53 protein-coding genes, 1 tRNA gene and 3 pseudogenes (2 of these 57 cut by a window edge) are annotated in these 55,276 nt (G+C 72.0%); 31 read left to right on the top strand and 26 right to left on the bottom strand.

The genetic code is table 11. The features are described from left to right. From HEK131_RS30030 to HEK131_RS30020, 3 genes are all read right to left on the bottom strand, one after another. Positions 1-186, bottom strand: the 5' end (the start) of a protein-coding gene (locus tag HEK131_RS30030; RefSeq protein ID WP_244451901.1) for an FUSC family protein. 1,746 nt of this gene lie to the left of the window's left edge; only the first 186 of its 1,932 coding nucleotides appear in the window; its start codon is at positions 184-186; the stop codon falls past the left edge of the window. A 78-nt stretch (positions 187-264) separates the two neighbouring features. Next, positions 265-1,188, bottom strand: coding sequence for a hypothetical protein (locus HEK131_RS30025; protein WP_217463600.1), 924 nt, complete (start codon positions 1,186-1,188; stop codon positions 265-267). 66 nt (positions 1,189-1,254) lie between these two features. Further along, positions 1,255-1,719, bottom strand: coding sequence for a hypothetical protein (locus tag HEK131_RS30020; protein ID WP_244451900.1), 465 nt, complete (start codon positions 1,717-1,719; stop codon positions 1,255-1,257). Positions 1,720-1,951: 232 nt separating this feature from the next. Here HEK131_RS30020 and HEK131_RS30015 point away from each other — a divergent pair, with 232 nt between their 5' ends. Together HEK131_RS30015 and HEK131_RS30010 are read left to right on the top strand one after the other, a co-directional pair. Next, a complete protein-coding gene (locus HEK131_RS30015) occupies positions 1,952-3,127 on the top strand; it encodes a PP2C family protein-serine/threonine phosphatase (protein WP_244452181.1) in 1,176 nt (391 codons plus the stop codon). Positions 3,128-3,209: 82 nt separating this feature from the next. After that, the gene (locus tag HEK131_RS30010; protein ID WP_217463602.1) at positions 3,210-4,259 is read left to right on the top strand and encodes a hypothetical protein; all 1,050 of its coding nucleotides are present in this window, start codon (positions 3,210-3,212) and stop codon (positions 4,257-4,259) included. A 2-nt stretch (positions 4,260-4,261) separates the two neighbouring features. Here HEK131_RS30010 and HEK131_RS30005 read toward each other — a convergent pair whose 3' ends face one another. The 3 genes from HEK131_RS30005 to HEK131_RS29995 all read right to left on the bottom strand — a co-directional run bounded on the left by HEK131_RS30005 (position 4,262) and on the right by HEK131_RS29995 (position 8,459). Continuing rightward, positions 4,262-6,226 (bottom strand): Ig-like domain repeat protein, encoded by a 1,965-nt coding sequence (locus tag HEK131_RS30005; RefSeq protein ID WP_244452180.1) that lies wholly within the window; start codon positions 6,224-6,226, stop codon positions 4,262-4,264. Between the two features lie 193 nt (positions 6,227-6,419). Beyond that, the gene (locus HEK131_RS30000) at positions 6,420-7,970 is read right to left on the bottom strand and encodes an LCP family protein (RefSeq protein WP_244451899.1); all 1,551 of its coding nucleotides are present in this window, start codon (positions 7,968-7,970) and stop codon (positions 6,420-6,422) included. 285 nt (positions 7,971-8,255) lie between these two features. Continuing rightward, positions 8,256-8,459 (bottom strand): hypothetical protein, encoded by a 204-nt coding sequence (locus HEK131_RS29995; protein WP_244451898.1) that lies wholly within the window; start codon positions 8,457-8,459, stop codon positions 8,256-8,258. A gap of 110 nt (positions 8,460-8,569) precedes the next feature. On the opposite strand from HEK131_RS29995, the gene HEK131_RS29990 reads away from it, so the two are divergent. Further along, positions 8,570-9,913, top strand: coding sequence for a helix-turn-helix domain-containing protein (locus HEK131_RS29990; protein WP_244451897.1), 1,344 nt, complete (start codon positions 8,570-8,572; stop codon positions 9,911-9,913). Here HEK131_RS29990 and HEK131_RS29985 read toward each other — a convergent pair. Next, positions 9,910-10,698 (bottom strand): hypothetical protein, encoded by a 789-nt coding sequence (locus HEK131_RS29985; protein ID WP_217463605.1) that lies wholly within the window; start codon positions 10,696-10,698, stop codon positions 9,910-9,912. The two genes, HEK131_RS29990 and HEK131_RS29985, sit on opposite strands and share 4 nt — an antisense overlap. Before the next feature lie 172 nt (positions 10,699-10,870). Here HEK131_RS29985 and HEK131_RS29980 point away from each other — a divergent pair, with 172 nt between their 5' ends. Together HEK131_RS29980 and HEK131_RS29975 are read left to right on the top strand one after the other, a co-directional pair. Beyond that, positions 10,871-11,842, top strand: coding sequence for a nucleoside hydrolase (locus HEK131_RS29980; protein ID WP_244451896.1), 972 nt, complete (start codon positions 10,871-10,873; stop codon positions 11,840-11,842). Between the two features lie 89 nt (positions 11,843-11,931). Next, entirely contained in the window at positions 11,932-13,578 is a 1,647-nt protein-coding gene (locus HEK131_RS29975; protein ID WP_244451895.1) for a glycoside hydrolase family 13 protein, read from the top strand. Here HEK131_RS29975 and HEK131_RS29970 read toward each other — a convergent pair. Then, positions 13,575-14,327: a DUF4142 domain-containing protein gene (locus HEK131_RS29970; protein WP_217463608.1), complete on the bottom strand. Its 753-nt coding sequence runs from the start codon at positions 14,325-14,327 to the stop codon at positions 13,575-13,577. The two genes, HEK131_RS29975 and HEK131_RS29970, sit on opposite strands and share 4 nt — an antisense overlap. 280 nt (positions 14,328-14,607) lie before the next feature. On the opposite strand from HEK131_RS29970, the gene HEK131_RS29965 reads away from it, so the two are divergent. The 4 genes from HEK131_RS29965 to HEK131_RS29945 all read left to right on the top strand — a co-directional run bounded on the left by HEK131_RS29965 (position 14,608) and on the right by HEK131_RS29945 (position 19,605). Beyond that, complete coding sequence (locus HEK131_RS29965; protein ID WP_244451894.1) at positions 14,608-15,294, top strand: DUF6445 family protein; 687 nt, start codon at positions 14,608-14,610, stop codon at positions 15,292-15,294. Positions 15,295-15,426: 132 nt separating this feature from the next. Further along, positions 15,427-15,849 (top strand): DUF7144 family membrane protein, encoded by a 423-nt coding sequence (locus tag HEK131_RS29960; protein ID WP_217463610.1) that lies wholly within the window; start codon positions 15,427-15,429, stop codon positions 15,847-15,849. Between the two features lie 228 nt (positions 15,850-16,077). Continuing rightward, a complete protein-coding gene (locus HEK131_RS29955) occupies positions 16,078-17,079 on the top strand; it encodes an MIP/aquaporin family protein (protein ID WP_217463611.1) in 1,002 nt (333 codons plus the stop codon). Between the two features lie 702 nt (positions 17,080-17,781). Further along, complete coding sequence (locus HEK131_RS29945; RefSeq protein ID WP_244451893.1) at positions 17,782-19,605, top strand: ATP-binding protein; 1,824 nt, start codon at positions 17,782-17,784, stop codon at positions 19,603-19,605. A gap of 80 nt (positions 19,606-19,685) precedes the next feature. Here HEK131_RS29945 and HEK131_RS29940 read toward each other — a convergent pair whose 3' ends face one another. Continuing rightward, the gene (locus HEK131_RS29940) at positions 19,686-20,447 is read right to left on the bottom strand and encodes a GltA (RefSeq protein ID WP_244451892.1); all 762 of its coding nucleotides are present in this window, start codon (positions 20,445-20,447) and stop codon (positions 19,686-19,688) included. A gap of 153 nt (positions 20,448-20,600) precedes the next feature. On the opposite strand from HEK131_RS29940, the pseudogene HEK131_RS29935 reads away from it, so the two are divergent. From HEK131_RS29935 to HEK131_RS29930, 3 genes and pseudogenes are all read left to right on the top strand, one after another. Further along, positions 20,601-20,768, top strand: a pseudogene (locus tag HEK131_RS29935) (TetR family transcriptional regulator); the annotation flags it as partial. Positions 20,769-20,847: 79 nt separating this feature from the next. Continuing rightward, positions 20,848-21,174: pseudogene (locus HEK131_RS30380) on the top strand (hypothetical protein); the annotation flags it as partial. A 179-nt stretch (positions 21,175-21,353) separates the two neighbouring features. Then, a complete protein-coding gene (locus HEK131_RS29930) occupies positions 21,354-23,339 on the top strand; it encodes a TerD family protein (protein ID WP_244451891.1) in 1,986 nt (661 codons plus the stop codon). On the opposite strand, the gene HEK131_RS29925 is transcribed toward HEK131_RS29930, so the two are convergent. Further along, positions 23,336-24,241 carry a LysR family transcriptional regulator gene (locus HEK131_RS29925; RefSeq protein WP_244451890.1) on the bottom strand — a complete coding sequence of 302 codons (906 nt, stop codon included), beginning with the start codon at positions 24,239-24,241 and terminating at the stop codon, positions 23,336-23,338. The genes HEK131_RS29930 and HEK131_RS29925 overlap by 4 nt on opposite strands. Positions 24,242-24,332: 91 nt before the next feature. Between HEK131_RS29925 and HEK131_RS29920 the strand changes: the two genes are divergently transcribed. Together HEK131_RS29920 and HEK131_RS29915 are read left to right on the top strand one after the other, a co-directional pair. After that, on the top strand, positions 24,333-25,205 hold the full coding sequence (locus tag HEK131_RS29920; protein WP_244451889.1) for a PhzF family phenazine biosynthesis isomerase: 873 nt from the start codon (positions 24,333-24,335) through the stop codon (positions 25,203-25,205). Positions 25,206-25,362: 157 nt separating this feature from the next. Then, positions 25,363-26,409, top strand: coding sequence for an LPXTG cell wall anchor domain-containing protein (locus tag HEK131_RS29915; RefSeq protein WP_244451888.1), 1,047 nt, complete (start codon positions 25,363-25,365; stop codon positions 26,407-26,409). 120 nt (positions 26,410-26,529) lie between these two features. Here HEK131_RS29915 and HEK131_RS29910 read toward each other — a convergent pair whose 3' ends face one another. The 5 genes from HEK131_RS29910 to HEK131_RS29890 all read right to left on the bottom strand — a co-directional run bounded on the left by HEK131_RS29910 (position 26,530) and on the right by HEK131_RS29890 (position 30,999). Next, positions 26,530-26,844, bottom strand: a complete 315-nt coding sequence (locus HEK131_RS29910) for an SCO5918 family protein (RefSeq protein WP_217465050.1) — start codon at positions 26,842-26,844, stop codon at positions 26,530-26,532. 6 nt (positions 26,845-26,850) lie between these two features. Next, positions 26,851-27,144, bottom strand: a complete 294-nt coding sequence (locus HEK131_RS29905) for a CBS domain-containing protein (RefSeq protein WP_432215686.1) — start codon at positions 27,142-27,144, stop codon at positions 26,851-26,853. 54 nt (positions 27,145-27,198) lie between these two features. Then, the gene (locus HEK131_RS29900; protein ID WP_217465049.1) at positions 27,199-28,635 is read right to left on the bottom strand and encodes a DEAD/DEAH box helicase; all 1,437 of its coding nucleotides are present in this window, start codon (positions 28,633-28,635) and stop codon (positions 27,199-27,201) included. A gap of 179 nt (positions 28,636-28,814) precedes the next feature. After that, positions 28,815-29,018 carry a cold-shock protein gene (locus HEK131_RS29895; protein WP_161148376.1) on the bottom strand — a complete coding sequence of 68 codons (204 nt, stop codon included), beginning with the start codon at positions 29,016-29,018 and terminating at the stop codon, positions 28,815-28,817. A gap of 247 nt (positions 29,019-29,265) precedes the next feature. Next, complete coding sequence (locus HEK131_RS29890; RefSeq protein ID WP_244451886.1) at positions 29,266-30,999, bottom strand: SpoIIE family protein phosphatase; 1,734 nt, start codon at positions 30,997-30,999, stop codon at positions 29,266-29,268. A gap of 572 nt (positions 31,000-31,571) precedes the next feature. Here HEK131_RS29890 and HEK131_RS29885 point away from each other — a divergent pair. Together HEK131_RS29885 and HEK131_RS29880 are read left to right on the top strand one after the other, a co-directional pair. Beyond that, entirely contained in the window at positions 31,572-31,871 is a 300-nt protein-coding gene (locus tag HEK131_RS29885) for a hypothetical protein (RefSeq protein WP_244451885.1), read from the top strand. A 322-nt stretch (positions 31,872-32,193) separates the two neighbouring features. After that, entirely contained in the window at positions 32,194-33,483 is a 1,290-nt protein-coding gene (locus HEK131_RS29880) for a phosphatase PAP2 family protein (protein ID WP_244451884.1), read from the top strand. Between the two features lie 19 nt (positions 33,484-33,502). On the opposite strand, the gene HEK131_RS29875 is transcribed toward HEK131_RS29880, so the two are convergent. The 3 genes from HEK131_RS29875 to HEK131_RS29865 form a co-directional block, all read right to left on the bottom strand. Next, on the bottom strand, positions 33,503-34,114 hold the full coding sequence (locus HEK131_RS29875) for a hypothetical protein (protein WP_244451883.1): 612 nt from the start codon (positions 34,112-34,114) through the stop codon (positions 33,503-33,505). A 75-nt stretch (positions 34,115-34,189) separates the two neighbouring features. Continuing rightward, positions 34,190-34,951, bottom strand: a complete 762-nt coding sequence (locus HEK131_RS29870) for a polysaccharide deacetylase family protein (RefSeq protein WP_244451882.1) — start codon at positions 34,949-34,951, stop codon at positions 34,190-34,192. Between the two features lie 139 nt (positions 34,952-35,090). Beyond that, on the bottom strand, positions 35,091-35,633 hold the full coding sequence (locus HEK131_RS29865; RefSeq protein ID WP_244451881.1) for a DUF4232 domain-containing protein: 543 nt from the start codon (positions 35,631-35,633) through the stop codon (positions 35,091-35,093). A 259-nt stretch (positions 35,634-35,892) separates the two neighbouring features. Here HEK131_RS29865 and HEK131_RS29860 point away from each other — a divergent pair, with 259 nt between their 5' ends. Further along, complete coding sequence (locus tag HEK131_RS29860) at positions 35,893-37,047, top strand: helix-turn-helix domain-containing protein (protein ID WP_244451880.1); 1,155 nt, start codon at positions 35,893-35,895, stop codon at positions 37,045-37,047. 40 nt (positions 37,048-37,087) lie between these two features. Here the strand turns inward: HEK131_RS29860 and HEK131_RS29855 are convergent, their stop codons facing one another. The 3 genes from HEK131_RS29855 to HEK131_RS29845 form a co-directional block, all read right to left on the bottom strand. Beyond that, the gene (locus tag HEK131_RS29855) at positions 37,088-37,381 is read right to left on the bottom strand and encodes a hypothetical protein (protein WP_244451879.1); all 294 of its coding nucleotides are present in this window, start codon (positions 37,379-37,381) and stop codon (positions 37,088-37,090) included. Positions 37,382-37,485: 104 nt separating this feature from the next. Then, a complete protein-coding gene (locus HEK131_RS29850; protein ID WP_244451878.1) occupies positions 37,486-37,863 on the bottom strand; it encodes a hypothetical protein in 378 nt (125 codons plus the stop codon). Between the two features lie 163 nt (positions 37,864-38,026). Continuing rightward, positions 38,027-38,644, bottom strand: a complete 618-nt coding sequence (locus tag HEK131_RS29845) for an SUKH-4 family immunity protein (RefSeq protein WP_244451877.1) — start codon at positions 38,642-38,644, stop codon at positions 38,027-38,029. Between the two features lie 309 nt (positions 38,645-38,953). Between HEK131_RS29845 and HEK131_RS29840 the strand changes: the two genes are divergently transcribed. Both HEK131_RS29840 and HEK131_RS29835 read left to right on the top strand, forming a co-directional pair. Beyond that, positions 38,954-39,187, top strand: coding sequence for a hypothetical protein (locus HEK131_RS29840; protein WP_244451876.1), 234 nt, complete (start codon positions 38,954-38,956; stop codon positions 39,185-39,187). Next, a pseudogene (locus tag HEK131_RS29835) lies at positions 39,184-39,485 on the top strand (DNA-binding protein). Before HEK131_RS29840 ends, HEK131_RS29835 begins: the two are co-directional and overlap by 4 nt. A gap of 76 nt (positions 39,486-39,561) precedes the next feature. Here the strand turns inward: HEK131_RS29835 and HEK131_RS29830 are convergent. Next, positions 39,562-39,635: transfer RNA gene (locus HEK131_RS29830), tRNA-Gly, on the bottom strand. A 219-nt stretch (positions 39,636-39,854) separates the two neighbouring features. Here HEK131_RS29830 and HEK131_RS29825 point away from each other — a divergent pair. From HEK131_RS29825 to HEK131_RS29815, 3 genes are all read left to right on the top strand, one after another. Continuing rightward, on the top strand, positions 39,855-40,013 hold the full coding sequence (locus tag HEK131_RS29825) for a hypothetical protein (protein ID WP_217465036.1): 159 nt from the start codon (positions 39,855-39,857) through the stop codon (positions 40,011-40,013). A 99-nt stretch (positions 40,014-40,112) separates the two neighbouring features. Further along, positions 40,113-40,688 (top strand): dCTP deaminase, encoded by a 576-nt coding sequence (dcd, locus tag HEK131_RS29820; RefSeq protein WP_161148366.1) that lies wholly within the window; start codon positions 40,113-40,115, stop codon positions 40,686-40,688. A 13-nt stretch (positions 40,689-40,701) separates the two neighbouring features. After that, positions 40,702-41,199, top strand: a complete 498-nt coding sequence (locus HEK131_RS29815) for a phosphoribosyltransferase (RefSeq protein ID WP_244451875.1) — start codon at positions 40,702-40,704, stop codon at positions 41,197-41,199. Between the two features lie 73 nt (positions 41,200-41,272). Here the strand turns inward: HEK131_RS29815 and HEK131_RS29810 are convergent, their stop codons facing one another. Both HEK131_RS29810 and HEK131_RS29805 read right to left on the bottom strand, forming a co-directional pair. Beyond that, positions 41,273-42,172, bottom strand: a complete 900-nt coding sequence (locus tag HEK131_RS29810) for a Yip1 family protein (RefSeq protein WP_244451874.1) — start codon at positions 42,170-42,172, stop codon at positions 41,273-41,275. 136 nt (positions 42,173-42,308) lie between these two features. After that, positions 42,309-43,790, bottom strand: coding sequence for an FG-GAP repeat domain-containing protein (locus HEK131_RS29805; RefSeq protein ID WP_244451873.1), 1,482 nt, complete (start codon positions 43,788-43,790; stop codon positions 42,309-42,311). A gap of 204 nt (positions 43,791-43,994) precedes the next feature. Between HEK131_RS29805 and HEK131_RS29800 the strand changes: the two genes are divergently transcribed. Further along, complete coding sequence (locus HEK131_RS29800; protein ID WP_244451872.1) at positions 43,995-44,321, top strand: antibiotic biosynthesis monooxygenase family protein; 327 nt, start codon at positions 43,995-43,997, stop codon at positions 44,319-44,321. Positions 44,322-44,393: 72 nt separating this feature from the next. On the opposite strand, the gene HEK131_RS29795 is transcribed toward HEK131_RS29800, so the two are convergent. Beyond that, positions 44,394-46,676 carry a (Fe-S)-binding protein gene (locus tag HEK131_RS29795; protein WP_217465032.1) on the bottom strand — a complete coding sequence of 761 codons (2,283 nt, stop codon included), beginning with the start codon at positions 46,674-46,676 and terminating at the stop codon, positions 44,394-44,396. A 293-nt stretch (positions 46,677-46,969) separates the two neighbouring features. Between HEK131_RS29795 and dnaK the strand changes: the two genes are divergently transcribed. From dnaK to HEK131_RS29765, 6 genes are all read left to right on the top strand, one after another. Continuing rightward, positions 46,970-48,811 carry a molecular chaperone DnaK gene (gene dnaK, locus HEK131_RS29790; RefSeq protein WP_217465031.1) on the top strand — a complete coding sequence of 614 codons (1,842 nt, stop codon included), beginning with the start codon at positions 46,970-46,972 and terminating at the stop codon, positions 48,809-48,811. Further along, the gene (gene grpE, locus HEK131_RS29785; protein ID WP_244451871.1) at positions 48,808-49,461 is read left to right on the top strand and encodes a nucleotide exchange factor GrpE; all 654 of its coding nucleotides are present in this window, start codon (positions 48,808-48,810) and stop codon (positions 49,459-49,461) included. The genes dnaK and grpE overlap by 4 nt, the downstream gene beginning before the upstream one ends. A gap of 45 nt (positions 49,462-49,506) precedes the next feature. After that, entirely contained in the window at positions 49,507-50,688 is a 1,182-nt protein-coding gene (dnaJ, locus tag HEK131_RS29780) for a molecular chaperone DnaJ (protein WP_244451870.1), read from the top strand. Between the two features lie 5 nt (positions 50,689-50,693). Next, entirely contained in the window at positions 50,694-51,152 is a 459-nt protein-coding gene (locus HEK131_RS29775) for a heat shock protein transcriptional repressor HspR (protein WP_030816557.1), read from the top strand. Between the two features lie 336 nt (positions 51,153-51,488). Then, entirely contained in the window at positions 51,489-52,595 is a 1,107-nt protein-coding gene (locus tag HEK131_RS29770; protein WP_217465028.1) for a sugar ABC transporter substrate-binding protein, read from the top strand. A gap of 219 nt (positions 52,596-52,814) precedes the next feature. Further along, entirely contained in the window at positions 52,815-53,843 is a 1,029-nt protein-coding gene (locus HEK131_RS29765) for a helix-turn-helix transcriptional regulator (protein WP_244451869.1), read from the top strand. Positions 53,844-53,852: 9 nt separating this feature from the next. Here HEK131_RS29765 and HEK131_RS29760 read toward each other — a convergent pair whose 3' ends face one another. Further along, positions 53,853-54,866, bottom strand: a complete 1,014-nt coding sequence (locus HEK131_RS29760) for a helix-turn-helix transcriptional regulator (protein WP_217465026.1) — start codon at positions 54,864-54,866, stop codon at positions 53,853-53,855. A gap of 104 nt (positions 54,867-54,970) precedes the next feature. On the opposite strand from HEK131_RS29760, the gene HEK131_RS29755 reads away from it, so the two are divergent. Further along, complete coding sequence (locus tag HEK131_RS29755) at positions 54,971-55,210, top strand: hypothetical protein (RefSeq protein WP_244451868.1); 240 nt, start codon at positions 54,971-54,973, stop codon at positions 55,208-55,210. 5 nt (positions 55,211-55,215) lie between these two features. After that, positions 55,216-55,276 carry the beginning of a hypothetical protein gene (locus HEK131_RS29750; RefSeq protein ID WP_030816552.1) on the top strand. Its footprint extends 275 nt past the window's final position, so only the first 61 of its 336 coding nucleotides appear in the window; the start codon lies at positions 55,216-55,218; the stop codon falls past the right edge of the window.

Raw genomic sequence — 55,276 nt, 5'->3', positions numbered from 1 at the left:
CAGGGCGCCCATGGAGGCGAGCGCGCCCAGCGCGGGCTGCCCCGCCGCCAGTCCGATCGCCAGGGGCAGGGCCATGGCGATGGCGGCCCGCGCCACGGCGGCCCAGTTGACGGGGGCCTGCTGCGGGCGGAGGTTCCGGACCAGCCAGTCGGGCGGGGTGAGGCCGATGGGGAACTCTCGGGGCATGCGCCCATTATGGTCGTTTGGTCCGGTCCGGGCGGGCGACGCCGAACCGGCGCGCGCCGTCCACAGGTTGGGGAGGACTCAGACGCGCGCCCGTGTCCGCGAGGGCGTCCCGGCCGACTCGGGGCCGCCCGTCTGCCTGCGGCGGGCCGAGCGGCGGCGGGTGAGCCAGGCTGTCAGGGCGACCACGAGACCGAGCAGGAGCAGCAGCCAGGAGACGGTGCGCAGGCCCGAGGTGAGGGCGTCGTAGACCGCGGCCGCGACCGGGTGCGGTACGTCGGCCGGGAGGTCGGCCAGGGTCAGCGCGCGGCCCGCGGTGAGGGCGAGCCCGAGCAGCGCGCCGCCGATCGCCGTGCCCAGCGCGGTGGCGACGACGGCGCGGCGGCGGCGCACGGCCAGCGCGATCCCGGCGGCGGCGAACACGACGGCTGCCACCGGCAGCCACAGACCGGCGACTTCGAGCATGTGGAACCCCTTGCGGTACCGGGTCAGCTCACCCGCCGGGAGCACCGGCACCTCGGTGTGGCGGACCGGGATGCGGGCGGCGAGCGGTACGTGGTCCTCGGCGAGCTGCGCCTTGACCTGGGCGGTGACCGGGGCCAGGTCGACGGTGACCGCGCGCGGGGCACCGCCGGCCGGGGCCTCCTCGCGCAGGGCCCGCAGTACGGCGTCGTGGGTGACCCGGTTGCCGGTGTCCCAGGCGAGCCGGAAGGCGCGGGTGTGGGTGAAGGAGCGCACCGCGTCCCGGACGAAGGGGCCCACCGAGCCGCGTACCGGGCTCATGTCCGCCCGCTGGTCCACCTCGCGCAGGATGCCGTCGCCGACCGTCTGCGCGACGGCGTCCCGCACGGCCGGGTCGGCGGCGAGCGGTGCCATCGTGGTGACGTACCGGCCCGTGTCGGTGAGCGTGTACGCCGCCCAGGCCGCCGGCGCGCCGAAGGGCACGAGGAGGCAGAACAGAGCGATCAGCGCGGTCGACAGGGCACTCCGGAGGCGGGGGTGCACGCCTCAAGGCAAGTCCCGTCGGAGCCGCGGCGCGAGCGGTGGGGGTGCGTTCGGGGGACGGGCCCCTCAGTGGACGCGGTGCCCCACGGCGTCCTCGCGGGTGTAGAAGCGGTAGAAGAACACGATGAACGTCACCGCCGCCACCAGCAGCGGTATGCCGACGGAGCGGACCATGGAGGCGCCCGCCTGGTTGTAGAGGAAGCCGAACGAGACGCCGATGAACACCGCCCACGTCAGCGCGTGCAGCTCGCGGCGCAGCCTGGGCGCGATGGTCAGCACGCCGAAGAAGACGACCGCGAACACCAGCGCGGTGAGGAACCCGAAGAGCAGGTTCCAGCCCGTGACGGGACCGCCGCCGCGCCGGTTGGCGGCCGCCCAGTAGCCGTAGACCAGTGCCGTCAGCACCGGTACCGCGATCCTGGCCATGCGGTGGGTGCGGGCGTCGAGGATGTCGGGAGGGACGTAGGTGCCCCGTGCGTCCTTACGGCCGCCTCGGGGCAGCGCGCCGGACGCGGGTGCCGCGTGAGCCATGAGAGCGCTCCTCTCTCGCCGCTTCGGGCCGCGACTCGGCGGCCCCGCCTTCCAGGGCACACCTGCGGCGACGGCCCGGCAACTCGGCCGGGCGGGTGACGGGTCCCGGATGCGGCCGGAATCGGTCCGTGTTCCCCTGAGGTTTCCGAGGACGACGGCCCGCCGCGATGCGAAGCGCGGCCCCGGGACGGAGAGACGCGCGGTCTCGGGACGGAGATGGCTCGTGACCGAGATGGAGTACCGGCGTCGCAACGAGCGGCGGCGGATCTTCGGCCGGGGCACGTCCTGGCTGGTGCCGCTGGTGCTGCTGGCGGCCATCGTGACGGTGGACTTCCGCACCGGCGAGCAGTTCCGCGTCGTCTCCTGGATCATCCTGGTCCCGAGCATCGCCGCCGCCGTCTGCGGGGTGGGCGCGACCATCACGTTCGCCCTGCTGTCGCTCGTCACCTTCCTCGCCGTCGACACCGTATTCCCCGAGCGGTACCGGGCGGGCACCGCCGACTTCGTGCTGGTCGCGCTCGGTGGTGCGCTCGCCGTGATCGCCTCCGTGGTGCGGGTGCGCCGGGAGCGGCAGGGCCTGCACATGCGGGACATCGCCGAGACCACCCGCCGCACCGTGCTGCGCCCGCTGCCGTCGAACTGGGCGGGTCTGGAGCACGCGGGCGTGTATCTGGCCGCCGACACGGACGCGCGGGTGGGCGGCGACTTCTACGACATCCAGCCCGGCCCGCACGGCACCCGTGTGCTCCTCGGCGATGTGCAGGGCAAGGGGCTCGGCGCGGTGGAGACCGCGGCCGCGCTGCTCAGCAGCTTCCGGGAGGCCGCGTACCACGAGCCCGATCTGGTGACCGTCGCCGACCGTCTCGAGGTGCGGATGTCCCGCCACCGGGGGCACACCGCGGCGCTCGGCCAATACGACGGCGACCGGTTCGCCACCGCCCTGCTGTTCACCTTCTCCGAGGACGCCCCCGACACCGTCGAGATGATCAACTTCGGGCATGAGCCGCCGCTCGCCGTGGGCCCGCGCGGGGTGCGCCCGCTGCCCGGCGGGGAGCGGCTGCCGATCGGCTTCGGGGACCTGACCGGGGACGCGGCTGCCGAGGGGCGGAAGGGTCCGCCCGCCTGCCGGGAGCGGCTGGACGCGGACGAGACGCTGCTGATGGTGACGGACGGCGTGACCGAGGCCCGCGGCCGGGCCGACGAGTTCTACCCGCTGCTCGGCGAGGTGGAGCGGGCGGTGGCCGCCGACCCCGGGCGGGCCGCGCCCCGGCGGCTGGTGCGCCTGGTGCGCGAGGGGGTGCTGCGGCACACGCACGGCCGGCTCGGCGACGACACCACCGTCTTCGCGGTCCGGCGGCTGCCCGAGGGCCGGCCCGCGTCCACGACCGGGCGACCTTCGCCATCCTGAGGCCCGCACGCCCGCCCCCAGCGGTTACGGTGCAGGCTGACCGGCGAACCTGGCCGGTGGACCACAGGGGGAGGTAAGGGCGATGCCCGGAACCGTGCTGCTGCTCGCGGCCGCGCCGCTGGGCCGGGGCCGCCTGGTGGACGCGGCGGCCGTGCTGCCCGTGCTGGGCGCCGTCGCGCCGTCGGTGCTGGCGGGCACCGACACCGCGAACGTGGTCGAACTCGCCGACCCCCTCGACCCGCAGGGCGTGCTGACCCGGCTGCGCGCGGCCGCCGCCGCGTCCGGCCCGCTGACCGTGTACGTCACCGGCCAACTGCTGCTCGACCGGCGCCAGCGGCTGCCCCATCTGGCGCTGGCCCGCACCACGCCGGCCACCGCCCGCTACACCGCGCTGCCCTGGCACTGGCTCAAGGACGAGCTGCGGCTGCGCCCGGCCGGGACCACCCATCTGCTGCTGGACCTGCACGCGGACACCGAGACCTGGGCGGACCTGGCCGGACGCCCGCTGGACTCGGGCCGTACGGCCGTCGTGCACGGCCGGATCGCGCCGCCGCCGGGGTGGCGCAAGGTCGCGGAGCCGACGTACATGCGGGCGGTGGCGGCGCTGCTGCGCAGCGGGCACCGGCCGCCGCTCGCGGAGCTGCACCGCCGGGCGCTGGACCGGATCGCGGGCGAGCTGCCGTCGAACCTGGTGCTCACCGCGCCCGACGCCGGGGATCCGCACGCCGCGCTGAGCGCAGCCGTGCGGGCGGGCCGGCACGCCGAGGCCGACCGGCTGGCCGCCCGGCACCAGGAGGCGGCGGTACGGGAGCACGGTCCCGCTTCCGAGGACGCCCTGCACTGGGCGGAGGTCCGGGCCGACCTGGCGATGTTCGCGGGTGACCCGGTGCGGAGCTGCCGCGCCTGGCTGCGGGTGGCCGGGTTCCGGCTGGCCTCGGGCCACGCCCCCGACGCGCCCGCCGTGGAGTCGGCGGTGGACCGCGCCCACCACCAGTGGGGGCGCATCGAGGACGCGGTACGGGCCCGTGAACTCGGCCCCCAACTGGTGGAGTTGCGGCTACGCGTGCCAGGACGCCGCGAGGGCGCCCTGGGCGACGTGCGGGCCAGGCTGGAGCAACTCCAGCATGGCTGAACTCACTTGGTGAAAGTGAAGTACTTCCAGGCGCCGTGGGTGGTGGAGTTCACGCTGTCGCCGGAGCTGCCGTTGATGTACGACGAGCGCACCCGCTGCCGGTAGCCCACCTCCTGGCCGTGGTCGCCGGTGTAGCGCACCTCGGAGACTCCGTTCGTGCCCAGCTTGAAGTACTGGGACCCGGCGTCGTACCAGGTGCCCTGGTAGTAGACCTGGATCTCCAGGCGGTGCGAACGGCCGGAGTAGTACGGCATCTTCGTGATGAAGCGCGGGTCCTTGGACCGGTGGACGTAGGCGTAGGTCTGGCCCCAGGACTTCGCGGACTTGTACTGCCCCGAGACCGAGGTCGACACGCTGACGCGGGTCCAGACGGTGCTGGTGGTGCTAGCCGTCGCGGTGCGCGCGTCACCGGTGAACTTCGCGGTGATCTTGGTGTCCCGGCGCAGGTCGAGGGTGACGGCGAGGTCGCCGTGCGAGTTGACCTTCCCGGACTTCACCAGCTTGTCCGGCTTGTCGCCGCCGTAGGGGTCGGCCCAGATCTCCACCGTGCGGTTCTTGTAGGTCTTCCCCAGGTGGGCCGTGAACTTCACGTCCTGGCCGTAGGAGTAGCTCTTGCCGTTGTTGTTCAGCGACAGCGACGCCTTGGCCCGGGAGACGGTCACGCTGTCGCTGACGGAGGCCGCTGTGTGGGCGGCGTCGCCCGCGTACGACACCTTGTACGTGACCTTGCCGCCCGCCGGCGGGGTGTCGGTGAAGGAGTAGGTGCCGTCGGCCTTCGCGGTGACCTGGGGGAGCGCCTTGCCCTTGGGGGACTCCAGGTCGGTGCGGGTGACGCTGAGCCGGGTCCCGGCCGGGAGCGCGGCCTTGGAGGTCACCTTGCCCTTGACGGTGAGCTTCTGGGCGCGGGTCGCGGTGGCCGGGGCGTCGGCGGTGACCGTGGTGACGGCCTTGGTGGGGCCCTCCAGCACGCGCAGCCGGTAGGCGCCGTCGTAGTCGTGGCTGACCGCGAAGAGGCGGGAGGTGTCGGGCGCCCAGGCGAGTCCGGCGTCCGCGAGGAGCTGGTCGCTCGCCCCGAAGTCGTACTCCCGCACCGTGGTGCGCTGCCCCGGCTTGAACACGTAGACGTCGGGCTCGTACGCGCCGTCGATGCCCGCCGCCACCGAACCGTCGGGGGCGATGTCCACGGCGTTCGGGTAGGCGTTGGCGGGGTACTGGCCGTCGTCCGCCAGGTCGGCCGTGCTGTACACCGCCTGGTGGTACGGGTATCCGCTGGCCACCACGAGGTGCTGGGCGTCGGGCGTGATGGCGAGGTCGCGCAGGTTGGCGCCGTCCACGGACCGGTGGGCGGTGCGGGTGAGCGTGCCGGACGAGACGTCGTACGCGCCGAGTTCGGACGGGCTCTGCGAGGGGATGCCCGCGACCAGGGTGCCGGCCGCGCCGTCCAGCATGGGCGCGGAGTACCAGAAACTCTCCGGATCCTGGGTCAGGGCGACCGGGTGCTCGGGCGCGGTGAGGTCGACGGAGCCGATGTTGCCGTGGGCGACGGTGGCGTCGGAGTCGTAGCCGAACCAGAGCTTGCCGCCGGCGAGGGCCGGGTACTTGGGGTCGATGTCGCCCACGGGGTAGCGGGCGGACTCGGTGGCGGTCGCGGTGTCGATGGCGACGATCGCGTCGGTGCCGCCGGGGACCGCCGCGTACAGGGTGGCGGAGTCGGCGGACAGTTCCAGGCCGAGGACGCCGGGCAGGGCGGTGAGCTGCTTGACGACCGTGCCCCGGTAGTCGGTGACGACGATCTTGCCGCCGGCCGGGTCGCTGAGGAAGACCCGCTGGTGGACGCCGTCCACCACGACCGTGCCGGTCGACTTGACCGGCAGCGGCGCGACGGTGTCGGCGTGGGCGGGGGCGGCCGCGAGGGCCGCCGAGCTGAAGAGCACCGCGAGAGCGGTGGCGGTGGAGCGGGTGCGCATACGCACGCTGATTCGAACCCCCCGGAACGAATGCGGAGTCGGAAGCCGGACGGGCACGGCGCGGTGGGTCCCCGGTGCGCCTGGTGCGTCACACGGACCGTCACATGGGTCGCGCGTGATGTGTGTGATCTGTGTGCCTCGTGCGGCGAGTGAGCAAAGGGTAGGTCATGTCACTGACAACGTCACCCGCCATTTACCAGGTGAAGCCCTTCTGGATCTTCATACAGGCGTCCGTCGTGGCCCCGCTGAGCACGGCCGCCGTCTTCGGGACCGCGCGCTTCTTCGGCTCCGGGAACCGGTCCCCCGAGGGCCAGTCGGCGCCCACGACCAGCGTCACGTCCTGGGCGTCCTCCACCTCGCGGACCCGTGCGGCCGGGATGCCCAGGGCCCCGGCCACCGCCAGCGCGTCGCCCTTCAGCGAGGTGCCCGAGTAGAGCACGGAGGTGCCGGGCTCGTCGGCGGCCGCGTCGTCGGCGGTGGTCCGGGTGAAGCCCTCCTCGCGCAGGATCTCCACGACCGATCTGGCGCGGTCGGGCGCCGGGGACTCCAAGCCCGCGCCGGTGCCGTTGCGGACCCGCACCGCGAGGTCGGCGGCGGGCGCGGCCGGGTCGGTCGCCTTCGGTTTCGGCTGCTTGGTCTCGCGCCCGTCCAGCGGGACGTCGTCGCGGACCATCGAGACGAGCTTGTCGGCGTCCTCGGTCGCGGGCACCAGGCGGTTGCGGTCCTGCGCCCACGGGGTGGTGGGCAGCGTGGTCATGGTGATCCGGTCGGTGGGCACCCGCTGGAGCTCCATCGACAGGTCGTACAGCTCCTTCACGGTGCCGAGTCCCTCGTCGACGGTGAGCGCGCTGGTCGCCGCCTCCGCGAGCCGCCGCATCTCGGCCGGGTTGCCGAGGGTGGCGTTCGCGCGGAGCTGGCGGACCATCGAGTTCATGTACATGTGCTGGGCGTGGGTGCGGCCGATGTCGGTGCCGTCCTCGAAGCCGTAGCGGGTGCGCAGCCACTGCAGCGCCTGCTTGCCCTTGACCGGATGGGTGCCCGCCGCCAGCTTGAGGCCGGAGCCGTGGCCGCTGGTGGTGTGCGACCAGACGTTCTCCTCGACGCAGACCGGGACGCCCCCGATGGCGTCGGCCATGTCCACCACGCCGGAGAAGTCGACCATCATGAAGTGGTCGACGGGGATGCCGGTGAGCCGCATCCAGGTGGCCACCGTGCAGCCGGGGCCGCCCCTGCCCAGCGACTCGTTCGCCATCGCCAGGCTCAGCTCCGGGTAGACCTTCTTCGTGACGGGGTCGGTGCACCGGGGCATCGGGATCATGGTGTCGCGGGGCAGGCTGATCACCGACATGTCGTCCCGGTCCGCCGACACGTGCAGCAGCATCTGCACGTCCGCCAGCGGGGGCCGGCCCACATCGCCCCTGGAACCGCCGAGTTCGAGGTCGTCTGCGGTGTTCCGGCTGTCCGAGCCGATCAGCAGGATGTTCAGCGGGGTACGGCCCGCCGCGTCCGGGGTGGCCGAGGGCCGGGGGCTGTCGCCGAGGTTCAGCGGGGCCTTGGCGAGGTTGTGGTTGAGGTGCCGGTAGTAGAGGTAGCCGGCGGTGGCGGTCCCGAGCAGCAGCAGGGCCAGGGCCAGCGCGGTCCAGCGCAGCACGCGTCTCGCGCGTCTCCTGGGCGGTTCGACGGTCTCGCTCGCGGCGTCGTCCGGTGCCTCGGTGTCCTCCGCGCGCAGGCTGCTACCCGTCATCCCCCGTGCCCTTCCACCCCTGGCCCCGACCCCGGCCACCGAAAAGAGATCCCCGTTCAGCGGCCGGGCGGTGCGCTGTGGGCGTGGGCCAGGCCGGATCGCGCTCACCCTAATGGCGTGGTCCGCTGTCAACTGTTGACGGTGAGATATTCCACTCCCGTACAACCGGTCTATTGGTGGGGTTTGCGGGGATTGGCGACCCGGCCTGGGGCGGTTTTTTACTCGGGGCAGACGGGAAAACCCCTTGCGTCAAGGGGTGTTGGGGTTGCCGGAGATCTCCGGCGCTCAGGGCTGGGCGTGCCGGGCGACCGGTGCCGGGGCGGTGTCCGAGGCGCGGGCGGGCCCCGCGTTGGCGGCGGTGACGAGGGCGACGACGGCCACCACGGCCGCGGCGACGCCTCTGGCGAGCGGGGTGGCGGCCGCCGGGCGGCGCCGGGTACGGGCGGGTGCATGGGGGCGTGCGACGGGGGCGGGGGAGCGTCCTGGCACGGCGACCTCGCAACATCAGCGACGAGTCAAGCGGACTTGAGCCGCCGTTTAACCTAGGGCTGCGAGACCCGAACGACAAGAGGCATCAAGGGAGTTGGGGAGGCACGGGCATGCCGGAGCGGGACGGTCCGGAGGTGGTCGGGCGGCGGGTGCAACGACTGCGCGCCGAACGCGGTATGACGCAGCGACAGTTGGCCGAGCCGGCCTACACCCCCGCCTACATCTCCACCCTGGAGGCGGGCCGGGTGCGCGCCTCCGACGACGCCCTCCGGCACATCGCCGACCGCCTCGGCGTGACCTTCGACGAGCTGGCCTCGGGCCGGCCGGCCCACCTCGCCACCGCCCTGCGGCTGCGGCTGACCGAGGCGCAGCGGGTGCTCGCGGACGGCCAGGCCGAGGAGGCGGTGGAGCGGTACGCGGCTCTGCTCGCCGAGGCCGAGGCGCACGGCCTGGTGCGCGAACAGGCCGCAGCCCTGCTGGGACTTGGCGAATGCGCGCTGGAGACGGGCGAACTCCACGCGGCACGGGACCACTTCGAGCAGGCGGAGGGGCGGCTGTCCGAGGAGACCCTCCCGGTACGGGTACCCGCGCTGCGCGGCCGCGCCGTGGCGCACTACCTGGCCGGGGAGATCCGGTACGCGGTCTACCTGCTGGAGACGGCCCTCGACGAACTCAACCGGGGCGGGCTGCACGACCCGGACGCCCTGCTCCACCTCTACACCGCCGTCATCGGCCCCTACATGGACATGGGCGCCCACGCCCGCGCCGCCCAGGCCGCCGAGTTCGCGCTCGCCCTCGCCCCGCGCGCCGCCGACCCCGCGCTGATCGCCCGTATGCACCGCTCGGTCGCCCGTACGCTCCTCGCCGAGGGCCGGCACGCCGAGGCCGACGCCTCCCTCGCCAAGGCGGCCGGGCTCTACCGCCAGTTGCGGCTGCGCACCGAACTCGCCAACTGCCACTGGATGCGCGGCTACGTCCACGCCCAGGCGGACGAACTGGAGCGTGCCGAGGCGGAGTTGCGGCAGGCGCTGGACATGCTGGCCGAGACCCGCGCGGCGCTGTACCGCAGCCAGGCCGCGGTCGAACTGGCCGACGTGCTGCACCGTAGAGGCAGACCCGCCGAGGCCGCCGCCCTCCTCGACGGCGTCCTCGGCGACTTCTCCTCCGAACGCGGCGCCGTCCACGCCGCCGCCGCCCACCGCCTGCTCGGCATCATCGCGGAGGACGCCCACGAGACGGACTCCGCCGAGGAGCACTACGTCCGCGCCCTGAGCCTCCTGGAACGGGCCGGAGCCGCCGGCGACCTGGCCGACCTCTGCCGCCTCCTGGGCGACCTCCTGCGCCGCACGGGCCGTACGGAAGCGGCCCTGGACGCCTACCGGACCGGCCTGGGCCACCGCACGACTCCGGGCACGACGACGCTGGGGCCCGCACCGGCGGGCCCGCCGTTCTAGACCTGCGCCCGCCCCTGTCTGCGGACGTCGGCCAGACGCAGCGCCCCTATCTGCACCGCCGCCTGGGTCGCGTCGTTCGGGACGTCGCCGGGGCCGCCGTTGGTGAGGGCGAAGGCGTCCTCGCCGACGCGGACGGCGGCCAGCTCCAGGGTGAGGTTCTGCTCGCCGGCGTCCGGGTCCTCCGGGTCGGTGGCGGTGAGGGTGAGGCGCAGGCCCTGGCGTCTGTCACCCACCTCGGGGAGGGCGAGGCCTGAGACCTGGACGTCCTCGCTCAGGCCGGTCTGGGTCGTGGCCGTGAACCTCGCGCACTTCGCCGGCATCTCCCCCAGCCACTTCAGGTCGGCGTCCACGTCGGCGGGCCGGCGGGCGCCGATCTGGTAGCGGAGCTGGGCCTCGGAGGCGGGGTCGTCCAGGGCGACGGCCACGCGGGCCGGGGCGCCGAGCACCTGGTCGGAGTAGAGCGCGTCCAGCAGCCGCTGGCACTCCGCCACCTCGGACCTCGCCTTCAGCAGGCCGTCCCGCCAGGTCGCCGTGCCGCCCGTCGCGGCCCACGGGGAGCCCAGGTCGGACTCGGTGACGAGCGCCGCCTCCGCCTGCGCGTCGGTGAGCGCCGAACTCCCGCTGGGCGCCGCCTCGGAGGTGGCCGCGGGCTTCTCGACCGTGGGAAGCGGGTACTTCGCGGTCGCCGGGTGCTCCAGGCCGAGGGTCGCGCAGCCGCTCAGCACGAGCAGCCCGCCGATCGGCAGGAGGACACGCGAACCGCGGGTACGTATGCCTCCGGTCATCGGGGTGCCTCCAGATCGTTCCGGCCGCTGCCTGCTCCTACGGCAACACCCGCGATCCCGGCCCACCAGCGCTCCGGTCCGTTCGGGTGAGACCCCCGCCCACCGGCCGGGCGCTCGTCTAGGGTCGAGGCGTCCGTACGCCCACACGCCCGTACGCCCGCAGGAGTCCGCCGTGGCCGAGCAGCCCGCCGTTCCCGTGATCATCGACTGCGACACCGGCGTCGACGACGCCCTCGCCCTGCTCCTCGCCGTCCGCCATCCCGGACTCGACCTGCGTGCGGTGACCTGCGTGGCCGGGAACACGGACGTGGACGGCGTGGTCCGCAACACCCTCACCGTGCTGGAGCGGGCCGGCGCCCCCGACATCCCGGTGGCCAGGGGCGCCGAACGCCCGCTGCTGGAGCCCGCCCGCCCGGCCCGCCATGTGCACGGCCACGACGGAATGGGCGACCTCGGCCTGCCCGCCCCCACCCGCGCCCCGGCCGCCGTGGACGCCGTCACCCTGCTGCGCCGCGAGATCCTCGCCTCCCCGCGCCCGGTGACCCTGATCCCCACCGCGCCCCTGACCAACATCGCCCTGCTGCTGCGCACCCACCCGGAGGTGACCGGCAACATCGAGCGGATCGTGTTCATGGGCGGCGCGGTCGGCGTCGGCAACGCCACCCCGGTCGCGGAGTTCAACGTCTGGCACGACCCGGAGGCGGCCGCGATCCTGCTCACCGCCGACGTGCCGATCACGATGTACGGGCTGGACGTGTTCAGCCGGGTCGTGGTGCCCGGCACCGAGGTCCGCCGCCTGCGCGCCTCGGCCGAACCGGGCGCCAGGCTCGCCGGTGACCTCCTCGCCCACCGTCCCAGCGCACCCGGCACCACCCCCGACGACGAGGAGGCGGGCGGCCTGGGCGACGCGGGCGCGGTCTGCGCGGTCGCCGACCCCGCCGGGCTCACCACCCGCCCGCTCCCGGTCGAGGTCGGCCTCGCCCCCGGTCCGGCCCGCGGCCAGACGATCGTCGACCGCCGCCACCGCCCCGGCGAGTCCGAGATCCACGAGGGCGCCCGCGCGCGACCCCTCATCGACGTGGCGCTGGACGTCGACGTGGCCCGCTACGTGGACCTGTACCTCAGGACGGTGGAGCGGCCCTGACCCAGGTTTCCCCCGCCGGGCCGCCTGGACAGATTCCCTGACGGTGGACTTCCCTCGCCGCTGAGGCGAACCGTACGAACGGAGCCCGCATGGCGGACCTCTCGTCCCGGAACCCCGACTGGTGGCGGCAGGCCGTCATCTACCAGGTCTATCCCCGCAGCTTCGCGGACGCCGACGGTGACGGCCTGGGCGACCTCGCGGGCGTCACCGCGCGCCTGGAGCACCTGGCCACGCTCGGCGTCGACGCCCTCTGGCTCAGCCCCTTCTACCCCTCCGAACTGGCCGACGGCGGCTACGACGTGGCCGACCACCGGGGCGTCGACCCGCGCCTGGGCACCCTGGACGACTTCGACGCCCTGGCCGGCGAGGCACACCGGCTCGGCCTGAAGGTGATCGTCGACCTCGTCCCCAACCACACCTCGCACCGCCACCCCTGGTTCCAGCAGGCCCTGCTGTCCGCGCCCGGCTCCCCGGCCCGCGCCCGCTACGTCTTCCGCCCCGGCCGGGGCACGTACGGCGAACTCCCGCCCACCGACTGGGAGTCGGTGTTCGGCGGCAGCGCCTGGACCCGCGTCCCCGACGGCGACTGGTACCTCCACCTGTTCGCCCCCGAACAGCCCGACCTGGACTGGTCGCACCCCGAGGTCCGGGAGGACTTCCGCACCACCCTGCGCTTCTGGTCCGACCGGGGCGTGGACGGTTTCCGCGTGGACGTGGCCCACGGCCTGGCCAAGGACCTCACCGACCCCCTGCGGGACGTCGGCGGGGTCGGCGCCACCGGAGAGGAGGCCCTGCCCCGGCTCGCCCCCGGCAGCCACCCCTACTGGGACCGGGACGAGGTCCACGAGATCTACCGCGACTGGCGCCGTCTCCTCGACGCCTACGACCCGCCCCGCACCGCCGTCGCCGAAGCCTGGGTGCCGGACACCCGCCGCGCCCTGTACGCCCGCCCCGACGAACTCGGCCAGGCGTTCAACTTCGAGTATCTGCAGACAGGATGGGACGCGGACGAACTCCGCCGCGCCATCACCGCCTCCCTCGCCGAGGCCCGTACCGTCGGCGCCTCGGCCACCTGGGTGCTGTCCAACCACGACGTGGTCCGGCACGCCTCCCGGCTGATCCTGCCGCCCGGCACCGACCTGGACGCCTGGCTGCGCTCCGGCGGCACGGACCCGGGGACCGACCCGGAGGCAGGGCTGCGGCGGGCGCGGGCCGCGACCCTGCTGATGCTGGCGCTGCCCGGCTCGGCCTACCTCTACCAGGGCGAGGAACTGGGCCTGCCCGAGGTGGCCGACCTGCCCGCCGAGGCGCTGCGCGACCCGGTCTGGGAACAGTCGGGGCACACCCGTAAGGGCCGGGACGGCAGCCGGGTACCCCTGCCGTGGACGACGGAGGGACCCTCGTACGGCTTCGGGCCGGGCCCGGCGTGGCTGCCGCAGCCGGGGTCCTTCGCCCGGTACGCCGTCCAGGCGCAGTCGGGCACGCAGGGCTCCACGCTGGAGCTGTACCGCACCGCGCTGCGGCTGCGCCGCAAGCTGCTCCAGGGCGAGGAACTGACCTGGACGCCCGGCGCGCCGCCCGGCGTCCTGGACTTCGTCCGCGCCCCCGGCTGGCGCTGCCTGACCAACCTCACCGGCGAGCCGGTGGCCCGTCCGGCGGGCGAACTCCTGCTGTCCAGCGGGCCGTCGGCCGAGCCGGACGTGCTCCCGCCGGACACCACGGTGTGGCTCGGCTAGCCGATCGTCGGGCTGGGGTTCGGGTTCGGCTCGGCCGAGGCCGGGTCGTCGCGGGTGCTGTTCGAGCCGGGGACTCCGGGGATGGCCAGCGGGGTCGAGGTGGGGTTCGGCGGCGGGGTGAGCACGACCTGCGGCTGGCCCGGGTCCGGCGCGGGCGGCGTCAGGTTGTCCGAGGGCAGCTTGGGCGGGGTGGTCTGGTTGAAGATGGTCTGGTCGAAGTCGACCAGGCCGGTCTTCTCCATCACCGTCATGTGGTCCAGCACGGTGTCGTTGGCCTGGTCGGCCAGCGAGCGGATCAGCGAGTTCTTGGTGGTGGACCGGATCTTCGCGATGGCGTTGAAGATCGAACCGTGCGTCATCCGCAGGATGTTGGCGAAGTCGGTGTCGAACGCCTTGCCGGTCTCGCCCTTGAGCTGGGTCACGAACCCCTCCTGCTGGGGGCTCGCCACGTTGGGGATCGTGATGTTCAGCATCGGCGCGATCTTGCGGCAGGAGGCGTCCAGCGCCGCGTGCCCGTCGACCAGGTGCTTGCTGGCCTCCTTGACCCCCGGGGAGGCGCCCTTCTGGAGCCCGATCTGGCCGAGCGGGTACTCCCACAGCCCAGCCGCGCGCACCTTCACCACGAAGTCCCGGTCCTGCTCGGTGAGCGGACCCCACTGGGTGTTGGCGACGATGCGGGTCTGCGAGGTGGAGACGGTGTCCAGCCCGAGCATGCTCGGGTAGGCCAGCGCCGCGAGGGTCAGTGCCATGGCACCGCCCACGAAGAGAGTTCCCGTCGCGTTCCGCGAAAAGCGCACTGTTCCTCCTGCCCGGTCGTGGTTTCCGCCGACAGGCGGTTCAGACACACAGCAGTACGGATGCGGAGACGATTCGTCTCGACGTCCGCCGTAAAGATTCCGCGCCGGTTTCCCGTGGTGTGCCGTGCGGGCTCACTTGGCCCGTGAACAACCAGTGTATGAGCGGACGTTGGTCAAAGGTTGACCCCTCCTCGGGCGAATCGCCGCAGGTCCCCGGCCTAGATTTCGCCGCATGCCCCCACAGTCGCCGCCCAGAACGCCCGCCCCCCTCCCGGTGCTTCCCTACCGCAAGCCCACCGAGGGCCGCGACTACTGGGTCCTGGACGACGCCCTGCCCGACGCCGGCGCGGTGCGCGAGCGGTGCCTCGCCAGGGAGGACTGGGCGAAGGGGTACCCGTACACCTCGCAGACCTGGCCGGGACTGCGCGCGGTGCCCGGTCTCGAACCCGGTGAACTGGCCCGTGTGGAGAGGCTGGTGAAGAGGGCGACCGGCGCGAAGGAGCTGTGGGTGCGGCGGGCGCCCGGCGGCGGCACCCTCGACCACAACTGCGTCCAGGTCGTCGGCGAGGGCGAGAGCGAGCCCCGCCCGCACACCGACTCCCGCGCGCTGTGCCGGTACGCGGCCGTCCTCTACCTCAACCCGGCGGTGCCCCGGTCCTGCGGCACGAGTTTCTACCGCCAGTCCCTGCCCGGCGGGCGGCTCGGCGGCAATGCCGTCCAGGCCCCGCACGACAACCTCGTCGACGCCCTCGGCACCCGTTTCGTCGCCCCCGACGCCTTCGAGGAGGACGTCCGCGTCCCGCACCGGGCCAACCGGCTGCTGCTCTACAACGCCAACCTGGTGCACAGCGCGACCGCCTACACCGGCCGCACGCTGGAGGAGAAGCGCATGACGGCGGTCTTCTTCTGGATGGCGTGAGACACGGTGGGCCGGGCCCGTGATTCACCCGTACGGCCTAGCCCCTGTGGTAGCCGGGACCAAGGCGCCGGATCGTCGTACCTACGGCCCCACCTGGGGTTCACGGGGGACGAGACGTCGGAGGTAACGGCCATGACCCAGCAGACGCAGTCGGCGCGCCCCCAGCACAACGGGCTGGCCGAGGGAGGCGCGATCTTCGCGGGTGTGCTGATGCTGGTGAACGGCATCCTCCACATCTTCCAGGGCATTTCGGCGATCGCCGCCGACGACGTCTACGCCCGCATCAACGCCTACGTCTACAAGATCAACCTGACCGGCTGGGGCTGGATCCTGCTGGCGGCCGGCGTGCTCGTGGTGGCGACCGGCGCGGGCGTGCTCATGGGGGCCGCCTGGGCGCGGGTGGTCGGCATCGTGCTGACCTCGGCGGGCCTGATCCTCCAGTTCCTGTTCCTGCCGTACTCCCCGATCTGGTCGCTGATCCTGATCGGGATCGACTTCTTCATCATCTGGGCGCTGGCGACCTGGCACCCGGAGCAGCGCCGTACGGCGGTCTGACCGCCGTACCCGACGAGGCCGGTGCCGCGACGCTCTCCCGCGCGGCACCGGCCTCTGCGATGTCCGCGCCCGCCTTCGGTGCCGGGTGGCCCGGCGCCCTGGGGGACGTCCCTGCCGGGCTCCCCCTCGAAAGCCCTTAGCCCAGACGGGGTTCCCGCCCTGCGAGTGGGTGTTTCGTAGGTGAATATGAGGATGTTTGCCCTACTGCTCCTCTGCTAGGGGGCCTCAATGGCTGTCGAAATTCCCCCACTCATCAAGCCGTCCCGGCTCCGGCACCGGGGCGGTCTGGCGGGCGAGTGCATGGCGGAGTTCATCGGGACCTTCGTCCTCATCTCGTTCGGCTGCGGTGTGGTCGCCATGGCGGTCGCCGCGCTGCCGGGCTCCGGCCGTGCCGCCACCACCACGACGATCTTCCTCGCCGCCGGTGACTGGCTGCTGGTCGCCTGGGGCTGGGCCCTGGCCGTGACCTTCGGCATCTACGTGGCCGGCGGCGTGAGCGGCGCCCACCTCAACCCGGCGGTCACGCTCGCCATGGCCGTACGCCGGGGGTTCCCCTGGCTGAAGGTGCTGCCGTTCTGGTTCTCCCAGGTCGCGGGCGCGTTCGCGGGGGCGGCGCTGGTCTACCTCGTCTACCACAACGCGATCGACACCTTCGACTCCGCGGTCAAGGGGCCCAAGACGGACGGCCACACCCTGGCCTCGTTCTCCATCTTCGCCACCTTCCCGGCGCCCTACTTCCACGGCGGCATCTGGGGCCCGCTGATCGACCAGATCGTCGGCGCGGCCTTCCTGGTGATGTTCGTGGTCGCCATCCTGGACCTGCGCAACCAGGCGGTGAAGGCGAACCTGGCCCCGTTCATCGTGGGCCTCGTGGTCGCCGCGATCGGCATGTCCTTCGGCGCCAACGCGGGCTACGCCATCAACCCCGCCCGTGACTTCGGCCCCCGGCTGTTCACCTGGGCGGCGGGCTGGGGAAGCCTGGCCTTCCCGGGGAGCGTGGCGGGCCAGTTCAGCGACTACTGGTGGATCCCCATCGTCGGCCCGCTGATCGGCGGCATCGTCGGCATCATGCTCTACGACCTCTTCGTCGGTGACGTGCTCTACCTCCGTCACGACATGGGCGAGCTCCCCGAGGCGGGCCGCACCCGCCCGGTCCGGACGGTGGACCGCGACGACGAGGCCGGCCGTGGCGACGGCCGGGCGAAGAAGCCGGACGAGGACGACTACTAGTCCCCCGGCCGTTCGACTCCGTGGGCGGTCCGGGTTCCGGGCCGCCCACCGGTATGTGCACCTGTGTACGAGGGTTCAGTGCGGCGTGTGATCCCTGGTCCGTGTCCGCACCCGAGGCCGCGGGCCGCCGTTGGACCGGGCGTGAAGGCGACGCCGTGCAGGAACGATTTGCCTGCGCGTCGCACCGCCTCTCTGAGCGTGCGGCCACGGGGTGCCGCACCGCCGCGAGCTCTGGAGCGCAGAACAGTGTGGGCATACGCCGAGGACGCCGAATGGGCGTCCGCAGCGGGGCGTTGTGGGCCGGACGGTCTGATCGGGCGGGACGAGGAGACGGTGGCCCTCCGGGAGGGGCTGTCCCGGAACCGGCTGGTCACGGTGACGGGGGCGGCGGGCGTGGGCAAGAGCGCGCTCGCCGCCGCCGCTGTGGGGGGAGCGGCGGGCGTCCTGGGCGGTGGTCCGGCGGGTGCGGAGCGCGGGGCGGGGAGTGGTGGGGGGCCGGGGTGCGGGTGTCCGGCGGGCGGCGGGGCGGACAGGCGCGGGCGGGGGTGCGGCTGCCCGGCCGGTGCTGGTGCCGGTGCCCGTGCCGGTGTCGGTGCCGGTGCGGTGGACGGTGGGCCGGCCGCGGGGGAGGACTCCGGTCCGGCGGGCGGGAGCCCCTGGGCCCGGGTGGTCTATGTCCGGTGTCCGGGAGGCGGGGGACCCGTGGCGTCGGGTGCGCTCGCGGCCCGGGTGACGGAAGCGGTGAGGGGCCCGCGGGATGCCCCGGCCGGGCGGCGGACGGTCGGCGCGGGGGCCGTACCGGACGCGCGGAAGGCGCCGCGCGGAGAGGGCGCGGGCGCCCGTACGAAGGCCCGCCCCGCCTTCACCGACCTGGTCTCGGCCCTGGGTGCCCTGGACCCCGGCCCCGTGCTCCTGCTCCTCGACGACGCCGACGCGGTGCGCACCGAGTGCGCCTGGCTGGTGCAGCGGCTGTTGATGGACGTACCCGGTGTGCGCGTACTGGTGACCTGCCGCCAGGCACTCGGACTCGGTGAGGAGCGGGTGCTGCGCGTGGCCCCGCTGGCGGCGGACTCGGCGGTGGAGCTGTTCCTCGCCCGGGCCCGGGCCACCGCCCCCGGCTTCCGGGCGGAGGGTGCCCAGGCGGCGGCCGTGGCCCGGATCTGCCGGGTGCTGGAGGGCGTACCGCTCGCCGTGGAGCTGGCGGCCGGACAACTGGACGGGGAGCCGTCCGCGTGGGCGCTGGCCGACCGGCTGGAGCAGGGCCAGTGCTGGCTGGCGGCACCCGGACCGGCACTGCACCGGCACCGTTCGCTGCGCTCGGCGGTCGGGTCGGCGTATCTGCTGTGCGAGCGGCCCGAGCGCGCGGTGTGGAGCCGGAGCAGCGTCTTCCAGGGGGCGTTCACCGAGCCGACGGCGGCGTTCCTGTGCGCGGGCGCGGGGGTCGCCCCGCACCAGGTCTCCGCCTGCCTGGCCCGGCTGGCCTCGGCCGGGGTGCTGGACACGCTGGACGAGCCGGGGGGCCTGCGCCCGCCCCGCTACCGCATGACCCGTGCCGCCCGTGATTTCGGTACCGAACGGCTGCGCGCGGCGGGGGAGTTCGAGGTGGCGGTGGAACGCCACGTACTGCACCACCGGCGTCTGGCGGAGGTCGCCGAGCACCTGTGGAGCGCCGGGGACCAGCGTCAGGCGGCCCGGCTGGTGCGGGACAACGCGGCCGATCTGACGGCGCTGGTGGAGTACGCCACCCGCCCCGGCGCCCCGGCCGCGCAGGTGACGGCGGCGCTGGCCACGGTGGTCGACGTGTGGTTCTGGTGGACGGTGCACGAGCACGGCGAGGAGGGCCGCGCGCACCTGGCGCGTCTGCTGCCCCGCGCGGGCGCCGACGGCCATCTCGTCGCCCGCGCCCGCTGGCTCGCCGCCTGGCTGCACGCCCCGGGCGACCCGGCCACCGCCCGCGCCCTGCTCGGCCAGGTCTGGCCCGCGGCGGTGCTCGCCGGGGACGACGCGCTGATCGGCCGGGTCGCGCATGTGCAGGGCGTACTGGCGTGGGAGCGCGGGGACGCCCGTACCGCCGCCGACTGCTTCCGGCAGGCCGCCGACACCGTCCCGGCGTACGCCCCCGGCGGCCCGGCGCCGGCCGTGAGTCTGGCGGCGCTGGCCGTGGCCCAGGCCGGCACGTCCCCCGGTGCGGCGGGGCGCAGCGCCCGACGCGCGCTGGCGTATCCGGGCGTGCGCGACGACGCCTGGGCGATGGCCCTCGCCCGTTACGCCCGCGCCTACACCGACCACCGCCAGGGCCGCACCGCCAGGGCCTGGCACCGGGCCCACCGCACCCTGGCCACCCTGGAAACCCGCGTGTCCCTGCCGGGCACCCCCGATCCCCCCGGCCTCCCGGCCGTACGCGCTTCCCTCCACCGGCTTCTCACCGAGATCGAGTCACCCCCTCCGGCCCCCGCGTCCCGCCCGTCCGTCCCGGCGCCCCGCACGGACACGTCGGCGCCCAGCCGGACGTCCAGCCGGAGTTGAGGGGTGCTGAGCCGGCCACCGGTGTCGGCGGGCCCGGATGGCCGATCGGAGGTTTCACGTGAAACACGAGGGCGAGCGGGTCAGCCCTTACTGACGGTCGGTCGCCAGCGCCATCCCGCCGTGTGCAGGGCTTCGGCGCGCTGGACGGCGATCTGGACGCGGAGGCGGGCCTCCGACCGGTCGCGGAAGGCTTCGGTCGCGGTGTGCTGGGTGGGGTGCTTGCGGTAGAGGGTGCCGGGTTCGGACTGCATCCAGCCGGGGCTGACCGCCTCGCAGCTCAGCAGCAGGGCTCCGTCCTCGAAGGCGGGGAGGGCGGGCCAGCCGCCCAGGAGGCGGACCAGTTCGGTGTGGACGGTCTGGGTGGTGCCCACCACCGGCATGGCACCGCGCGCGGCGCCGTCCAGCAGGGTCCGGGCGGGCAGGGGGCCGGGGTCGGGGTCGTAGGGACCGGGCTCCAGGCGGCCGTCGGGGTGCAGGTCGAGGCAGGGGGCGACGGTCCAGGCGTAGGAGGGGTGGGCGGACAGCACCTCGATGTCACGGGCGAGGGCCCCGGTGTCCGGGAGCAGATCGTCCGCGTCGACGCAGCGCAGCAGGGTGCCGGTGACGCGGGCCAGACCCAGGGTGCGGGCGCGGGCGGCTCCGCCGTGGCGGCCGGTGCCGGTGGAGATCCAGGGCTCGTCGGGCAGTACGGCCGCGGGCCGGCCCGTGACCCCGTCCTCCTGCACCACCCACTGGAGCCGCCACCCGGCGGGCAGCCGCTGCGCCCGCAGCGAGTCGTACAGCTCGCGCAGGTAGGCGTGCCCGCCGTCGTGGACGGGCGTCAGGACGCTGAGCGTAGGCATGCGGAACGCGCTCCCCTTCGACAACCGGTTGATGTCGGACCCTGGCCCTGAGGGCCGCGCACGGAGCCGACGCCCCCGAAGCCTTGAAACAATAACGAGCCCCTCAGGTTCCCCCCGCTTCCGCGTACGCGCCCCTGCCCAGGAAGGCCCCCCATGACGCCTCGTCCCGGCCTGCGGGAGAGGAAGAAGGCCCGGACCCGCGGCCTCCTGCGCCAGGAAGCCCTGCGCCTCTTCACCGAACAGGGCTGCGACCGCACCACCGTGGAGCAGATCTGCGCGGCGGCGGACGTCTCGCCGAGCACCTTCTTCCGCTACTTCCCGGTCAAGGAGGACGCGGTGCTGCCCGACGGCACGCCCCCCTTCCCGCCGTACGCCGGACTCCCCCAGCCCCCCCGAGCAGGCGATCCGGGAGACCCTGACCGCCCTCGTCGCCCACCACACCGGGGACGCCCCCGCAGCCGCCCTGCCCCGCCTGACCCTCGTCGCCCGCACCCCCTCCCTGAGATCCCGCCTGTGGCACCGTCAGGAACCCCTGATCTCCCCCACGGCCACCGACCTGGCCCTCCGCACCCACCGCACCGACCCCCACACCCTCCGCGCCACGGCAGCCGCCCTGACCGCCCTCACCACGGAGACCGTCCTCCACTGGGCCGGGACCGACGGCACCGAGTCCCTGAGGACCCTCACCGGGGAGGCGGCGGCCCGGCTGGGCGGGATGGGGTTGTGAACCGGGAGGCGTGCCCCCAACTCCCCCGCCAGCAGGACTTCTTTCGGCTGGACAGGCACGGGGAAGGCTGGGGCGTATTACCGTTTTAGTGCAATGAGTGCGCGGCGCGTCGCCTGGTGTCATCGACACGGTCGATGCCCTGGGAGGCGGGCCCGCAGGCGCTATTGGGGGGTGAGGTCATGCAGGAGTTGGCCAAGGGAGCCAATGCGACGCTGGCGGCGCTGAGTGAGAGCGTCGATTCCGTGGTCGTCGGCCTGGACTGGACGAGCCCGACTGGTGAGGGCGACGCGGACGTCTCCGTGCTGCTGCTGGACGCCGACGGCAAAGTGCGCAGCGACGCCGATTTCTACTTCTACAACAACCCCGTCGCACCGGACGGCAGCGTGCAGTTGCTGGGCAAGACGCCCACGGGGGAGGGCAGTCAGGACCGGATCGGCTTCGACCTGACCGCGATCCCGGACGAGGTCGCGCGGATCGTGGTGGCGGCGAGCCGGTACGAGGGCGCCCACTTCGGTGAGTTGGAGAACCTCCGCCTGACGCTGACCGACGGCTCGGGCACGGACCTGGTCGGCTTCACCATCGCCGACGCGGGCCCGATGAGCGCGTTCATCTTCGGCGAGCTGTACCGGCGGGACGGCGCGTGGAAGTTCCGCGCGGTGGGCCAGGGATACGGCTCCGGTCTCGCGGGCCTGGCCACCGACTTCGGCGTGGACATCGACGACGACGCGGGCGCGGAAGAGGCACCGCGGGACGCGGCGGCCACGGCGGTGGAGCAGGCACCGGGAGGCACCCGCAGCGACGAGGCCGTACGGATCCCCGCACCCCGCGCCGCCGAACCCGCCGTACCGAAGAAGGCCCCCGCGCGCCCCCGTACCGCCAAGAAGAAGGTCACCCTGCCGAAGGTGGCCAAGCGGACCCTGGCGGAGAACGACTCCTGGCGCGAGGCCCGGCTGTTCCCCGTGTCCGCCCTCAAGAGCGACCGCGACCGGGAGGTGCGGGCGACCTCGGTGCTGCTGTCGGTGATGGCGCAGATCCCGGAGTTCGGCCGTCGCCTTACCGCGGCGTTCGGTGCGCCGGCGGGGCGGATGGAGACGTTCACCGAGGTCACGCTGCCGCACGGCGACTCCCCGCGCCGTCCCGACGGGGTGATCCGGGTCGAGCGGGCGGGCAAGCTGTGGACGGCTCTGGTCGAGACGAAGACCAACGGCAACGCCCTCAAGGACGAGCAGGTCCAGGCGTACATGGACATCGCCGCGCGCCGGGGCTACGAGGCCGTCATCACGCTGTCGAACGACGTCGAGCTGGAGGGCCGCCCGCTGGTCGACGTCAAGATCGACGGGCGGCGCAAGCACAAGGTGGCGCTCCGGCACCTGTCCTGGGCCGAGGTCGCGCACCAGGCGCAGATGCTGATCCAGCACGAGGGCGTGAACGACGCCGCGCACGCCTGGCTGCTCCGGGAACTGCTGCACTACCTCCAGCACGAGAACTCCGGCTGCCACGGCTTCCAGAACATGGGCGCCGCCTGGGTCCCCGTGCGCAACGGCATCGACGACGAGACGCTCTGCCAGGGAGACTCGCGCGCCCTGGAGGTGGTGGAGAGCTGGGAACGTCTCGTCCGCCAGGTCTGCCTGCGCCTCGGCGGCGAACTCGGCCACAAGGTGCTGCCCGTCCAGCGCTCCCGGCGCGGCACCGACCCGGCCGCCCGCCGCGCCCTCCTCGCCGACCAGCTCTGCCACGACGGCCGCCTCGGCGCCGAGTTGCGCATCGAGGGCACCCCCGGCGTGCTGTCCCTCACCGCCGACCTGCGCACCGGCCGCCTGCGCACCTCGATCGAGATCCCCGCGCCCACCCAGGGCTACCCCCTGACCTGGGCGAAACGCCTCATCCGCCGCCTCGCCGAGGCCCCGGCCGATCTTCACGTGGAGACCCTCGTCGAGGGCGGTACGGGCGGCCCCCGCGGCACCCTGGAACGCCTCCGCCCCGAACCCGGCGACATGCTCCCGAAGTCCGGCACCCCGGTCGGCTTCCGCCTCTCCCTGCTCAAGACCATGGGCAGCACCCGAGGCAACGCCGAATCCAGCTTCATCCGCAGCGTGGACGAGGCGGTGCACCGCTTCCACCGGACCGTGGTGGCGCACCTGGAGACGGAGGCAGCGGCGGGCTAGGGCCTTTCTTCCGGCCCCGCCCCGAAATGCCGCACGACCTCCCCCACCACCGCCCGTGCCGCCCGTGTCGGGTGGCGGCGGGTGTGGCGGGCCAGGTGGATGGGGACGTCGGGGAGGGTGGGGCCCGCGACGAGGGTGAGGTGGCCGTCCTGGAGGGCCGCCGCGACGTTGGCGTGGGGGAGGACCGTCAGGCCGAGGCCCGCGGTGACGCAGGAGCGGGCGGCCTCGATGCTGCCGAAGCGGGTCATGCGGGGGTGGGCGCCGGGGACGGCCTGGAGCTGTTCGGCGAGCCGGTCGCTGTAGGAGCAGCCCTGTTCGTGCAGGAAGAAGTCCTCCTGAGCCAGCTCCTGCCAGGTCGCGGGCCGTGTGCGCCCCGCCAGGCGGTGGCCCGGCGCGCACAGCAGGTCCAGCGGCTGGGCCGCGATGCGCTCGGCGCTGATGTCCGCGTGGTCCACGCGCTCCTCCAGCAGCAGGGCGAGGTCCAGTTGGCCGGACCGCAGCCCGGCCAGCGCGGCGGACGTGCCGCGGGGCTCCAACCGCACCTCCACCTCGGGGTGGAGTTCACGCAACGCGGCGATCACGCCCGGCAGATGGGCCGAGCACAGGGTCTCGCCCGCCCCCACGACCACGGTCCCGCTGACCGGCCCCTCCTCGGCGGCGGCCGCGAACAGCCGGGACTCCGCCTCCAGCACCTCTTCGGCCGGGCCGACCAGCCGCCGCCCGTCCTCGGTGAGCAGCGCCCCTCTGGCCACCCGGTCGAAGAGCCGCGTACCCAGCGCCTTCTCCAGGGCCTTGATCTGCACGGTCACCGTGGACTGGGCGAGCCGCAGCTCGTTCGCGGCGGAGGTGAAGCTGCCCGTCCTGGCCAGCGTGGTGAAGGTCTGGAGCAGCCGGGTTTCCATGGCCGCAGCCTAGCCAGCCATCGAATATCCCGATGGCTCGTATGAAAAACAATCGTTGGTATTGATGACGCGGGGGCGCCAGCATGAAGGCATGGCTCCCACCACGGCAACCGAAGTCCTGCGCTACGCGGCGTTCACCCCCGACCCCGCCGGGGGAAACCCCGCAGGGGTCGTCCTCGACGCGACCGGCCTCGACGGGCGGCGGATGCTCGAACTCGCCGCCGAGACCGGCTACTCCGAGACGGCCTTCCTCACCGAGCGGGACGAGGCCCGGCGCCGCTTCACCGTCCGCTACTTCAGCCCCCTCGCCGAGGTCGCCTTCTGCGGCCACGCCACGGTCGCCACCGCGGTGGCGCTCGCCGAGCGCATCGGCCCCGGTGAACTCCTCTTCGACACCCCCGCGGGCGAGATCAGGGTCGACACGGTGGCCGGCCGGGACGGCACCGTACGGGCGACCCTCACCAGCGTCCCCACCCGCTCCCGCCCGGCCCGCACCGACGAGCTGGACGCCGCGCTCGCCGCCCTGCGCTGGGACGCCGCCGACCTGGACCCGGCGCTGCCGCCCCACGTCTCCTTCGCGGGCAACGACCATCTGATCCTCGCCGCCGCCTCCCGCACCCGACTGGCCGACCTCGCCTACGACTTCGACGCCCTCGCCACCGTCATGCGCACCCACGGCTGGACGACCGTGCACCTCGTCTGGCGTGAGAACGACGGCAGTTACCACGCACGTGACCCCTTCCCCGTGGGCGGCGTCGTCGAGGACCCGGCCACCGGCGCGGCGGCGGCGGCGTTCGGCGGCTATCTGCGCACCCTCGGCCTGGGCACCACCCCGAGCACGATCACTCTCCGTCAGGGCGAGGACATGGGCCGCCCGAGCGACCTCACCATCGAGGTGGACCCGCACGAGACCCCCGTGAGGGTCACGGGAAGGGCCGTGCCGATTCCCGCGTCCGCCTCTTGAGTCCCGCCCGTCTCACCCGGAAATGATGAGCAAAGCCCTTTATATTCGGCAAACTCGGTCAGTTCTCGTAGAGATTTCGAAATTTTCTGGGCAACCCTTTTCCTCGCATGTGGGTCAGCTATGCGAAAACGTTGATCCTTCCTGCCCAGAGGTTCGTATGAAGCTGCGTCGTTCCCTGGCCCTCGCTGCCGCGACGGCTGTCCTGTCCCCGGTCGTCCTCATGACGGCCTCGGTCGCGCAGGCGGAGGAAGGCTCAGCGTCGCCTTCCGCCACCGAATCGGTCACGACGGGCGGCGAGACGGAGCCCGAGGGCGAGGTCACCACCACCCCGGCCGCCGCCGAGACCACCACCCCGGCCGCGGCGGACACCTCGACCCCGCCCGCCGACAGCTCCACCTCGGCCGCGCCCGTCAAGGACGCCGCGTCTTCCTCGGCCTCCACCTCCGCGTCGCCCAGCGCCTCGGCGTCCGCGTCCGCCCCGGTGGGCCCGGAGGACTGCGAGGACGGCGACGACATGAAGATCGACGACGACCTCCACACCAGCCTCTCCGGGCTGCCGTCGAAGATCGTCGCAGGCAGTGGCTTCCACGGCTTCAAGCTGAACGTGAAGAACTCCGGCAGCCACTCCTACAAGCGCGTCGACCTCGGTGTCTTCGCCGCGGCGGTGGGTGACGAGGAGCTCGACGACGCCACCGACCACCTCACCCTCCAGTACCAGGACCCGTCCACCGGCGACTGGAACGACATCTCGGTCGCCATGGACGACGACGCCGCCGGTTACCTCGGCTACACCGACGTGAAGGCCAAGGAGTCGTTCTCCATCGACCTGCGCCTGGCCGTCGACAAGAAGGCCCCGGCCGGCTTCGGGTTCGCCATCAGCATCGGCTCGTACGCGGACGACGAGGGCAACTGCGTCTATGCCTCGGACGACGACTTCTACGAGTTCGACATCCTCGCCGCGGGCACCTCCGCCGGCCCGGTCGACGACTCCACCCCCAAGCCGCAGGGCGGCAGCAAGCCGCTGCCCACCACCAAGCCCGCCGGCAACACCGAGATCGTCCCCGAGGGCCACCTCGCCGAGACCGGTGCCGGCTCGGCCCTCCCGGTCATCGCCCTCGCGGGCGGCGCGGCGGTCGCGCTCGGCGTCGGCGCGGTGTTCGTCGTGCGCCGTCGTCGCGACGAGGGCGGGAACGTCGCGGTCTGACGAGGACCGAGGCGGTAGCCACCCGTACGACACCCCCGTACGACACCGCGTACGACATCGAGCAGGCCCGGACGGTTTCCCCGTCCGGGCCTGCTCGCGTCATCTCCGCCGAAGGCGTCCTCAGGCGCCGGGACCCCCGAGCAGGTCCGAGGCGGCCTGGAGCGGGCTGGTGGCGGCCGGACGCGCGGCCTGCTCGGCGTCGGCCGCGGTGTGGCAGGTGAAGCCGAGGCGGGCCATGGCGCGGCTGACCTCGAAGGCGGAGAAGTCGCGGCGGTCCTGGCGGGTGATGACCTCGCCGACCTGCTTGACGGGGTAGCGGCGGCGCCCGATGGTCACGGAGTCACCGGTGATGAGTTCGGGCGCGATGCCCGCCATGGAGGCGATCACCCCGTCCTTGGTCAGGTCGAACGGATACCGGGCGATGACACAGCGCATGATGCCTCACAGACGGAAGGAAAGAGGTTCGGCCCACGAAGGGCTGGACTGGCCGGGGACGAGGATGTCCCGCAGGCGGACGCGGTCGGTGTAGCGGGGGCCGTCGCGGTGGAGGGCCAGTTCGGAACGGGTCACCGAACCCGTGCACTCGTCATCACCATCGCACAGGAGCAAGTACTCCACCCGTGCGCCCGTCATGACGGCCAGAGCCACCTCGACGGTCATGTCGTCCCGGACCCGAAGCGCGGTCCTGGGAGCGGGGAGGGAAGGGGATCGTCCGGGCGTCTGAACCACTGTCAAAGCTACCTCCTGGGCGATGGATGGCACAGCCTGGCCGCGATGTTGCGAGCCACCTCACGCCGCGCGCCGCGCCCCCGCCGACCGCGCCTGGGCGGGACGGCCGCGCCGCCCCCGCCCCGAGCCGGACGACGCCGCACGGCGCGGACGCTCCGCGGCGGGCGCCGCGATGACCACCGGGACACCGGACGGCGCCTGCGCCCCCGTGATCCGGTTCAGCTCCGGCTCGCCCGAACGCACCGCGGTGATCTGCGGGTTGATGCCCGCCGCGGCCATCAGCCGGCTCATCGAACGCCGTTGGCCCGGCGTCACCAGGGTGACGACACTGCCCGACTCACCCGCGCGAGCGGTACGGCCGCCCCGGTGCAAATAGTCCTTGTGGTCGGCCGGCGGATCGACGTTGACGACCAGGTCGAGGTTGTCGATGTGGATGCCGCGGGCCGCGACATTCGTCGCCACCAGCACCGTCACCTGCCCGCTCTTGAACTGCGCGAGGGTCCGGTTGCGCTGCGGCTGGGACCTGCCGCCGTGCAGGGCGGCCGCGCGGACACCGCTGCCGAGGAGGTGCGTGGTCAGCCGGTCCACCGCGTGCTTGGTGTCCAGGAACATGATCACCCGGCCGTCCCGCGCCGCGATCTCGGTGGTCGTGCGGTTCTTGTCCGCGTCCAGCACGTGCAGCACGTGGTGTTCCATCGTGGTGACGGCGCCCGCGGAGGGGTCGACGGAGTGGACCACCGGGTCGGTCAGGAAGCGGCGGACCAGCAGGTCGACGTTCCGGTCCAGGGTGGCCGAGAACAGCATCCGCTGGCCTCCCGGCCGCACCTGGTCGAGCAGCGCGGTGACCTGCGGCATGAAGCCCATGTCGGTCATCTGGTCCGCCTCGTCCAGGACGGTGACGGCGACGTCGTCGAGCCGGCAGTCGCCCCGGTCCATGAGGTCCTTGAGCCGCCCCGGCGTCGCCACGACGACCTCCGCCCCACTGCGCAGCGCGTTCGCCTGCCGCCCGATCGGCATCCCGCCGACCACGGTGGTCAGCCGCAGCCGCACGGCACGGGCGTACGGGGTGAGCGCGTCGGTGACCTGCTGCGCGAGCTCACGGGTGGGTACGAGGACGAGGGCCAGCGGCCGCCGGGGCTCCGCGCGCCGGCCCGCCGTGCGTGCCAGCACCGCCAGCCCGAAGGCGAGGGTCTTGCCCGACCCGGTACGGCCGCGGCCGAGCACGTCCCGCCCGGCCAGGGAGTTGGGCAGGGTCGCCGCCTGGATGGGGAACGGCACGGCCACGCCCTGGTGCCCGAGGGCGGCGAGCAGCGGGGCGGGCATGTCGAGATCGGCGAACGACTCGACGGCGGGCAACGCCGGTGTGATCGTCTTCGGTGGTGCGAACTCGCCCTGCGGCGCGCTCTGCCTGCGCCCGCCGCCCCGGAAACGGTGCGGGGGGCCGGAGCGCTTGGCGGACGGGCCGGTGAAGCGGCCTTCGGTACGCGTGCGGTTCATGTGGAACCTTCCTCGATGCGGGCGCGTACCAAGGAAATTCCGCAATGAATGCACGGCGCGGAGAATCGCCAGAACGAGCCTGAGGCGGCAGGGATGAATTTCCCTGAAAAATGCAGCGAGCTGGGGCCCGCACCCTCAGGTGCGGGCCCCAGCTACGAAATATGCGTCAATCCCGTGTGTCAGGCGGGAACGATGTTCTCGGCCGTGGGGCCCTTCTGGCCCTGCGCGACGTCGAACGACACCTTCTGGCCCTCCTGGAGCTCACGGAAGCCCTGGGTGGCGATGTTCGAGTAGTGGGCGAAGACGTCGGCGCCGCCGCCGTCCTGCGCGATGAAGCCGAAGCCCTTTTCGGCGTTGAACCACTTCACGGTACCCGTGGCCATGTCTTTTCTCCTTCGGAAAACGGTGCTCGCGGTCGGCCTTGTGCCGACTACGTGTCGCCGCGATGATCAGCCCGTAGGAATAAGACCTTTTGGTAACCACAACCGCAACTTGGATCGACACTAGCACGGCGGGGGACGGCCTGTCCGAAAAAAAATTACGCTCCGCTTGTCGCGGTCGGAATATTCACCCGGATCGCCCGCGGAAACCGGAAGACGGCACCTGTCGGCCGCGGGATAAAGCCGCTCGTCACGACGTGGGCGTACGCAGGGCCAGGAGGGCGATGTCGTCGGTGCTGCCCGGCGACATGCGGGCCGACAGCCGGTCGCACAGCGTGTCCAGCGGCTCCTGCGCGAGCGCCAGGGCGTGGCGGCGCAGCCGGCGGAGCCCGGTGTCGAGGTCGCTGCCGGGGATCTCGATCAGCCCGTCGGTGTAGAGGAGGAGGGTGGAGCCCGGCGGCAGGACGTGCGCGGCGCTCGGCCGTCGGGCCGCGCTCCCCAGTCGGGCGCCGAGGAGGAGCCCCTGCCCTGCTTCGAGGTAGCGCGCGTTCCCGTCCGGGGTCAGCAGCAGGGGCGGCGGATGACCGGCGCTGGTCCAGTGCAGCGTCCACGGTCCGGTGTCCGGGCCTTCCACCCGGGCGAGGACGAGCGTGGCCATCGGCACGGTGGTGATGGCGGGCATGGCGTCGTCGAGACGGTCCACGACGGGACCGGTCGGTCCGCTCTGGTCCCAGGCGAGGGAGCGCAGGATGCCGTGCAACTGCGCCATGCCGGCCGCTGCGGTCAGATCGTGGCCCACGACGTCGCCGATGACCAGCGCGAGGGCGCCGTCCTTCGTCTCGAACGCGTCGTACCAGTCGCCGCCGACCTGGGAGCCGGCCGGGGCGGGCTGGTAGTGGGCGGCCAGTTGGAGCCGGCCGTGCCGGGGCAGCGGCGGGAGGAGGTTGCGCTGCATGGCCTCGGCGACAGCGCGCTGGCGGCCGAACCGGCGGGCGTTGTCGATGACGAGGCCGACCCGGCGTCCGATGTCGCTCACCACCTCCAGGTCGGCCGCGTCGAAGGGGCGTTCCGGGTCGGTGCGCACCAGCGTCAGCGCGCCGGTGATCTGGCGCTTGGTCCCCAGCGGCACCGTGATCACGGAAGTCGCGCCCGCCGCCCGGAGGAAGCCCGTGTGCACGGCGGCCAGCGGGGATTCGGGCGGTGCCGTCGTGTCCGGCCTGTCGTGCAGGACGGGGTCCCCGCCGCGCAGGACCTGGACCACCGGTGAGCGTGCCGTCTCCCCGGCGGGCGGAAGTCGGCCGCGCCAGTCCTCCTGCCCGGCGTCCCGGCCCGCCGGACCGGTCACCGCCACCCGGTGCACCTGGCGGGAACCGATGCGCAGGTCCACCGCCGCCCAGTCGGCCAGGCGGGGCACCAGCAGGCGGCTCAGCCGGGCGAGCGCCTCGTCCACCTCCAGGGTCTGACCGAGCACGTCGGTGATCTCCGCGACGAGCGTGAGCCGTTCGGCGAGGCTCTGCAGCGCGCTCGTGTGAGCCGCCTGCTCGGCCTGTTCGGCGTCGTTGCGCCGCGTGTCGGGGTCCGTCGTGGTCGCGGTGATCAGCACGGCCATGCCGGTCACGGCGCCGCCGTCCGTCAGGGGCGACGCCGACCAGGAGACCGGGACCAGCCGGCCGTCGCCGCGCAGGCACCGGTCGTCGTCCCCGGCGTGCGCCGAACGCCCCCGGGCCAGGCCCCGCAGCAGCGGGCACTCGTCCCGTGGGACGCGCACGCCCTCGGGGTCCCGATGGCACAGGTCGTGGATGTCCTGCCCGTACAGCGCGGCCGCGGCGCGGCCCAGCAGCCGCTCGGCCGCCGGGTTGGCGGCGACGATCCGTCCGTCCCGGTCCACCACGGTCACGGCCGTGCGCAGTTGCTCGACGACCTGCCGCCACAGCCCCGGCGCCACCGCCGACAGCCGCCCCTCATGTCCTGCGTCGGCGCTCATCCGCTTCGGTGATCCGTCCTGTGCGTCACGGTCCGGGCCGGGCGGCGAGAGGGGCCCGGCGAATGGAGGACGGCCATGCGACTCACCTGCCTGTCGGGTCCGGCCGGCCGCCGGCCGCCGGTCGGTGCTGGAGCGGCTGTCGGCGAGGGCGTGACCCTCGCCCTCACGCTACTCCCCACCCGCTCGGCGGGAGGGGAACGAATGCCCATGGGTGCGTCACGTGCCGGAGTAGGCTGGAGGCATCGGGAGCCACTCGTACATCGGCGTCCCGCAGGTGCAGTTCCCGGTGATCGGCAATGCCGGGCCGTCCCGGACGGACGGCCCCGGAGACAGGTTCGCGTCATGAACGTGACCATCGGCCGGACGACATCGGGAAGGCGTGCCCATTCCCCGCCTTACCGCTATTCCATGACGGCATCGGGTCCGGCCACGCGCCGGACGGACGAGCCGGACGCGGCTCAGGCCGTGCCGGACCCGCGGGACCGGGAGACCAGGAGCCGCGAAGCGACGTGGGAGACCGAAGGCGGAGCCGCTCCGTCGTCGCGGTCCCAGGTACCGGGGCGGTGAGGGCCATGACACTCATCGGCCTGGCCGTGCTGCTCATCCTGATCGTCGTCGGCGTCTTCCTGATCCGCAGCCTCAACACCCAGCACGACGCCCGCATAGCGGACTTCCGCTACAGCGACGCCCTGCCGGGCATCGGCCGCAGGCGCCGCCGCGGACGCCACGGCTCCACGGCGGGGCACCGGCCTGGCGAGCCCGGCGCGACCGACGACGGCACGCGGACGCATCCTGCCCCGCCCGACGACGGCACGCCGACGCATCCCGCCCCGCCCGCCGACGACCGCCCCCGCACCGCGCTGCGGTCCTAGCTCCACGGCGCGTCCTTCGTGACGTTAGCCCGCGTTTCGGGCGCCCCTGGGTGATCGATTTCTGTCCCCAGGGGCGCTTTTTCATGCCACCTTTGATTGGCTTCGGGGTGGTGTGGTGCCGTCATGCCCGACATACCGACTCCGGCGCGGGGTCGCTAGGTTGAGCGCGACTTCACCGCTCACGCGGCCAATTTCACCTTTACCGACCGGAATCCGGCAAACCGAACAGAGAACGAGGCGCATGTTGTCACGGGGGTCTTCGCGAATATCCGGCAGAGCCGCGTCCTCGGTGCGGGGCCGGCCACGGCAGGTCCTCTGGGCCGTGGTGGGTGTGACGGCTCTCGGGTTCCTCGTCCTGCTGGAGATGACCACGCGTCGCTACGGCCTGCCCGGACCGCTCACCAACCAGGTCGCGGAGGTGGTACGCCGCCCCAAGTCGGCCGCCCTGCTGTACGCCGGAATGGCGTTGACGATGGTGGTGCTCACCTGGCGGCAACGCTTCGTCGCCCTGGGAGCGGCGATCGGTATCGACGTCGTCCTCGCGCTGGGACGGTGGGCGTTCGGTGTCGGGGGGACCGAGGGCTACCCCTTCGGCAACGGCGCGCTGTGGGTGATGCTGGGCTGCGGGGTCGTCGCCGTCACCCGCCGCACCGGCCAGGAACGCGTCCTGCTGCTGAAGGGCGTCGGGCTGGGCCTGTTGCTGGTGGCCGGCCGCAAGACGGGTGACACCTGGCTGCTGATCACGGCGAAGTCCCGCCCGGAGGTGCTCGACCCGTACGTGGCCGCCGCCGATCACGCGCTGGGCAACCCGTCGTGGGTGGCGGGCCGCATCGTCGAGGCCACGGGCACGGTCGGCGCCCATGTCCTCCACGCGGTCTACGGTCAGCTCGCCGTGGCCGCGGTCGTCGTGGCGCTGTACCAGCTACGCAACGTGGCGGTCGAGCGCCGCTTCCCGGCCCACCATCTGGTGCGTACGTTCCTGGTGATCGGCCTGCTCGGGCCGGCCGTCTACATGCTCTTCCCCGTGGTCGGGCCCGTCTTCGCCTACGGCACCGGCGCGTTCGGTACGGGAAGCGCGCACTGGGCGGTCGCCGAGCTGTGGCCGCACACCCCGCCGCCGGTCGGCTCCCCGCACCCGGTGACGTACGACATGATCACGCCCCGCAACTGCATGCCCAGCCTGCACACGGCGTGGGCCACCGCGATCTTCATCCACTCCCGCAGGGCCCCGCGCTTCATGCGCGTCGCGGGGACGTTCTGGCTCGTCGCCACCCTCGCCGCGACGCTGGGATTCGGCTACCACTACGGCATCGACCTCATCGCCGGCGTGGTGTTCACGCTCACGATCGAGACGGTCCTTCGCGCGTACGACCACGGCTGGGATCGTCCGGCCGTCCGGCTGATCGCCTACGGGGCGGGGGTCTTCACCGCGCTCCTCCTCTCGGTCCGCTACATACCGGTGGAGATGGCGGGGCACCCCTTGGTGGCCGGTCCCCTCCTCCTCCTGGCACTGGCCATGATGATCCACGGCTACGTACGGACCACCAGCCGGTGGGAACCGGAGTCGGTGCCGCCGGCGCCGCGAGCGGAGCCGCGGCTCGAACCGGCGTGAGGCGTCGCCGCCCCGGTGCTCAGTGGTCGTCGCGGATGCTGGTGGCGATGCCGTTGCTGATGACGACCTCGGCGCTGAAGCCCTTCTTGGCGGCCGCCTCCAGGTCGGCCTCGGTGCACCGGGTGCCGTCGGCCGCGCCCGGGTCGCCGCAGATGTCGTCGTAGCCGCGGATCTCGGTGTCCTCGGCGAGGAGGAACTGCTGCTCGACGCCCTTCATGTCGGAGACGGTGTACTTGCCCGGAGCCAGGTAGGAGACGTTGCCGAACCAGGTTCCGTCGACGCCCTCGCCCTTGTCGATGCCCTCCAGGGCGGTGTCGCGGGTGGGCGACGGGGCGGGGGCGGCGGGGCGTGTGCCGGTGCCGGTGCCACTGCCACTGCCGGTGCCACTGCCACTGCCGGTGCCACTGCCACTGCCGGTGCCACTGCCGGTGCCGGCGTTCCGCTGGGCGGTGCTCGGCTCGGTCGCCGGGGCCGTGCCCTCGGACTTCCCGGCTGCCGAGGCGTGCTCCGTGACGGACGTGGGGCTCTTGCCGTCCACTTCCGTGCCGGTACCGCTCTGGCACGCGGTCATCAGAAGTCCGGCGGCGATCGCGGCGGAGACGACGACGGCCTTGCGCAGGTGGCGGTTCATCACGGGGAGGTTCCTTTCGAGGATGGGGTGTTCGGGAGGTCTTCGCCGCCCTGTGTCGAGTGCGGGACCGGTGTCTCAGCGCACGGGGAAGCCGAACGAGTAGCCCTGCTCCTTCAGCCGGGGCAGCACACGGCGCAGGGCCTCGACGGTCTGGGAGCGGTCGCCGCCCGCGTCGTGGAACAACAGCGTGGGGCCGTTGGGGAGTTCACGCTCGACCGTGGCCACGATGGCGTCCGCGCCCGGCTGCTCGAAGTCCTTGGTGTCCACGTTCCAGCCCAGCGGGCGCATGCCCCGGGAGGCGGCGAGCTTGCGGCTGTCGGGGGTGAAGGCGCCGCCGGGGGCGCGGTAGTACATCGGCCGTACGCCCCCGGACGCCTCGGTGATCATGCGTTCGGCGTCGAGTATCTGCTGGGAGCGGTAGGCCGGGGACTTCTTGTCCATGGCGGTGTCGTGCGACACCGTGTGGTCGCAGAGCCGGTGCCCGGCGGCGACCACCTGCTTCACGAGGCCGGGGTGGGCCTGCGCCTGCGTACCCACCATGCAGAACGTGGCCTTCACCCCGTACTCCCGCAGCACGTCCAGGACTTGGGGGGTCCAGGTGGGGTCCGGGCCGTCGTCGATGGTGATGTTGACGCCGCGCGCGCCCTTGTCGGAGGCGTGCGCGATGGTCACGGCGACCGTCTTGACCGCGCTGCTCGGTGCCGCCTTCGGCGCGGACCCGCTCACGGTGCCGGCCTGCGCCGTCCATATCGAGGCCCCGGCGGCGAGCATCGTCACCCCGAGCGCCGCCCCGGCCACCTTGCCGTACCAGCCCCGCGTCCCGCTGTGCCGTGCCATGCCCGTCCCCCGCTTTTCCGCTGCCGTCCCGCCCTGACCCGGCCGCGTCGCGACCACTTGTCAGGACGGGGTGCGGCGGCCGGGGGATGCGGGTGTTACCGATCACGGACGATTCCGGGGGATTCCCCGGACAACGTCCCTACCAGGTGAGGGCGTCCGCCGCGTTGTCCTGCCAGTAGGTGACGGCGGCCGCGCTGTTGAAGAAGGTCCCGCCGTTCGGCAGGGTCAGGGTCTTCTCCTTGTCCGTCGAGCTTCCGCTGCGGTCGGTGAAGAGCACGCCCAGGGTCTTCACGGTGCTGCCGCCCTCGCCGTCGGGGGAGTACGTCGAGATGCCCGCGTACGCGGACTGGCCGGGCTCGAGCGTCACCACGGACTGCGGGATGCTCTCCTCGACCCAGGCCAGCGGCGCCTGGGCGTCGGCCCCGGCCCGCAGGAAGGGCGCGCTGAAGGCGTAGCAGGACTTGGTGCCGGTGTTGGTGGCCTTGAGCAGCAGGTGGTTGATCGGGCGGGACACCTCGGTGACGGTCAGCTTGGTGTTCGCCGCGGTGCAGGTGACCGGGGTCGCCGTGGTGGCGGCGGAGGCGGTCGCCGCGCCGGCCTGGACGCCGAGGAGTGCGAGTGCGGCGACGGCGATCATGGAGGAGGCGGTGGCGCGGGAAGCGGAACGGGTGCCGATACGCATGAGTGGACTTGCCCTGTCTGTGAGTGCGGAAGCCGGCCTTCCGTCAGTGGACCGCGCCTGGAGGCGCAGTCGTGGAAGCCGGGCCGAGCAGGGGCCGTCACCGTGTCCGGTGGGCCGCCGTGCTTGGATGACCAGAGCCTGTGCCACGCGGCGTCCCCTCCGCCATTCCATTCGGATTTTCGGGACGCTGGGATGCCCGCACCGGCTCTGACCTGGGGAGATGTGACCTCCCTGGGATGCCGAACGGAATGGGGGACCGGTGGGGTCGGCCGAGGAGATCGCCGGGTTCGCGGCGCTGTTACGCGAGTTGAAGCAGCGGTCCGGGCTGAGCTACGAGGGTCTGGCGAAGCGTGCGCACATGAGCACTTCGACGCTGCACCGCTACTGCCGGGGGGACGGGGTACCGGCCGACTACGCCGTCGTCTCCCGCTTCGCCCGCCTGTGCGGGGCGACACCGGACGAGCTGGTCGAGCTGCACCGCCGCTGGGTCTTGGCGGACGCGGCACGGGAACGGGCGCGGCGGGTCGCGGCGGACCCGGCGGGGGAGCCCGCGGAAGCGGCCGGAACGTCCGGCGCCGCCCCGGAGCCGCCCTCCGCGCGGCCGAGCACGCCCGCGGCTCCTCCCGTCCTGCCCGAGGAGCAGCCCGCTCCCGCCCCCGGCCGCCGGACCGCCCGCAGACGGTGGGTCCTGGTCGCGGCCGCCGTCGCCGTCGTCGTCGCGGTGGCCACCGCGCTCACGGTCGACCGGGAAGGCCGGGACGCCGACCGGTCGGCCCCCGGTACCGCCACGGCCCTGGCCCAGGACGGCGCCGGGGTCCCGCTCACGGTGAGCACCCGCACCTACGGCTGGGACGACCCGCAGTGCGAGGGGAAGTACCTGATCGACCGGCCTCCCGCCGACGTCGCGCCGCCGGTGATGGGGCAGTACGTGCCGGGCTGGGTCAAGGCGCACCGCGCCGTCGCCGCCGACGAACAGCGGGTGGCGCTGACCGTCCAGGGCACCGGGGACGAGACCGTCGTCATCGAGTCCATGCACGTAGGGGTGGTCGACGCGAGCGCGCCGCCGGCCTGGAACGCGTACCTCGGGTCGTCGGGCTGCGGCGGCGGAGTGGAGACGCGGTCCTTCGACACGGACCTCGACGCCGGCAACCCCGTCATCAAGCCGAAGGCCGGCCAACGCGGCTTCCCGTACAAGGTCAGCCGCTCCGACCCCGAGGTCCTCTACATCACCGCCCACGCCGACACCCACGACGTGAAGTGGTACGTGGACCTCGAATGGAACAGCGGCGGCCGCCAGGGCACCATCCGCATCAGCGACCACGGCACCCCGTTCCGTACGACCGGCAGCCGGGGGCGGCCGGTCTACGAGTACCTCCTTGGTGGCACGCACTGGTATCGCAACGCCGGGGGGTGACCAGCGGGCCACCCCGGCCCGGTCAGCGATCCCCTACGGGCTAGCCGCGTGCTGCCCTGATGCCGTTGATCAGGTTGATGACCACGCCCAGCACCAGGAACCAACCCACGAAGAGGTAGCCCCGGCCCGCCACCCGCTTGCCCTTGCCGGGCGGCGCCTCGGGGAGCAACACGTCGCCCACACGGACGGGGGCGGCCGGGCTGAGGACGCCGCGCCCTGTCCGGCGCTGATGACGTCCGACCGCGATGAGCGCCACTGCCACGACCAGGCAGAAGGCCGCGGTCCGGAAGTACGTCCCAGGCGACGACAGTTGCGCCGCCGAATACCAGTGCACCGGTTACTTCCCTCTTCTCTCTGCGGGGCACGGCCCCCGTCGTGTGGGCACCGTGATCTGCTCACTGCCGAGCATCCACGGGTGAGCGTGGGTGTCGACGACGGTCATTCCGGTCGCTCCGAGGGGCGGGGGACAGTCGCTGGGGTTGGGGTAGCGCGCTCTTGCACGTGTCGTTTCGCTGCCAGATTCCTGGCGTGAGCTTCGCGTCGTAGGCGGCGTTCGTAGTCGGCGATCTGACGAGCCACGGGGATGCCGGTGCGTGCACGGATCAACCGCTCGTTCTCACGATCCACCAGGAACGGACCGTTGCCTCCCAGCCGGGGGCGCCGTCCACTGTGACCATCCTGGACCGCGCCCCAGTAGAAGATCCACCCGAACGGCAAGGTCTCAACCCGCAGGATCTGAAGGTCGAACCCCGCGCGGCCCCGCGCGTCGTCGATCTCGGCAAGCACCAGTCGACGCGCGTCCTCCTCTGTCAACATCGCGCCATGGTGACGCACGCGCCGCATCCTGAAGTCATCGGGGGTCCTTCCCTCCGGACGTCCTCCGCAGCACACCGTCCCGTCGGGTCGCCACAAGGCGTTCCGGGTGCTCCCCGACGACCTCCCGCTCTGACGGCGGTACGTGGGCGGCGTCGGCCGCCGGTCACCCGTAGAGCGAGCGGGCTCCAGGGCTGTCGCCCTTGAAGCGCTGGCCCATGGCGATCTCCTCGCCGACCACCGACCAGACGGTGTCGTCGTCCTGGAAGGGGAGCGGGTCGATGCTGCTCGTCCGCTGCCGGACTTCCTCGACCTCGCGCTCCAGGCGCTCGAAGCCGGCTTCCTCGTCACCGTCGTCACCGCTGAAGGTGAACTCGTCCAGCAGGCGCTGGAACCGGAGGGTGACGTGGATGAGGGAGGAGACGTCCGTGTGAAGCTCCCGCGCGGTCTCCTCGTCGGCGTCGAAGGCGTGCACCCTGCCGGAACCGGGGTCGAAGGCGAGGTGCGCGTTGAGCAGCCAGCCGATGACGGGCCAATCGCCCGCGCCCTCCGGGACGTTCTCGAAGTCCTCGACGTCGACGACCTCCCGCGCGAGGGGCAGCCGGCCGGACTCCACATCGGGCTCACGCAGCCGGAGCGTCCCGGTGGGAACGCCGACGGTCCGCAGCAGGCGGGCACCCTGGGTGTCCGCGACGGCGAGCGGGAAGACGCTGGCGGGCAGGGACGCGAGGCGCTCCTCGCCGAAGACGCCGACGAGTTCGCTGCGGGTGACGTCGAAAAGCACTCTCGGAACTCCGAACTCGGCGGCGGGATATGCGCCGTGGGACTCTCAGCGGACGGAATCGGTCCCACCAAGTGCATGATGGCCTATGCGCAGCCCGTCCACCGGTCCGGACGACAAGGAGCCCCAAGCCTCTGGCCTGGGGGTTTCGCGGAGCGGGTGACGAGCATCGAACTCGCGCTCTCGGCTTGGGAAGCGACAGTGCTCGTACCAGCTCCATGGCCCTGACCAGCATGAACCTGACCCCGCGTTCTGTCGGTGCCGCGGTGTATTCGTCGCCCGCTGTGCCCTTTTGAATGGCATGCTCGGAATGTGACTGACGACGACGTTGACTTCCCGCCCAGCGACGGCCCCACCAGCGGTATCTCCGTCACCTCGACTGCCGGAACCCTGCAGGGGGCGGCCCAGCGGCAGATCGCGTGCGACAGTCTGGACGAGCTGATCGCGGACTTCGACAGGGTGCACGGTCCGGCCGACCCCGAGGCCGTGGCGGCCAAGCGCGCCCGGCTGACTGGAGACGCCACGAACGCGGAGATTGCCGTGTGAGCGGTGTCCTGGTTCTGGAAAGCGAGGGCCCGGCAAAGGCCGTACAGCGGGATCGGGAGATCCGCGAGAGGCTGACGGCGGCTCGCGACGCGGACTTGCCCGTGATCACCTCGGCGGCCGTGTTGGTCGAGGCGATCCATCCGAAGCGGGGCTGCACGGCCACAAGTACGCCATCGACGCCATGCTGTGCGCGACCGCCTTGCAGCATCCCGGCCGGGTGACGATTCTGACTTCGGACGTGGAAGACATCGGGCTGCTCACCGCCGAGCATCCGCGCCTGATTGCCGAGAAGGTCTGAGCCTGCCCAAGCGGCGGCCCACCGCCCACAGCGGCACAACAGAAAAGGCCCCGGTCGATGACCTGGGCCTTCTTCATGGAGCGGGTGACGAGAATCGAACTCGCGCTCTCAGCTTGGGAAGCTGATGTTCTACCATTAAACTACACCCGCGCAATACGGACATATCGACCTGGGTGCAGTCGATGTCCGAACGCCCGCTCACTGTACCCCATGGTCGCGTCGGAGAGGGGTCGGCCGGGGCGTACGGTGGGGGCTTCAGGTGCCCCGGAGTGCCGCCTGGTAGGTCGTCTCTTTGATCCCGTAATGTGCCGTTCGGCGTCGGGGGAGTACGCCCGACGCGGCTCCTGGGGAAGGGACTTGAGGGACTTGATGGAAAGCACCGTCGTCCGCTGCGCGGACGGGCACGTCTTCAGCGCCACTTCGTTCCCGATGCAGCAGGCCGAGCGTCTCGGCCCTGGTCGGCTCGTCCGGTGTCCCCGCTGCGCACGGCTGCGCAGCGTGGTGCCGGTCACCCTGCAGAAGAGGTAGCGCGGAAGAGGTGGCGCGGAAGAGGTAGGCGCCACCGGAACAGGGGCGCGGACTCGTCACGATTGTCGGCGGTCCGCGCCCCTTGCGTATCCTCGGGACGTGCTTCTCTCAGACAAGGACATCCGGGCCGAGATCGACGCCGGGCGGGTCCGGATCGATCCCTACGAAGAATCCATGGTGCAGCCGTCGAGCATCGACGTGCGCCTTGACCGCTACTTCCGGGTGTTCGAGAACCACCGGTACCCGCACATCGACCCCTCGGTGGAGCAGGCCGACCTCACCCGGCTCGTGGAGCCCGAGGGCGACGAGCCGTTCATCCTGCACCCGGGTGAGTTCGTGCTGGCGAGCACGTACGAGGTCATCACGCTCCCCGACGACCTCGCCTCCCGCCTGGAGGGCAAGAGCTCGCTCGGCCGGCTCGGCCTGGTCACCCACTCCACCGCCGGGTTCATCGACCCCGGCTTCAGCGGCCACGTGACCCTGGAACTGTCCAACCTCGCCACCCTGCCGATCAAGCTCTGGCCCGGTATGAAGATCGGCCAGCTCTGCATGTTCCGGCTGTCCTCGCCCGCCGAGCACCCCTACGGCAGCGAGCGCTACGGCTCCCGTTACCAGGGGCAGCGCGGCCCGACGGCCTCGCGGTCCTTCCTGAACTTCCACCGGACCCAGGTATGAGGGCGACGAAGATATGAGTGACGTGCGGGAGAACCTGACCTACGAGCGCTTCGGCGTGGCCGTCCGCGAGCTGGCGCAGACCATCGCGGACGACGGCTACGAGCCCGACATCGTGCTGAGCATCGCGCGCGGCGGTGTCTTCGTGGCCGGCGGCCTGGCCTACGCCCTGGACTGCAAGAACATCCACCTGGTGAACGTGGAGTTCTACACCGGCGTCGGCACCACGCTCGACATGCCGGTGATGCTGGCGCCCGTGCCGGACCGCATCGACTTCTCCGACAAGAAGGTGCTCATCACCGACGACGTCGCCGACACCGGCAAGACGCTCAAGCTGGTGCGCGACTTCTGCCTCGACACCGTCGCCGAGGTGCGCTCCGCCGTCATCTACGAGAAGTCCCACTCCCTCGTGAAGTGCGAGTACGTCTGGAAGCGCACCGAGGACTGGATCAACTTCCCGTGGAGCGTCGAGCAGCCCGTCGTGCGCAGGTCCGGGCAGGTGCTGGACGCCTGAGGGCGGGTTCCCCGAAAGAGCAGGGCCCCCGGAGCGGCAAGCTCCAGGGGCCCTTTCTCGCATCGGAGGACGGTCAGAACGTCCCCAGCTTCACGATCGACAGCAGCGCGACCAGTTGGATCGCGGACGCGCCCAGGGCCTTCGGCCAGGGGAGGTCGTGGGAGCGGGAGACCATCAGGGTGAGCAGGGCGCCCGCGGCGAGCCAGGTGATCCAGCCGATGACCTGGACGAAGCTCGCGTCGCCGCCGAAGAACATGGCGAAGACCAGGCGCGGGGCGTCCGTCAGCGACATGATCAGCATGGACAGGCCGACCGTGGGCTGCCAGGCGCCGTCGCCGCCGAGCTGGCGGGCCAGGGTGTGGGTGACCACGCCCAGGACGAACGCGCTCAGCACCAACGCCACGGCCGTGATCAGCACGATCGGGATCGCGTTGGTGAGCGTCGCGCCGATCGCGTCCGCGCGGGCGCCGTCGAAGCCGAAGACGGCGAGCAGGCCGTAGAGGAACGTCACGATCAGGGCCGGGCCCCACATCGTGTAGTCCCGCATGCGCAGGAAGGTCGCGTCGGGGGAGAGGAAGATCCCCTTCAGCAGCTCCTTCCAGTGCAGCGGAGGGCCGGAGGGGCCGGGCGGGGCGACCGGGCCCGCGTGGTAGGTCTCGCCCTGGTTGTACGCGGACGCCTCGTCGACGGAGAACGCCTGGGTGTGGCCCGGCTGGTTCGCCGCGTACGGGTCGTGCCCGCCGCCGTGGGCCCCGTGGCCGGGGTCGCCGAAGTACTCCGGCCCGTCGTCCACCGGCCCCGGATACCCGTACCGGTGCCCCTGCGGGTTCCCTTGCGGGTAGCCGTAGGAGGGCTGCCGGTGCCCCTGGTGGGGCGCCTGGCCGCCGTACGACGGTCCCTGGGGCGCTTGCGCCTGCTGTCCTTGCGCGGTGCGGTTGTCCCGGTCCCCGCGTCCGATCCTGAATCCAGCCACCCGTCGAACGTACCTGCTCCCGGCCGTCCGCGTGCCGGGCCCGGGGGGTCGGGCCCGGCATTGCGGCCATCCTGTGACATCCCCTAAGGGACCGTCAGGGGGACGCTCGGGGGTCGGCCGGCATCTGCCCGGGGGCTCAGTTGGCGATGATGCTGCCGAACCAGGGCGTGCCGGTCGCGGAGACGCCCACGTTCTTGACGCCGACGAAGCGGGAGCCGGTCGCGGTGATCTTCGTGCCGTCGGACGGCAGGTAGACGAGGGCGCCGTCGCCGCCGTCCTCGTCGGAGCCGACCAGCAGGTCGGCCCGGCCGTCGCCGGTGACGTCGTCGAGCTTGACGTCCATGCCGAAGTGGTCGTCCTTCTCGTCGTTGCCGGGGACGCCCGCGGTGCTCTGGGCGATGGACTGGGCCTTGGTGGCGGTGTTCACGCCGCTCGCGGAGCCGTACAGCACGGTGACCAGGCCCGCGTCGGACGCCTTGCCGAGGTCCTCGAAGATGCTGCTGATCACCAGGTCCTGGTAGCCGTCACCGTTGATGTCGCCGAGGTCCAGCTCGCCGCCGAAGCCGTCGCCCTTCTCGGAGGCGCCGGGGACGTTACCGGTGTTCTGGTCGATCGCGGCGTTGCGGTCCGGCCCGGAGACGGACCCGTAGGTGATGTTGACGCGGCCGCCGGTGGAGGCGTCCGGGACCGGGGTGCCGTCGTCCGCCTTGCCGCCGTCCCAGAAGGCACCGCTGACGATGTCGCCGTAGCCGTCGCCGTTGATGTCACCGATGCCGGTGATGATGCCGGACCTGAGTTTCTTGGGGGCCGCGGTGAGACCGTTCGCGGTGCCGGGCAGCCAGTAGTTGGTGTTCCACCCGTACGGGGTCTTGGTCTCGTAGCCGTCCACGACCAGGTCGGTGCGGCCGTCGCCGTTGACGTCCCCCGCGGTCAGGTTGAGCGGGGCGAGGGGGTCCTCGCTGGTGCCCGCCTGGATCGGCGGCTTGACGGTGGTGCGGCTCGCGGCGGTGCCGGCGGAGCTGAAGCCGCCCTTGTAGAGGTACAGGGTGGAGCCGGAGGCGCCCACGACGAGGTCGGTGCGGCCGTCGCCGTCGAAGTCACCCGCCGCCAGGTTGTGGCCCCAGATGTCGTGCGAGCCGACGGCCGGGTCGGGCAGGTCGGCGCCCTTGCCGGTCAGGCCGCTCTTCGAGCCCCAGAGCAGGGCGACCGCGCCGCCGTTGACGTCGTTGCCGACCTTCTCGTGCGGGATGCCGACCGCGAGGTCGTCGTAGCCGTCGCCGTTGAAGTCGCCGTAGGCCAGCGTGCCGCCGAAGGCGTCGCCCGCCTCGGCGCCGCCGGGGACGCCGGGGGTGTCCTGGCTGAGGGTGGTGCGCTTGGAGCCGGTGACGCCGGTCTTGGTGCCGTACAGGACGACGACCTGGCCGGCGCCCTTCTTGCCGCCCACGTAGGCGGAGGAGGCCGAGGTGGCGAGGTCGCCGATGCCGTCGCCGTTGAAGTCGGCCTTGGCCACGGTGGTGGAGTCGGCGGCCGTGGCCGGGGCGGCGGTGAGGGTGAGCAGGCCGCCGGTGAGCGCGGCCGCGGTGGCCGTCGCCATGACGAGTCTGTGGTGCGCGCGCATGGGGTTCTCCTGCGGCGTACGGGGGATGCCGGGACGGGCATCCGCAGTCGGTGGGGGCCGACAGTCCGCGTGGGCCCTGGTCGCCCAGGGGGCCGCGGAGCGGTTGGCGATCATCAGACCGATGCCGGGCGGGAACGGTTGTGCGCCGTGGAGGAAAAAATTCCGGGACGGGCGTGGCCGGGCCGTCGGGGGCAGGATGGGGGCATGAGCGTAGTGAAGATCAATGTGCTGACCGTTCCCGCCGAGCAGCGGGAGGTACTGGAGAAGCGGTTCGCCTCGCGGGCCCACACGGTGGAGAGCTCGGACGGGTTCGAGTGGTTCGAGCTGCTGCGCCCGGTCGAGGGCACCGACCAGTACCTCGTCTACACCCGCTGGCGCGACGACGCGGCCTTCCAGGCGTGGATGGAGGGCCCCATGAAGGCCGCCCACCAGGGCGCGGGCGGCGGTGAGGGCGGCGAGAAGCAGGGGCCCGCCGCGGCCGGCTCCACCCTGTGGTCGTTCGAGGTCGTGCAGCAGGCGTCCCCGAAGTAAGCGCCCCCAGGGGTACGACGGCGCCCCCCGGCCTCGTGGGCCGGGGGGCGTCGTCGTGCGCGAAGCGGTGCGCTACTTGACCGGCTCGGGCTCCGGCTCGGTGGCGGGCTCGTCCTCGTCGGCCGGGTCCGCCGGGGTCCGGACGGAGTCCAGCAGGAGCTGGGCGACGTCCACGACCTGGATGGACTCCTTGGCCTTGCCGTCGTTCTTCTTGCCGTTGACCGAGTCGGTCAGCATGACCAGGCAGAACGGGCAGGCGGTGGAGACGATGTCCGGGTTGAGGGAGAGGGCCTCGTCGACGCGCTCGTTGTTGATGCGCTTGCCGATCCGCTCCTCCATCCACATCCGCGCGCCACCGGCGCCACAGCAGAAGCCGCGCTCCTTGTGGCGGTGCATCTCCTCGTTCCGGAGCCCCGGGACCTTGCCGATGATCTCGCGCGGAGGCGTGTAGATCTTGTTGTGCCGGCCCAGGTAGCAGGGGTCGTGGTACGTGATGATGCCCTCGACCGGGGTCACGGGGATCAGCTTGCCCTCGTCCACCAGGTGCTGGAGCAACTGGGTGTGGTGGATGACCTCGTAGTCGCCGCCGAGCTGCGGGTACTCGTTGCCGAGCGTGTTGAGGCAGTGCGGGCAGGTGGCGACGATCTTCTTGGCCGACTTCGGCTTCGCCGACTCGGGGACCACCTTGCCGTCGTCGTCCATCTCCTCGCCGAAGGCGGCGTTGAGGGACATGACGTTCTCCATGCCGAGCTCCTGGAACAGGGGCTCGTTGCCGAGGCGGCGGGCGGAGTCACCGGTGCACTTCTCGTCGCCGCCCATGATCGCGAACTTGACGCCCGCGATGTGCAGCAGCTCGGCGAAGGCCTTGGTGGTCTTCTTGGCCCGGTCCTCCAGGGCGCCGGCGCAGCCGACCCAGTAGAGGTACTCGACCTCGGACAGGTCCTCGATGTCCTTGCCGACGACCGGGACCTCGAAGTCGACCTCCTTGGTCCACTCCAGCCGCTGCTTCTTGGCCAGGCCCCAGGGGTTGCCCTTCTTCTCCAGGTTCTTGAGCATCGTGCCCGCCTCGGACGGGAACGCGGACTCGATCATCACCTGGTAGCGGCGCATGTCGACGATGTGGTCGACGTGCTCGATGTCGACCGGGCACTGCTCGACGCAGGCGCCGCAGGTGGTGCAGGACCACAGGACGTCGGGGTCGATGACGCCGTTCTCCTCGGCGGTGCCGATGAGCGGGCGCTCGGCCTCGGCGAGGGCGGCGGCGGGGACGCCCGCGAGCTGCTCCTCGGACGCCTTCTCGTCGCCCTCCATGGTCTTGCCGCCACCCGCGAGCAGGTACGGCGCCTTGGCGTGGGCGTGGTCCCGCAGCGACATGATCATCAGCTTCGGGGAGAGCGGCTTGCCGGTGTTCCACGCGGGGCACTGCGACTGGCAGCGGCCGCACTCGGTGCAGGTGGAGAAGTCCAGCAGGCCCTTCCAGGAGAACTGCTCGACCTGGGAGACACCGAAGACGTCGTCGTCACCGGGGTCGGTGAAGTCGATCGGCTTGCCGCCGGAGGTCATCGGCTGGAGCGCGCCGAGGGCGACACCGCCGTCCGCGTCCCGCTTGAACCAGATGTTCGGGAACGCCAGGAAGCGGTGCCAGGCCACACCCATGTTGGTGTTGAGCGAGACCACGATCATCCAGATGAACGAGGTCCCGATCTTGATCATGGCGACCAGGTAGACCAGGTTCTGCAGCGTGGTGACGCTGAGCGCCTTGAAGGCGAGGACCAGCGGGTAGGAGGCGAAGTACGCCGCCTCGTAGTGGTCCACGTGGTGCAGGGCGCCCTCGAGGCCGCGCAGGGTGTAGATGGCGAGGCCGATGGTGAGGATGACGTACTCGACGAAGTACGCCTGGCCGGACTTGGAACCGGCGAAGCGGGACTTGCGGCCCGGGCGGCTGGGCAGGCTCAGCAGTCGGATGACCATCAGCACGGCGATGCCGAGGATCGTCATCACACCGATGAACTCGATGTACAGCTCGAAGGGCAGGAAGTCGCCGATGAACGGCAGGGTCCAGTCGGCCTGGAAGAGCTGGCCGAACGCCTGGGCCAGGGTCGGCGGCAGCGTCAGGAAGCCGACGGCCACGAACCAGTGGGCCACGCCGACGATGCCCCACCGGTTCATCCTGGTGTGGCCGAGGAACTCCCGCACCAGGGTCACACTGCGCTGGTACGGGTTGTCGGTCCGGGTACCGGCGGGGACGGGCTGGCCCAGCTTGAAGTACCGGACGAACTGTCCGATGGCCCGGGCGAGCAGCGCGACGCCGACCACGGTCAGGACCAGCGACACGATGATCGCGGCGAGTTGCATGAGGGGCTCCTGAAGCGGCCTCGAAATTACTAAGCGGTAACTTATCCAGTCCGTCTGAGACTACCCCCATCTTCCTGCGGGATGCAGCCGGGCGCGGGGTGATGTGAGTCGCTGAGGGTTACCTTCGCCGGGACGGCGGAACGGTGTCCGCACCCCGTTCGGCGGCCGTCGGCGCCGCCTTGCATATAAGAGCCATATAAGAGTTGAGCCGGGTTCGCTCATGTCTGTTGACCCAGTGCGATCGGAGTGGCACACTTGAGCCAGTCCCACTCAAGTTCTCTGGAGGAACAACCATGGCACGTGCGGTCGGCATCGACCTGGGCACGACTAACTCCGTCGTCAGCGTTCTGGAGGGCGGCGAGCCCACCGTCATCACCAACGCCGAGGGTGCCCGGACCACGCCGTCCGTCGTCGCCTTCGCGAAGAACGGTGAGGTGCTGGTCGGCGAGGTCGCCAAGCGCCAGGCGGTCACGAACGTTGACCGGACCATCCGTTCCGTGAAGCGCCACATGGGCACGGACTGGAAGATCGAGCTCGACGGCAAGAGCTTCAACCCGCAGCAGATGAGCGCCTTCATCCTGCAGAAGCTGAAGCGTGACGCCGAGGCGTACCTGGGCGAGAAGGTGGCCGACGCGGTCATCACCGTCCCGGCGTACTTCAACGACTCCGAGCGCCAGGCGACCAAGGAGGCCGGTGAGATCGCGGGCCTCAACGTCCTGCGCATCGTCAACGAGCCGACCGCCGCCGCTCTCGCGTACGGCCTCGACAAGGACGACCAGACCATCCTGGTCTTCGACCTCGGTGGCGGCACCTTCGACGTCTCGCTGCTGGAGATCGGTGACGGCGTCGTCGAGGTGAAGGCCACCAACGGTGACAACCACCTCGGTGGCGACGACTGGGACCAGCGCGTCGTCGACTACCTGGTGCAGCAGTTCAAGGCCGGCCACGGTGTGGACCTCGCCAAGGACAAGATGGCCCTCCAGCGCCTCCGTGAGGCCGCCGAGAAGGCCAAGATCGAGCTGTCCTCCTCCACGGAGACCTCGATCAACCTGCCCTACATCACGGCGTCCGCCGAGGGCCCGCTGCACCTGGACGAGAAGCTCACCCGCGCCCAGTTCCAGCAGCTCACCGCCGACCTTCTGGAGCGCTGCAAGACGCCGTTCCACAACGTCATCAAGGACGCGGGCATCCAGCTCGGCGAGATCGACCACGTGGTCCTCGTCGGCGGTTCGACCCGTATGCCGGCCGTCGCCGAGCTCGTCAAGGAGCTGACCGGCGGCAACGAGGCCAACAAGGGCGTCAACCCGGACGAGGTCGTCGCCATCGGCGCCGCGCTCCAGGCCGGTGTCCTCAAGGGCGAGGTCAAGGACGTCCTGCTCCTCGACGTCACCCCGCTGTCCCTGGGTATCGAGACCAAGGGCGGCATCATGACGAAGCTCATCGAGCGGAACACGACGATCCCGACCAAGCGGTCCGAGATCTTCACCACCGCCGAGGACAACCAGCCCTCCGTGCAGATCCAGGTCTACCAGGGCGAGCGCGAGATCGCGGCGTACAACAAGAAGCTCGGGATGTTCGAGCTGACCGGTCTGCCGCCGGCCCCGCGTGGCGTCCCGCAGATCGAGGTCGCCTTCGACATCGACGCCAACGGCATCATGCACGTGACCGCGAAGGACCTGGGCACGGGCAAGGAGCAGAAGATGACCGTCACCGGCGGCTCCTCGCTGCCGAAGGACGAGGTCGACCGCATGCGCCAGGAGGCGGAGAAGTACGCGGAGGAGGACCACGCCCGCCGCGAGGCCGCCGAGTCCCGCAACCAGGGCGAGCAGCTCGTCTACCAGACGGAGAAGTTCCTCAAGGACAACGAGGACAAGGTCCCGGGCGAGATCAAGACCGAGGTCGAGGAGGCTGTCGCCGAGCTGAAGGAGAAGCTCAAGGGCGAGGACAGCGCCGAGATCCGTACGGCCACCGAGAAGGTCGCGGCCGTCTCGCAGAAGCTCGGCCAGGCCATGTACGCCGATGCCCAGGGCGCCCAGGCCGCCGGCGGTCCGTCCGCCGACGCCGGTGACGCCAAGGACGACGACGTCGTGGACGCCGAGATCGTCGACGACGAGCGCAAGGACGGTGCCGCGTGACGGAGGAGACTCCGGGCTTCGAGGAGAAGCCCGACGTCCCCTCCGGCGCGGACCCCGACGACGCCGAGCCGCAGGCCGCCTCCGAGGAGGGGGCGGCCCCGGCTGGGGACGCAAGTGCAGCGGACGTGGCCCTGGTGGCCCAGCTCGACCAGGCTCGTACGGCGCTCGGTGAGCGCACGGCGGACCTGCAGCGGCTCCAGGCCGAGTTCCAGAACTACCGCCGCCGCGTCGAGCGCGACCGCATCGCGGTCAAGGAGGTCGCCGTCGCGAGCCTCCTGACCGAGCTGCTGCCCGTGCTGGACGACATCGGCCGCGCGCGGGAACACGGCGAACTGGTCGGCGGCTTCAAGTCGGTGGCCGAGTCGATGGAGACCGTGGCGGCCAAGATGGGCCTCATGCAGTTCGGCAAGGAGGGCGAGCCCTTCGACCCGACGATCCACGAAGCCCTGATGCACTCCTACGCGCCCGACGTCACCGAGACGACGTGCGTGGCCATCCTCCAGCCCGGTTACCGCATCGGTGAGCGCACCATCCGCCCCGCGCGGGTGGCCGTCGCCGAGCCGCAGCCCGGCGCACAGACCGTCCAGGCGGAGGAGGCCGAGGAGAGCGCGGCCGACGACAAGGAGAACGGTGGCCCGGAGGAGGGCTGACGTAATCACGGAGATCATGCAGGGCCGGAAGGAGGGACGTCGGGGATGAGCACCAAGGACTTCATCGAGAAGGACTTCTACAAGGTCCTCGGCGTCCCCAAGGACGCCACCGAGGCGGAGATCAAGAAGGCGTACCGGAAGCTCGCCCGCGAGTTCCACCCGGACGCCAACAAGGGCAACACCCGCGCCGAGGAGCGCTTCAAGGAGATCTCCGAGGCGAACGACGTCCTCGGCGACCCCAAGAAGCGCAAGGAGTACGACGAGGCGCGCGCCCTGTTCGGCAACGGCGGTTTCCGGCCGGGGCCGGGCGCGGGCGGCGGGCAGTTCAACTTCGACCTCGGCGACCTCTTCGGTGGGGCCGGCGGTCCCGGTGGCGCGCAGAGCGGCAGCTTCGGCGGCGGGCTCGGCGATGTCTTCGGCGGCCTGTTCAACCGGGGCGGCGCGGGTCCCACGCGGACCCAGCCGCGCCGGGGGCAGGACGTCGACACCGAGGTGACGCTCAGCTTCACCGAGGCGATCGAGGGCGCGACCGTACCGCTCCGGATGACCTCGCAGGCACCCTGCAAGGCGTGTTCGGGCACCGGCGACAAGAACGGCACGCCGCGCGTGTGCCCGACCTGCGTCGGCACCGGACAGGTCGCGCGGGGCTCGGGCGGCGGCTTCTCGCTCACCGACCCGTGCCCCGACTGCAAGGGCCGCGGCCTGATCGCCGAGCACCCCTGCATGGAGTGCAGCGGCAGCGGCCGGGCCAAGTCCTCGCGCACCATGCAGGTCCGCATCCCGGCGGGTGTCACCGACGGGCAGCGCATCCGGCTGCGCGGCAAGGGCGCTCCCGGTGAGCGGGGCGGTCCGGCGGGCGACCTGTACGTCACCGTCCACGTCGGCGAGCACAAGGTGTTCGGCCGCAAGGGCGACAACCTCACCGTCACCGTCCCGGTGACGTTCGCCGAGGCGGCGCTCGGCGGGGATGTGCGGGTGCCCACCCTCGGCGGGTCCCCGGTCACCCTGAAGCTCCCGCCCGGCACGCCCAACGGCCGCACCATGCGGGCGCGGGGCAAGGGCGCGGCGCGCAAGGACGGCAGCCACGGCGATCTGCTGATCACCGTGGAGGTGAGTGTCCCGAAGGACCTGTCGGGGAAGGCTCGTGACGCGCTCGAGGCGTACCGAGAGGCGACCGCGGACGAAGACCCGCGGGCGGAGCTGTTCGAGGCCGCGAAGGGAGAATGAGCCCGATGGACACACCAGGTCGTCGGCGCAACCCGTACGAGCTGACCGAGGAGACCCCGGTCTACGTCATCTCGGTGGCCGCACAGCTCTCCGGACTCCATCCGCAGACGCTGAGGCAGTACGACCGCCTCGGTCTGGTCTCCCCGGACCGCACGGCGGGACGTGGGCGGCGCTATTCGGCCCGTGACATCGAACTGCTCCGTCAGGTGCAGCAGTTGTCGCAGGACGAGGGCATCAACCTGGCCGGCATCAAGCGCATCATCGAGCTGGAGAACCACGTCGCGGCCCTCCAGTCCCGTGTCGCGGAGCTGGAGTCGGCCCTGGACGGCGCGGCGGCGACGATGCGTCAGCGCGAGGCCGCGGTGCACGCCTCCTACCGGCGAGACCTGGTCCCGTACCAGGAGGTCCAGCAGACCAGCGCGTTGGTGGTGTGGCGGCCCAAGCGGCAGCAGTCCGCCGACTGATCCGGGTCCGGCGAGCACTCTTCACGAAGGGGCCGGGAGGCACAACGCCTCCCGGCCCCTTCGGCGTTCGCGGAGACGTTCACAGGGCCGTTCACAGCCTGGCTGACTTCATTCGGAAGTGTGTACGTAACGCGTGGTTCGGGCGAGGAGGGTGTGAAGCGTGTTTACAGAGGGTTGCGCAAGGCTCCGCCAGGTCTTCACCAGCTAAACGGAGCGTGGTGTTGCCATCTCGTTAAGTTGTTTTGCTTGACGCCATGGGGCGCCTCCGCGTTGTCTTTTCAGACACCTGGGTCGCACGCTGCACCCCGTCGGAACGCACCTGAAGTGAGCCCTCGAATGCGTCGTATCGCCATGTCCGTGGCCGTCTCCACGATGGTCCTCCCGCTCGCCGGCTGCGGCGTCCTCGACGCGGCGGGAGACGACGCGAGCGCGAGCCCGACCATGGGCGACCAGGTCACCGTCGGCCTGCTGCTGCCGGAGAAGGCGAACACCCGCTACGACAAGTTCGACTACCCCATCATCAAGAGCAAGGTGTCCGAACTGACCCACAAGAAGGGGAGGGTCGAGTACGCCAACGCCGACGCGAACGCCTCCCAGCAGGCCGCGCAACTGCAGCGGATGATCGACCAGAAGGTCAACGTCATCCTCCTGGACGCCGTCGACTCGCACGCGATCGCGCCCGCGGTGAAGAAGGCCAAGGACGCCGGCATACCCGTCATCGCCTACGACCGCCTGGCCGAGGGCCCGATCGACGCGTACATCTCCTTCGACAACGAGCTGGTCGGCGAGGTGCAGGGCCGCTCCCTGCTGGAGCGCCTGGGTGCGGGCGCCGGTCTGTCCGACAAGATCGTCATGATGAACGGCTCGCCCACCGACCCCAACGCCAAGCAGTTCAAGGAGGGTGCGCTCTCCGAGCTGAACGGCAAGGTGACGATCGCGGACAGCTTCGACACCAAGGACTGGAAGCCGGAGAACGCCGAGGCCAACATGACCGAGGCGATCGGCAAGCTGGGCAAGGCCAACATCGCGGCCGTCTACTCCGCCAACGACGGCATGGCGGCCGGGGTCATCAAGGCCCTGAAGAACGCCGGTGTCACCGCCCTGCCCCCGATCACCGGCCAGGACGCCGAACTCGACGCCGTGCAGCGCATCCTGGCGGGCGAGCAGTACATGAGCGTCTACAAGTCCTACCCGGACGAGGCCGAGGCCGCCGCCCAGATGGCCGTCGCCAAGGTGCAGGGCAAGGACATCCAGTTCGACGCCCTCACCCAGGACCGCATCGACAGCCCCACCGACAAGCAGATCCCGGCCAAGCTGGTGCAGGTGAGCGCGCTGACCAAGAGCAAGATCAAGGACACGGTCGTCGCGGACGGCATCTACACGGTCGACGAGATCTGCACCGCCTCCTACAAGTCGGCCTGTGCGGCCATCGGCCTGCGCTGACGCCGCACGGCGCGGTCGGGGCACGCCCCCGAGGCAGATGAGGGAGGTGGCCCCGGTGACGGCGGGGCCACCTCCTTTTTCGCGTCCCCGGCGACCCCCGACGATCCGGGCATACCGGTGTTCCGCGGCCCGCCGGGCGCGGGGAGCCGTGTTGCGGAGGCGGGCGGGGCCGCGCATAGTTGCGCTGCGAAGTGGCGGCGACCGGGGGTGGAATGGGCGATGGCCGGGCACGCGACGCAGGAGCATCCCCACGGTGCCGACCGGCTGTGCGGGCCGGGCGACCGCGTGTACTCCCGCGCCGTACGCCGGGGCCGGGTGCCGCGGGCGGAAGCGCAGCCGGTGCCCTGCCTGCTGGAGCTGGCCCTGCTGCACCCCGACCCCGACGACATGGACTGGCTGGTCCCCACCTCCCCGCAGGAGGTGATGACCCGGCTGCTGCGCGGGGTCTACGACGAGGTCACCCAGAGCCAGCGCCGGATGGGCTCGGCGGTCGCCGCGTTCGACTGGTACGCCGGGCTCGGCCGTCAACTCCCCACCCTCGTCCCGCAGGGTGAAGGTGCCGCGATCCGGGTGCTGGACGGGCTCACCCGCATCCAGGCCGCCATGGACGAGGCGACCGAGCGGTGCGCGACCGAGGTGCTCACCGTGCAGCCCGGCGGCATCCGGCGCGAGGCCGAGCTGACCGAGGGACTGCACCGGGCGCTGGAACTGCGCGGCCGCGGGGTGCGGATGCGGGACCTGTACACGCATGTCGCGCGGCACGGGCAGGGGTTGCTCAACTACCTGGAGCTGATGGGCGACGCGGTGGAGGCCCGCAGCCTGGACGAGGTCATCGACCGGCTCATCCTCTTCGACCGCACGGTCGCCTTCATCCCCGCCAACACCGACCGCACCATGGCCCTGGAGCTGCGCCACCCGGCGCTGGTGGAGTACCTGGTGACCGTGTTCGAGCGGCTGTGGCGGCTGGCGATCCCGCTCACCGCCCCGCTGCCCGACACCGGCATCGAGGGCATCTCGCACCGGGAGCGCTCCATCGCCGCGCTGCTCGCCGAGGGCCACCAGGACGCGGTGATCGCCGAGCGGCTCGGCATCAGCGTGCGCACCTGCCGTGCGCACATAGCCAGGCTCTCGGAGACCCTGGGCGCGACCAGCCGTACCCAACTCGGCGTCCGTATCGCGCAGGTGGGACTGGACGGGCCGTCGCACGGCCCGGCGCCGGCGCCTGCGGGCGGCGTGCACGCACCCTGAACTCCCGCTCTAGCCGTTCTCGTTGAGCATGCCGGAGCGGGCGATCAGGTAGCCGAGCTGGGCCCGGCTGCCGCTGCCGAGCGCGGTGGCCAGCTTGGCGATGTGGGCCCGGCAGGTGCGGACGTTCATGCCGAGTCGGCGCGCGATGGCCTCGTCGACGTGCCCCTCCACCAGGAGCTTGGCGATGGAGTGCTGGATGTCGGTGATGCCGTCCGGGGCGGTCTCGTAGGGGGTGCCGGCGCTCAGCGGGACCGCGCGGCTCCACATGAACTCGAAGACCTTGACGAGGTAGCGCACCAGGCCGGGGTGGCGCAGTTCGAGGGCGACCTGGCGGTCCTCCTGGACCGGGATGAAGGCCACCGTCTCGTCGCAGATGATGAGCCGCTCGACCAGTTCGTCGATGGTGCGGTACTCCGCCTTGCCGTCGGTGAAGCGGTCCACGTAGGCGAGGCGGTCGGCGCTGTAGCGGGCCGTGTGCTGGTACAGGGTGCGGATGCGCACCCCGCGCTCGATCAGCGGCCGGTCGCGGTCCAGCGCCTCCAGGAGGCGGTTCTCGGGGCTGCGGCGGCCGCCGGGCTGCACGGTGAGCACCTCGGTGCGGCACTGGCCGGTGGCCAGGTCCAGGGCCGCGTTGATGCGGTCCAGGCCCTCCAGGACGGTGATGGCGTGGGTGGGGGCGTCCTCGCGGGCGCTCAGCGTCATGAAGGGTTCGAAGATCTCGGACAGCACGATGGACCGGCGCCGCCGCTCGGCGATCTCCCGCTCGATGGGGGTGAGCCGCTGGGCCAGCGCCACGGCCGGCGCGACGGGCCGCAGCCAGCCGGGGTCGTCCGGGTCGGGGTGGAGCAGCGCGAACTCCATCAGGCAGGGAGCCGACTCGGCGTCCGCGCGCGGGATACGGCCGGTGCGCAGCGCACTCGCGTAGAGGCGGCTTCCTTCCGCGCACATCTCGGTCACCGCGTGGGGATGTGTCGCCTCTGTCTCGTTTATCACCAAATCTCCACCCCCCAGGGTCCTGAACATGCAGGAACATGATGCACCGATCGTGTGGCGATGATGTGCCTGAATGAGCCATCGTCTAACTCGACGGGGGAAGAGGGGAATTTCAAGTGAGGACGAAGCCGACCATGCGTAACAGAATGCTTCGCTCGGTGCTTGTTGCCGCCTTCTCCACCGTTGTGGCCGTCGGAACCCTGGCCGGCCTCTCCGGTGCGACGAGCGCGCACGAGCCGGGCGCCGGGGGGTCCGTCACAGCGGCGGGCGTTCAGGACACCCGCTGGGACACCGCCCCGCTGGACACCCGGTGGGACACCGCGCCGGCGGACACGAGGTGGGACGTCGCACCGCTCGACACCCGGTGGGACTGATCACCATGACCACGCCACCCGACGACCGCTCCTTCCGTCGCGAGATGGCCACGGCCTACCGCTCCG

This window comes from Streptomyces seoulensis (assembly GCF_022846655.1).
GTDB lineage: Bacteria > Actinomycetota > Actinomycetes > Streptomycetales > Streptomycetaceae > Streptomyces.
Note: the sequence above shows the minus strand (reverse complement) of the source record. Positions and strands in the feature narration are given on the sequence as shown.

What these genes read in the sequence shown, in the direction of transcription:
- HEK131_RS29920 (WP_244451889.1), top strand. Translation starts at nt 24,333, where the DNA reads ATGGCTCCCACCACGGCAACCGAAGTCCTGCGCTACGCGGCGTTCACC.
- HEK131_RS29890 (WP_244451886.1), bottom strand. Translation starts at nt 30,999, where the DNA reads ATGAGCGCCGACGCAGGACATGAGGGGCGGCTGTCGGCGGTGGCGCCG.
- HEK131_RS29940 (WP_244451892.1), bottom strand. Translation starts at nt 20,447, where the DNA reads ATGCCTACGCTCAGCGTCCTGACGCCCGTCCACGACGGCGGGCACGCC.
- HEK131_RS30015 (WP_244452181.1), top strand. Translation starts at nt 1,952, where the DNA reads ATGGAGTACCGGCGTCGCAACGAGCGGCGGCGGATCTTCGGCCGGGGC.
- HEK131_RS29970 (WP_217463608.1), bottom strand. Translation starts at nt 14,327, where the DNA reads ATGGCACTGACCCTCGCGGCGCTGGCCTACCCGAGCATGCTCGGGCTG.
- HEK131_RS29985 (WP_217463605.1), bottom strand. Translation starts at nt 10,698, where the DNA reads ATGACCGGAGGCATACGTACCCGCGGTTCGCGTGTCCTCCTGCCGATC.
- HEK131_RS29910 (WP_217465050.1), bottom strand. Translation starts at nt 26,844, where the DNA reads ATGCGCTGTGTCATCGCCCGGTATCCGTTCGACCTGACCAAGGACGGG.
- HEK131_RS29865 (WP_244451881.1), bottom strand. Translation starts at nt 35,633, where the DNA reads ATGCGTATCGGCACCCGTTCCGCTTCCCGCGCCACCGCCTCCTCCATG.
- HEK131_RS30000 (WP_244451899.1), bottom strand. Translation starts at nt 7,970, where the DNA reads ATGACGGGTAGCAGCCTGCGCGCGGAGGACACCGAGGCACCGGACGAC.
- HEK131_RS29895 (WP_161148376.1), bottom strand. Translation starts at nt 29,018, where the DNA reads ATGGCCACGGGTACCGTGAAGTGGTTCAACGCCGAAAAGGGCTTCGGC.
- HEK131_RS29885 (WP_244451885.1), top strand. Translation starts at nt 31,572, where the DNA reads ATGACACTCATCGGCCTGGCCGTGCTGCTCATCCTGATCGTCGTCGGC.
- HEK131_RS29850 (WP_244451878.1), bottom strand. Translation starts at nt 37,863, where the DNA reads ATGTTGACAGAGGAGGACGCGCGTCGACTGGTGCTTGCCGAGATCGAC.
- HEK131_RS30020 (WP_244451900.1), bottom strand. Translation starts at nt 1,719, where the DNA reads ATGGCTCACGCGGCACCCGCGTCCGGCGCGCTGCCCCGAGGCGGCCGT.
- HEK131_RS29800 (WP_244451872.1), top strand. Translation starts at nt 43,995, where the DNA reads ATGAGCGTAGTGAAGATCAATGTGCTGACCGTTCCCGCCGAGCAGCGG.
- HEK131_RS29925 (WP_244451890.1), bottom strand. Translation starts at nt 24,241, where the DNA reads ATGGAAACCCGGCTGCTCCAGACCTTCACCACGCTGGCCAGGACGGGC.
- HEK131_RS29815 (WP_244451875.1), top strand. Translation starts at nt 40,702, where the DNA reads ATGAGTGACGTGCGGGAGAACCTGACCTACGAGCGCTTCGGCGTGGCC.
- HEK131_RS29930 (WP_244451891.1), top strand. Translation starts at nt 21,354, where the DNA reads ATGCAGGAGTTGGCCAAGGGAGCCAATGCGACGCTGGCGGCGCTGAGT.
- dnaJ (WP_244451870.1), top strand. Translation starts at nt 49,507, where the DNA reads ATGAGCACCAAGGACTTCATCGAGAAGGACTTCTACAAGGTCCTCGGC.
- HEK131_RS29960 (WP_217463610.1), top strand. Translation starts at nt 15,427, where the DNA reads ATGACCCAGCAGACGCAGTCGGCGCGCCCCCAGCACAACGGGCTGGCC.
- HEK131_RS29990 (WP_244451897.1), top strand. Translation starts at nt 8,570, where the DNA reads ATGCCGGAGCGGGACGGTCCGGAGGTGGTCGGGCGGCGGGTGCAACGA.
- HEK131_RS29755 (WP_244451868.1), top strand. Translation starts at nt 54,971, where the DNA reads ATGCGTAACAGAATGCTTCGCTCGGTGCTTGTTGCCGCCTTCTCCACC.
- HEK131_RS29975 (WP_244451895.1), top strand. Translation starts at nt 11,932, where the DNA reads ATGGCGGACCTCTCGTCCCGGAACCCCGACTGGTGGCGGCAGGCCGTC.
- HEK131_RS29870 (WP_244451882.1), bottom strand. Translation starts at nt 34,951, where the DNA reads ATGGCACGGCACAGCGGGACGCGGGGCTGGTACGGCAAGGTGGCCGGG.
- dnaK (WP_217465031.1), top strand. Translation starts at nt 46,970, where the DNA reads ATGGCACGTGCGGTCGGCATCGACCTGGGCACGACTAACTCCGTCGTC.
- HEK131_RS30010 (WP_217463602.1), top strand. Translation starts at nt 3,210, where the DNA reads ATGCCCGGAACCGTGCTGCTGCTCGCGGCCGCGCCGCTGGGCCGGGGC.
- HEK131_RS29805 (WP_244451873.1), bottom strand. Translation starts at nt 43,790, where the DNA reads ATGCGCGCGCACCACAGACTCGTCATGGCGACGGCCACCGCGGCCGCG.
- HEK131_RS29765 (WP_244451869.1), top strand. Translation starts at nt 52,815, where the DNA reads ATGGCCGGGCACGCGACGCAGGAGCATCCCCACGGTGCCGACCGGCTG.
- HEK131_RS29825 (WP_217465036.1), top strand. Translation starts at nt 39,855, where the DNA reads ATGGAAAGCACCGTCGTCCGCTGCGCGGACGGGCACGTCTTCAGCGCC.
- HEK131_RS29770 (WP_217465028.1), top strand. Translation starts at nt 51,489, where the DNA reads ATGCGTCGTATCGCCATGTCCGTGGCCGTCTCCACGATGGTCCTCCCG.
- HEK131_RS29875 (WP_244451883.1), bottom strand. Translation starts at nt 34,114, where the DNA reads ATGAACCGCCACCTGCGCAAGGCCGTCGTCGTCTCCGCCGCGATCGCC.
- HEK131_RS29775 (WP_030816557.1), top strand. Translation starts at nt 50,694, where the DNA reads ATGGACACACCAGGTCGTCGGCGCAACCCGTACGAGCTGACCGAGGAG.
- HEK131_RS29955 (WP_217463611.1), top strand. Translation starts at nt 16,078, where the DNA reads ATGGCTGTCGAAATTCCCCCACTCATCAAGCCGTCCCGGCTCCGGCAC.
- HEK131_RS29965 (WP_244451894.1), top strand. Translation starts at nt 14,608, where the DNA reads ATGCCCCCACAGTCGCCGCCCAGAACGCCCGCCCCCCTCCCGGTGCTT.
- HEK131_RS29760 (WP_217465026.1), bottom strand. Translation starts at nt 54,866, where the DNA reads ATGTTCAGGACCCTGGGGGGTGGAGATTTGGTGATAAACGAGACAGAG.
- HEK131_RS29915 (WP_244451888.1), top strand. Translation starts at nt 25,363, where the DNA reads ATGAAGCTGCGTCGTTCCCTGGCCCTCGCTGCCGCGACGGCTGTCCTG.
- HEK131_RS30005 (WP_244452180.1), bottom strand. Translation starts at nt 6,226, where the DNA reads ATGCGCACCCGCTCCACCGCCACCGCTCTCGCGGTGCTCTTCAGCTCG.
- HEK131_RS29795 (WP_217465032.1), bottom strand. Translation starts at nt 46,676, where the DNA reads ATGCAACTCGCCGCGATCATCGTGTCGCTGGTCCTGACCGTGGTCGGC.
- HEK131_RS29900 (WP_217465049.1), bottom strand. Translation starts at nt 28,635, where the DNA reads ATGAACCGCACGCGTACCGAAGGCCGCTTCACCGGCCCGTCCGCCAAG.